This window comes from Komagataeibacter sp. SM21 (genome assembly GCF_041402665.1).
Lineage (GTDB): Bacteria > Pseudomonadota > Alphaproteobacteria > Acetobacterales > Acetobacteraceae > Komagataeibacter > Komagataeibacter saccharivorans.
Window position 1 is genome coordinate 57672 of record NZ_JBGLOV010000008.1, and the last position, 55151, is coordinate 112822.

A 55151-nucleotide genomic window follows, 5' to 3' on the forward strand; every position below is an offset into this window, starting at 1 on the left:
GTCAACACCATCCCGCCTGCCACGTTCGATGCCTTCCGTGACCACGGCAAGGTGGCTGAAACCCTGACGCAGGATGTGGCTGGCGCACGTAAGGTGCTGGCGGAAGCTGAACGTCTGGGCCTTGACCTCGATGGCGTGACCACGACGCTGGTTGATGAAGGTGTCGCTTCCTTCGCGGACGCGTTTGACGACCTGCTGGGGTCGGTCGCGGCCAAGCAGGCGGCATTCCTTGGCAAGAAGGTTACGTCCACGGCATTGAAGCTGCCTGCCGATCTGCACAAGGCCGTTGATGCGGAACTGGAGGAATGGCGCAAGGCGGGCAAGGTGCGTCGCCTGTGGAACCGGGACGCAACATTGTGGACCGGTCAGGATGAGGCAAGCTGGCTGAAATGGCTGGACATCACCGATGACCAGATTGCAGCCCTGTCGAAGTTCGAGGAATTTCAGGCGGAAGTGAAAGCACGCGGTTTCCGCGATGCGCTGCTGCTGGGCATGGGTGGTTCCAGCCTTGGCCCGGAAGTGCTGGCCCAGACATTCGGCAAGCATGAAGGCTTCCCGCACCTGTATGTCCTCGACAGCACGGACCCGCAGCAGATCCGTGATTTCGAAAAAAAGATCGATATTTCCAAGACCCTGTTCATCGTTTCGTCCAAGTCGGGCGGCACGCTGGAGCCGAACATCCTCAAGGCCTATTTCTTCGATGAAGCGAAGAAGGTTCTGGGGGACAGGGCCGGATCTCACTTCGTTGCCGTGACCGATCCCGGATCGCACATGGAAGACGTGGCGAAGAAGGACGGTTTCTGGAAAATCTTCTATGGCGAAAAGCAGATCGGGGGCCGGTATTCCGTGCTGTCCGATTTCGGGCTGGTGCCCGCCGCCATCGCTGGCCTGCCGCTCAGGCTGCTGCTGGAATCCGCCCTGTATGGCGAAAAGTCATGCGCCGCTTCCGTCCCGCCCGCGCGTAATGCCGGTGTGGTGCTGGGCAGCGTGCTGGGTGTGGCCGCGCGCGATTTCGGGCGCGACAAGGTGACCATCATCGCATCCCCCGGCATTTACGACATGGGGGCATGGCTGGAGCAGTTGCTGGCGGAATCGACGGGCAAGGAAGGCCGCGGCCTGATCCCCATCGATGACGAGACCATCGGCAGGCCCGACGTGTATGGCAAGGACCGGGTCTTCATTTACCTGCGTCTGGCTGAAGATCCCTGCCCGAAGCAGGATGCGGCCTTCGCGGCGCTGGCCGAAGCGGGTGAGCCGGTCGTGACCATCGAACTGCACGAACGCCGTCAGGTGCTGGAAGAGTTCTTCCGCTGGGAATTCGCGACCGCTGTTGCGGGTTCGATCATCGGGATCAACGCCTTCAACCAGCCCGATGTCGAGGCGTCGAAGATCGAAACCAAGAAGATCACCACCGCCTATAACGAAACCGGCAAGCTGCCGCCGTACGAGCCGTTTGCGAAGGATGGCCCGTTTGCCTTCTATGCCGATCCGAAAAACGCGGCGGCGCTGAAGGGCGGTACGTCGGCGGATGCGATCCTGAAGGCCCATTTCGCCCGTGCGAAGGCGGGTGATTACGTGGCCCTGCTGGCCTATATCGACCGTGATACCGCAACGCGGGAATGGATACAGACGGTCCGCCTTGGCCTGCGCGATGCGCTGAAGGTGGCGACGGCGGCGGAATTCGGCCCCCGTTTCCAGCATTCGACCGGACAGGCCTACAAGGGCGGCCCCGACACCGGCGTATTCCTGCAGATCACATGCGATGACGCCGTAAACCTGCCCGTGCCGGGTGAGAAATACACTTTCGGCATCGTGAAGGAGGCGCAGGCCCGTGGTGACATGGAAGTACTGGCCGAACGGGGGCGTCGCGTGCTGCGCGTCCATATCCATGGCGATCTGAAATCAGGGCTTGAGAAACTGGCCCAGGATATCGCCCGCGCGGTGTAATCCACATTTACGGACCCGTCCCTCCCCCGGAGGGGCGGGTTTTTGATAACGGTCATTGGGAAATGGTCACGAAGGCGGTAGGCATACAGCCTTAACCCCATCTTCAGGAGTGTTTGATTATGCAAATCGGTATTGTTGGTCTTGGCAAGATGGGCGGCAATATTTCCATCCGCCTGACACGCCACGGTCATGATGTGGTGGCCTATGATCGCGATTCCGCCGTTACCGCGAAAGTGTGCGAACAGGCCGAAGCCGGTCGCGCCACCCCGGCCACCGGCCTCAAGGACATGGTTGGCAAGCTGTCAGGCCGCAAGGTGATCTGGCTCATGCTGCCCGCAGGCGAGGTGACGGAACAGGCGGTACAGGAACTCGGTACGCTGATGGGACCGGGTGACATCGTGATCGACGGTGGCAACTCCTTCTACAAGGACGATATCCGCCGCGCCGCTGAACTGGTGAAGAAAGGCATTGATTACATCGATGTCGGCACATCCGGTGGCGTGTGGGGGCTGGAGCGTGGCTACTGCATGATGTACGGCGGCACCAAGGCCGCGACCGATTACATCGATCCCATCCTGTCCGCCCTGGCACCGGGCATTGGCGACATTGCGCGCACGCCGGGCCGCGACGGCAAGGATGGCTTTGATCCCCGTGCGGAGCAGGGCTACCTGCACTGTGGTCCCGCCGGTTCGGGCCACTTCGTGAAGATGGTCCATAACGGCATCGAATACGGCATCATGCAGGCCTTCGCGGAAGGGTTTGACGTGATGAAGTCCAAGAACTCCACCGACCTGCCCGAAGAACAGCGCTTTGATCTGAACATGGCGGACATTGCCGAAGTCTGGCGTCGCGGCAGCGTGGTGTCATCGTGGCTGCTCGACCTTTCGGCCAGCGCGCTGGCGGGCAACCCGGACCTGTCCAACTACAAGGGTGACGTTGCCGATTCGGGCGAGGGCCGCTGGACCATCGAAGCCGCGATCGAGGAAGCCGTGCCGGTTCCCGTCATCACGGCCTCGCTGTTCACGCGTTTCCGTTCGCGCACGGGCAACAACTTTGCCGAAAAGATGCTGTCGGCCATGCGCTTCGGCTTTGGCGGTCACATCGAAGGCACCAATAACTGACCCTGTTCCCGGTCGGTAACTGACCGGGTCCGCCCGGATACATCCGTATCCGGGCCCCCCGGCTGTTTCAGAACACAAGACAGCAATCAAATGACTGCGCCCGGAACAGCCGGAGGAGGAACACAGGCGGAAAACAGTTCAGGAACAGTATTGCAATGGAAAATATCATCGCATCTGCGGTCTCGCAGGTAGACGACGCCGGACGGGAAAACGCCCCCCGACGCAGTCCGCCGGGGTCGTTTGTCATTTTTGGTGGCGGCGGCGACCTGACGCACCGCCTCCTGCTGCCCGCCATTTACAATCTTGCCTGCGCCGACCTGCTGGATGACGGTTTCAGTGTCATCGCGGTTGACCGTGCGGATCTGACCGATGCGCAGCTACGCCAGAACATGCACGCCGCACTGGAAGATTTCGTCGCCCGTCGCGGGGCGGAAGCCGTGGCCCTGCGTAATGACGTATGGACCTGGCTGGAGCCGCGCATAAGCTACGTACGGGGCGATTTTGAAACCGAACAGACCTATCAGGATATTGCCGCCGCCATAGGTGAGCGGAACTGCATTTTCTACCTTGCCGTTGCTGCGCGTTTCTTCGGACCCATCGTGGACCGGCTGGGTGAAGCCGGGCTGGTGACCGAAGGCCGTAACACATTCCGCCGCGTGGTGGTGGAAAAGCCGTTCGGCCATGACCTGCCATCGGCGATTGCGCTTAATACACGACTGCTCAACACCCTTGACGAGCAGCAGATCTATCGTATCGACCATTATCTGGGCAAGGAAACGGTCCAGAACATCCTGGCGCTGCGTTTTTCCAACGGGTTTTTCGAACCCTTATGGAACCGCCAGAACATCGATCACGTACAGATCACCGCCGCCGAAACGGTGGGCGTGGAACAGCGTGCGAAATTCTATGAAGGTACGGGTGCCGTGCGTGACATGGTGCCCAACCACGTCATGCAGCTTCTGGCCATGACGGCGATGGAAGCCCCGATTTCATTCGACGCCGATGCGGTGCGCAACGAGAAGACCAAGGTACTCGACGCCATCCACACCCTGGCGCCGGGGGACGTGGTGCGCGGGCAGTACGCGGCTGGTGTCGTGGGCGGCAAGGATGTGCCCGGTTACCGGCAGGAACCGGGGGTCGATCCCCATTCCCTGACCGAGACATACGCGGCCATGAAGTTCCAGATCGATAACTGGCGCTGGGCCGGGGTGCCGTTTTACGTGCGCACGGGCAAACGGCTGGCGGCACGCAAGACGGAAATCGCAATCCACTTCAAATCCGCGCCCTATGCCCTGTTCCGCGATACGCCGGTGGAAAGCCTGACCCCCAACATCATGGTCATCCATATCCAGCCGACCGAAGGGGTAACGCTGCAGTTTTCAGCCAAGATTCCCGGTCCTGCCGTCAGGCTGGGCGGTGTGCGCATGAAGTTCGACTATGCCGAATGGTTCAGCGAAGGGCCAAGCACCGGATATGAAACCCTGATCTATGACTGCATGATCGGGGATGCGACCCTGTTCCAGCGCGCGGACAATATCGAAGCCGGATGGCGGGCCGTGCAGCCGATACTGGACTGGGGGCAGGACGGGCGGACACTGGCCCCCTATGCCGCGGGCAGCGAAGGGCCCGCCGCAGCCGACGCCCTGCTGGCCCGCGACAACCGCCACTGGCTGAAGATCGGATAATCCCATGTCCATACCCGTTACCCCGGCGGATGGTGTCCGTCTGGTCGTATCCGATATCGATGGCACCCTGATTACCCCCGAACGCCAGATCACAGCCGCCGCCCATAGTGCCGCGCGCGATCTGGAACGCGCGGGAATCCGGCTCAGCCTTGTCAGCAGCCGTGCCCCGCGCGGGATGATGCAGTTCGTGAAGGAACTGAAGATCAGCACGCCCATAGCCGGGCTGAATGGCGGGCTGATCTGTGATCCCGATGGCACGATCCGCGAACGCCTGTCGCTGGAGGCGGATGTTGCCCGCCGGGCCGTGGAATTCCTGCTGGCCAACGAGGTCGAGCCGTGGCTGTTCATCGGCCATGACTGGCTGGTGCGACGCGCCGATACGCCACAGGTTCACCATGAATGCGCGGTGGTCCGCACGACCCCGGTGCAGGTGGACGATTTTGCCGGGCATTACAGTGATGTCGGCAAGATCATGGGCGTTTCGGCGGACCCCGCTCGCCTGCCGGGCGTGGAGCGTGAACTGGCGGCCATGCTGGGCGGAGGGGCGAGCGTACACCAGTCTTCCCCCATCTACCTTGATATTACGCATCCGCGCGCGAACAAGGGCTATGCGGCAAAAGAACTGGCGCATCTGCTGGATACTGATATCCGCAATACGGCATGCATCGGGGATATGAACAACGACATACCCATGCTGAAGGAAGCCGGGGTCAGCATCGCCATGGGCAACGCCCCGGATAATGTGAAGGCCCATGCCCGTTTCGTGACAAGGCCCAACACGCAGGACGGATGGGCGTTTGCCATGGAAAGTTTCGTACTATCCCGCGCATGAACGCGCGGCACATGACAGGGAGAGAACATGCCACAGGATGCAGTTAAACCATCGGCCGATCAGATCAGGCTGGTGCTGGCGGATGTGGATGGCACGCTGGTCACGAAAGACAAGATCCTGACGCCGCGTGCCATCCGTGCGGTCGAACGCCTGCGCGAACGTGGCATCCTGTTCACCATCACCAGCGGGCGTCCGCCCAAGGGGATGAAGATGGTGATCGATCCGCTGAAAATTTCCGAACCTATCGCAGGCTTCAACGGCGGCATGATGGTCCGGCCCGATTTTACCGTGATCGAGGCCCGCACGCTGCCTGCTGATACCGCGCGCAAGGTCATTGGCATCATCCGCGATCACAAGGCCGATCCGTGGGTCTATAACGGTAATGACTGGATCGTTTCCAATGCCGATGCCGCGCATGTGTCGCGTGAGCAGTGGACGGTCAAATTCCCGCCGGTGGTCGGCAATGTGGAAGAAAAGCTGGATCAGGTGGTCAAGATCACCGGTGTCAGCGATGACCTCGATCTCATGAAACGGCTTGAACACGACCTGCAGCAGGCGCTGGGCGATACGGCTTCGGCAGCCCTGTCGCAGCCGTACTATGTGGACGTGACCAACAGGGATGCGAACAAGGGCGGCGTGGTCATGACGCTGGAACGCCTGCTGGGCATTCCTGCGGCGCAGATGGTGACACTGGGCGACCAGCCCAATGACGTGCTGATGTTCCGCAAGAGCGGCATGTCGATCGCCATGGGACAGGCCAGCCCCGAAGTGCAGAAGCAGGCGACATACGTTTCCACCTCGTGCGAGGAGGAAGGGTTCGCCAACGGGATCGAGAAATACGTGCTGGGAGATGCGTGACATGACCGGTGGACATGACGTGAAAACGGGCGCGATGGTTGTCCTGCCCGATGGGGAGGCCATTGCCCAACATATGGCGAAGTGGCTGACGGAACAGGCGCTGGCGAAGAAGGACGGCCCGTTCGTGCTGTCCCTGTCGGGCGGGTCCACGCCGAAGCGGCTGTACCAGATCCTTGCATCCGACGCCTACCGCGACCGCTTCCCGTGGGCGAACACGCAGTTCTTCTTCGGGGACGAGCGTTTCGTGCCCGACAGCGATCCGGCCAGCAACTACCACATGGTCGAGACCGAAATGCTGGCCCACGTTCCCGTGCCGCCCTCCAACGTGCATCCCATGCCGACATCGGGCGATCCGGTGCAGGCGGCGGCGGCGTATCAGGCGGAACTGGAAAAGGTCTATGGCGGCAGCACGCTTGAACCCGGTCGCCCGCTATTTGATGTGGTGATGCTGGGGCTGGGGGATAACGGGCATACCGCATCGCTTTTCCCCCGCCAGCCGGTGCTGAAGGAAACGAAGCTGTGGGTTTCGACCTGCGTGCCCGATGACGCGCCGCATACGCGCCTGACCCTGACCTATCCCGCCATCCATTCCAGCCGCCATGTGGTGTTCATGCTGGCGGGCGCGGGCAAGCAGGAAGCCTTTGCGAAAGTGCGCGCGGGTGATCCGGCGGAACCGGCCAGCCACATCACAACCGAAGGCGAACTCATCTGGCTTATGGACAAGGCGGCAGCGGGGCAATAAGTGCGGAGAAGCGTATCTGGCCGCCTGGATACGCGTTACGCAAATAAGAATGACGGGGCACCCGGGAAAGGGATGCCCCGCAGCAGAGGAAACAGCGCATGTCCACCCACACTACGGACCCGAGGGCAGAACTGAAGCGGCAGGCCGCGATCGAAGCGGCCGACATGGTCACGGAAGGCATGGTTGTCGGCCTGGGTTCCGGCAGCACGTCCGCCTTCATGATCGAGGAACTGGGCCGCCGCTGGGCCGAAGGGCTGCGGTTCTGCGCCATCCCCACATCCGAACGCTCAGCCGAGCAGGCGCGCTCGCACGGGATCAGGCTGGTGACGTTCGCAACCCATCCCCAGATCGACATAGACATCGACGGTGCGGATGAGGTGGAACGCGGTTCCCTCAACCTCATCAAGGGGCTGGGGGGTGCGCTGTTCCGTGAAAAGATCGTGGCGGCGGCTTCACGCAAATTCGTCGTGGTGGTGGATGACAGCAAGCTGGTCGACCGGCTGGGCGCGCGCGTGCCGGTGCCGGTGGAAGTCGCCTCCTTCGGGTGGACCAGCACGGCCCGCCAGCTTGAAGGTCTGGGCGCGCGCGTGACCCAGCGCCTGGACCGCAGCGGCAATGTGTTCGTAACAGACGGGGGCAACATGATCCTCGACTGCCATTTCGGTGAAATTGCCGATTCGGTCGAACTGCAGCGGCGACTGGACGGGATCGTCGGCGTGATCGAGACCGGGCTGTTCATTGGCCGCACGTCGGAAGTGATCGTTGCCACGGTGGATGGCCTGCAGCGGCTGCGCGTGGCATGACCGGGCCGGGGTTGCAGGATCAGGGCATCCGGCCGCTGGTGCTGGTCGTCATGGGGGTTTCGGGCTGCGGCAAGACCACCCTTGCCGAAGGGCTGCACAACCTTCTGGGCTGGCCGTATCAGGAAGGGGACCTGCTGCATCCCCGCGCCAACGTGCAGAAGATGGCCGCAGGCATTCCCCTGACCGATGCCGACCGCACGCCATGGCTGGAAGCCTGCCACACATGGCTGCTGGAACGTGTGAAGTCGGGTCAGGGGGGTATCCTGACCTGCTCCGCGCTCAAGCGGTCCTATCGTGACCTGCTGCGGGCCGACGGGGCTGCGGATATCGTGTTCGTCTATCTGGAAATACCGGAATCGACCCTGTACGATCGCCTGCGTCGGCGGCGGGGACATTACATGCCCGCCAGCCTGCTGCCCAGCCAGCTTGCCACGCTGGAGCCGCCGACGGCGGATGAGCATCCCGTTGTCGTGCATCTGGAGGCGACACCGGCCGAACTCATCGCCGAGACCCTTGGCCTGCTGAAACAGAAATTTCCTGAACGCAATGCCGCCGGACGGGAATAAATGACCGAGTCGCCTGCTGTCCTGTTCGTCTGTACCGGCAATATCTGCCGCTCCCCGCTGGCGGAAGGCGCCTTCCGCCATGCCGCCGGGCAGGCGGGGCTGGCGGTCACGGTCGATTCGGCGGGCACGGGCAACTGGCATGCAGGTGCTCCACCCGACCGGCGTGCCTGCGCCGTGGCCCGCAGGCACGGGATCGATATCAGTGGCTATCGTGCGCGGGTGGTCAAGGTGGCCGATTTCGACCGTTTCACCCATATCATCGCCCTGGACGCCAGCCATCTGGAATATCTGCTGTCCATCCGTCCTGCTGGTTACCGGGCGGAAGTCTCGCTGCTGATGGATCACGTGCCCGGCATGGAAGGGCGCGATGTGGTTGACCCCTATTACGGCAGCGCCAGCGGCTTTGACACGACCTGGCAGGATGTCATGGCGGGGGTCGAAGCCCTGGTCAGGAAGCTGCAGCGCCGGTCATGACCCGTCTGGCCCGCCACGGCGCTGCCCTGCTGGGCGCGCAGATATGGAACTGGCATCCGCTGCAGGGCGGGGACACGGCGCAGACGCTGCTCCTCTATCTCAATGACGGGCGCAAGGTTGTCGTCAAGAACGGTCCCGATCCGGTGGAGGAGGCCGCGATGCTCCGCAGCCTTGGCCGGACCGGTGCGCCCGTGCCGCAGGTTCTGGCGGTGGATGAGGACGCAGTTGTGCTGCAGTACCTGCCGCCCGATGGCAGGCTGTCGGGATGCTGGGACGATCTGGGGCGGGTGCTGGCGCAGGTCCATACCGGCAGGCCGGAGGGCGATGCAATCCGTTATGGCTGGCATGCCGACCATGCCTTCGGGGACGTGGCGGTATGCAATGAATGGACGGAAAACTGGCCCGAATTCTGGGCACGTCACCGCATTGGCGTGCATCTGGATCATGTCGGACCGGACCTTGCCCACCAGCTTGAAAACCTGATGCATCGCCTGCCTGACCTGTTGCCGCACAAACCGGTTCCATCCCTGCTGCATGGTGATCTGTGGGGCGGGAACGTGCTGGTATCGGGCAGTCGGGTATCAGGGCTGATCGACCCCTGCTGTCATTACGGCCATGCGGAGGTCGATCTGGCGACGGCAGGGGTATTTGATCGCCCCAGCGCCGCTTTCTACACGGCCCATGGCGGTGTTGAGGCGGGGTATGAAGTGCGTTTCGCCATCTACCGGCTGTGGATCGCGCTTGTGCATCTGCGCCGCTTTGGCGCGACCTATATGCCGCTGGTGGCGCATTATCTCGATGTGGCGGGTGCGGGACACGCCTGAAGGCGCAATCCCGCCTGATCTGGCCTAAAGGGAGCGGTAGCGCGACAGCCAGTGGGCATAGGGCGCGGGCAGGACCCACGGGGCGTCCTCACGGCCCAGCGCGCGGGCAGCGGCGTAAGGCCAGTGCGGGTTTTCCAGCAGGGGGCGGCCAATCATGGCCAGATCGATCTGTTCCGTGCGGATCAGCCCGTCAATGGTCTGCGCATTGCCCAGATACCAGCTTGTGGCGACCGGCAGGCCGCTTTCCTGACGGACACGGCGCGCAACCGGGGCCATGAAGGACGGTCCCCACGGAATTTTCGCCGCCGGTGTTGAAAAGCCGATGCTGACATCCAGAAAATCCAGTCCGGATTCGCGAAAGATCCTGGCAACCGTGATGGCGTCCTGAAGCGTCTGTTCGTCCTGTCCATCAAACTCGATCATGCCAAGCCGTGCGCTGAGCGGGCGGTCCTCCGGCCAGATGGCGCGTACTTCCAGCAGGGTTTCCACCAGAAACCGCACACGGTTTTCAAGGCTGCCGCCGTAACTGTCGTCACGCTGGTTGGAATGGGGGGAAAGGAAGCTCTGCCCCAGATAGCCATGGGCGAAATGCAGCATGAGCCAGCCAAAGCCCACATCGCGCGCCCGCTTCGCCGCCGCCACGAAATCCTGCCGCACGCGGGTAATATCCGCCACCGTCATGGCGCGCGGCACCTTGGGCAGTCCCGCGCCAAAGGCCAGGGCCGAAGGGGCGATGGTTTCCCAGCCACGCGGGTCATCGGCTGCGATCGAATCGTCTCCCTCCCACGGGCGGTTGGCGCTGGCCTTGCGGCCCGCATGGGCAATCTGGATGCCCGGCACCGCCCCCGCGTCACGCATGGCGCGCACCAGCGGGCGAAAGGCTTCGGCCTGTGCATCGTTCCACAGCCCGAGGCATCCGGGGGTGATCCGTCCTTCTGGTGAAACGGCGGTCGCTTCCACCACCACAAGTCCGCTGCCGCCCCGCGCCAGCGCCGCGTAATGCGCATGATGCCAGTCGTTCACGACACCATCGACCGCCATGTACTGGCACATGGGCGAGACCACGATGCGATTGCGCAGGGTCGTGCCCCTGAGTGTGTAGGGGGTAAAGAGATCAGTCATTTTTCTGCATCCATCAGCACGGAATGGCGGACAGACTGATCCTGTCTGGCAGATGGCGCAATGCGTCAGGCATGCGTGGCATACAGGGGCCATGCAAGGCTGCCGCAGGGCAGATAGATATTATGTGGGGAGGGCACCGTAAAATGGCGCGAGTGACGGGGCTCGAACCCGCGACCTCCGGCGTGACAGGCCGGCGCTCTAACCAACTGAGCTACACCCGCATCCGCTGCCGCCCCGTGGGCTGCAACCGTTCGGTGAAAGGGCAAATAACAGGCCGGTCCCGTCATGGCAACAGGGCAGACGAAAAAAAACGTCCTGAACATCATGTTGAGGGCGTTTTGCTGGCAGCAGGGCAGGCGCAGGCCCTTTCCGTGTGGAAGCAGGCTGCCCGGGTGGCAGCGTTACGACTGGCAGCCTGTATCCGTGCCGACGGTAATGCTATCGTGATGGGGAATAATCCACATATGCCTGATCGGAATTACCGATGCTGCCGATGCCTTCCGCCCAGCAGTTGCGTTATCTTGTCACTCTGGCCGAACTGCGTCATTTCGGCCGGGCGGCACGGGCCTGCGCCGTGACCCAGTCCACGCTCTCAGCCGGGATACTGGCCCTTGAGCGCCAGATGGATGCAAGGCTGCTTGACCGCGATGTCGGCAAGAAGGTCGTGTTCACCCCGCTGGGGGACAAGGTGCTCGCCCGCGCCCGTATTGCCCTTGATGCCCTTCAGGGCGTGCTGGATGTAGCCGTGGCGGCGCGCGAACCGATGAGCGGACTGCTGCGCATCGGCGTCATTCCCACCATCGGGCCGTTTGTCCTGCCCTCGCTGGTCCGTCGGCTGCCGCATGCCTATCCGCAGCTCCGGCTTTCGCTCAATGAGGACATGACCCACAACATGATGGAAAAGCTGGCGCTGGGCAGGCTGGACCTGGTGCTGCTGGCCATGCCCTGCGACTGTGATGATAGCGAGACGCTGCCCCTGTGGCGCGACCCGTTCATGCTGGTCATGCCGCGTGACCATCCGCTGGCGAAACTGCCATCGGTGCCGGTGGACAGCATCGTGCATGAAAACATGATCATGCTGGAGGACGGGCACTGCCTGCGCGACCAGACGCTGGCCATGTGCCGTCAGGTGCGTGGCTGGAGCCAGAACGGGGAGGATGCCACCTGTGCGGTGACGTCCCTTTACACAATGCTGGAAATGGTGGCCGCGGGCATGGGGCTGGCGCTGGTGCCGCAGCTTGCGGTCGATTCTCCCCTGCTGGACGGGCAGCTTCTGGCGGTCAGGCCCGTAACGGGGGCGCAGGCATGGCGCACCATCGGGCTTGCATGGCGGCCGCGTTCGCCACGTGCGACGGATTTTCATACCATCGCCCCGTTTTTCGTGCCCGATTCCATCCCGGAGGCGAATTCGCTGCTATAAAAACCACCAGAATCCGGCCATGGAGTTGACTCTTGGCGCAGGCAGGGGTATTCGGGCGCCTCTTTGGCGGTATTCCGCCGCTAGTCGAGGGTCGGATCATGAAAATCAGAAACAGCCTGAAATCGGCAAAGGTTCGCGACAAGGACTGCCGCGTGGTCCGTCGCCGTGGCAAGGTCTATGTCATCAACAAGAAGAACCCGCGCATGAAGGCCCGTCAGGGCTGATTGTGCCGGACGGCGTTTTGTCCGTCAGCATTTTCTTCAGACAGCCGCAAAGCTGCGTGGACAGGTTTTTAAAAGCCTGTTTACGTGGCTTTTCGTGCGTACCCCTGCTTGTTGCCGCCGGTCTGTTACCCGCGCAGGCCGCCGATGTGACCCCGCCCCATGATCTGGGCCAGCATGCAGGGCCACCGGCCCGCGGTTATGCCAGTAGCCGGCAGCAGGCCGGTACGGGAATTGACGGGCTGGAAACGGAACTGGCGCATGCGGCCAGTGTGCAGGCCGCACGTGATCTGCTGGGGCGGATCGAGCAGTTGCGCATAAAGGATCTGGCCCCCACCACCACCCTGCTGCTGCGTCGCGCGCAGGATGACCTGAACGCCCAGCGCCCGCTGGATGCGACGCAGGACATGGATGATGCCCTGCTGCTTCAGCCCGATGTGGAAGTGCTGTGGCGCAACCGTGCGCAGGCGCGTCTGGCGGCGGCCAATCCTGATGGCGCCGTGGCGGATCTGGGCGTGGCGCTGCATCATGACGGGCGCGATATCATGGCGTGGAAGATTCTTGTGAATGCCGAGCAGCAGCGTGGCGACTGGCTGGCGGCGTGGAAGGCATGGCAGCATGTGGTGGAACTTGATCCCACAACGCCCGATGCCGCCCATGAAACCGAACGCCTGCGCCTGAAGGCCTTTGGTCAGCCGACCTGAGTAAAAGCGGCCCTCAAACAATCCATCGATAAAAAATAGAAGAAGTTTTTGGACGGGTCTTTTTCAAAAAGGCGGTGTTGCCTGAAGCTTTTTGAAAAAAGATTCACCAATGGGTACTGCGGATCACATCCATTGGAAGAGCGCAGGACCCGAACCGTGCATCCGGTCCGGCATCTACCCCACGCCCCAAAAGAAACCGACTGGCGATCAGTTCTGGACCGAAAGACGGCTGTATGATCGCCCCTAGCGATCCGTCAGGCGGAATTCGATGCGCCGGTTATGGGCAAAGGCTTCCTGTGTCGTGCCGTGGTCCAGCGGCTGGTAATCCGAAAAGCCGGTTGCGGCCAGATGGTGCGGATCGATCCCTTCCGCAATCAGCAGCTTGACCACCGTGATGGCGCGGGCGGATGACAGTTCCCAGTTGCTGGGGAAGGCGGTGTGGATCGGCTGACGGTCGGCATGGCCGTCCACGCGCAGTATCCATGGTACGTCAGACGGAATCTGTTGCGCGATCTGCCGCAGGGTCTGCGCCAGAATCCTGATTTCCTTCACCCCTTCGGGTGACAGCTCGGCCCCGCCGGGGGGGAACAGCACCTCGCTCTGGAACACGAAGCGGTCGCCTACGATCTGCACGCCCTTGTGGCCCTGCAACACGTCGCGCAGCCGCCCGAAGAATTCGGAACGGTAATGCTGTAGCTGTTCCACCTTTTCCGCCAGCGCGACATTGAGCTGCATGCCAAGCGCGTCAATCTTCCTGTCGCGCTCGCGCACGTCGTTTTCCGTCACATCCAGCGCGGTGGAAAGCGCGCTGAGCTGCTGGCGTAGCTGGGCGACCTGCTCATCCAGCGCGGTGGCGCGGGCCTGCGCGTTGTCGCGCTCGCTGGTCTGCTGGTTAAGCTGCGCGGTCAGGGATGTTGCGGTCGCGGCGTCCGCCTCATGGGTTTTCTGCAGACCTGCGACCTCATGCTGGAGCGCGCTGGTATGACTGCGCTCAAGCGAGAGCATCTGCCCCAGTTTGGCAACTTCATGTTCAAGCTGGGTCAGCGCCTGCTGGCGCTTGTTCAGTGCTACCGACAGGAAAGCCTGCCCCAGCACGAAAACAAGCAGCACGAAGATGATGACCATCAGCAGCGTTGACAGCGCATCGACATAGCCGGGCCAGGCGTTGAGTTCGGAACGGATCGAGCGACGGGAGCGGCGCGCCATGGGATGAACCTTAATATGCGGTCAGGAGGCGGAAGGGTTCTTTCCGGGGGCGCTGGCAGCAATGGTGCGCGCGAGCAGGCGCAGGTCATTGCGGATGTCTGTCACCATCTGCTCCCGTCCCGCCGCCGATTCCTGTACCAGCCGCGCCAGAAGGGATTCAATGCCCTGCAGGTGGTCTTCACCACTCCTGTCGGTCATCTGCACCAGCCGGTCGTTCAGCGCGGTCAGCAGGCGGTGTTCCTGCGCGCGTGTCTCCTCGCTGCGTGAAAGCAGGACCTGAAGCTTGTCCATGTTCTCGGCCGTGTGCTCAAGCAGTGCCTGCACATAGGCGGGAACCGTCGCGTCACTGCCGCCAACCTGCAGCCCGCCGGCAGACAGGCGCGTGATGCTGGCCAGCCATTCTTCCAGTTCGTTGAAAAACCGGGTCTGCGCCTGTCCTGCCGTCAGGTCCAGAAAGCCCAGAACCAGCGCGCCCGCCAGTCCGAACATGGACCCCGAAAACGCCGTGCCCATGCCATGCAGCGGTCCGGCCAGACCGGATTTGAGCTGGTCGAACATGACGTTCATGTCGCCGCTGCCCACACTCATGTTGCCGATCACATCCGCAATGGACCCTACGGTCAGCAGCAGGCCGTAGAACGTGCCCAGCAGGCCAAGGAAGATCAGCAGCCCCGTCAGGTAACGCGACAGTTCGCGTCCTTCGTCCAGGCGGGCAGACAGGCTGTCCAGCAGGGACTGCATGACCGGGGCGGACAGGGTCAGCCTGCGGCCCTTCTCGTGCGTTGCCAGCATGGACGCCATCGGGGCCAGCAGGCGCGGTGGCGGCGGTGTCGTCAGTCCGTCACGTGGATGGCGCAGGATGTTGACCCACCGGACCTCGGGCACCAGGCGCAGGATCATGGTGATGTTCCACCCGATCCCCAGCAGGAGGATGCCGACGATCAGCCCGTCGAGATAGGGATTGTTGCAGAATGCCTGATAAAGTGTGGAGGAAAGCAGGGCTGTGACACCCCCGACCGCCAGAAGAAACAGCAGAACCCGTACAAGATAGGTCGTCGGACGTGTCACGCAGTGATTTCCTTAATGCGCAGATGAACCTGTAGTGTCCGAGGCCACCACACCGGAACGGGTGACGTCAATACAATCCGCGCCCGCACCATGCGCGTTTTCATCGGGCAGGCCGATGGCGCGGACATAGATGCGCGTGGGGGCCACGCCCGCATGGATCAGCACCGAACGCGCCGCCAGCCCGCGCGACAGCGCAACACGGCGGGGCGTGGACGGATCATCCTGCCGTCCCTCGCCATACGCGGCCACGATCACATGCTGGTCGGGCAGTTTCGCCATGACTGTGGCAAATGTTTGCAGGGCCGTAATCATGCGGGAATTCATGTCCGCCGACTGACTGGTGAAGTGCAGGCGCGTGCCGCCGGGAATCCGTTCCGCGCGTCCACGGGCATCAGGACTGGCCTTGACCTCCGGCGGGGGCGGGAAGGGATGCTGCGGGACATGCAGTTCCGGCGGGCGGAGCACGGGATTGTCAGGCGGCTTCGTGGCGATTGGTGGCAGCGATGCAAGGGCGGCAGGAGAGGCTATGGCGCTTGCGGGGGCATGGCTGCCCGGTACATCCCCGCCCGGACCCGTTGTGGTCGCGGTTGTGCCACCCTCATGCGGGGTAGCTGCGGGATGCTGGGGCGCGCCAAGGGCATCAAGCGCGCTCCTGCTGGTCGTAACCTGCGCATGCGTGGGCGTGGCCAGACCGCACAGCCCGCATGTGGCGACACCAAGCAGGGCCAGCCCATGCAGGGAACGTCGGAAGAAGGGAAGGGATAGATGCTGCATTGCCCCGGCAGGCTACCGGGGGACGGGGGATGCTGCAATCGGCAAAACAGGCCGGTTGCAGCATTGGCCTCAGTCGATGCTGCTGGCGACCAGTTCGCGCAACTGGGCGTGCAGGTGCGGGTTGCCCACCACCGCATCGATCGACGCGGGCAGGTCGTTCAGGTCTTCGCCCGCGGGATTGGTGGCGTAACCACCGGCCTCACGCACCAGCAGGATACCGGCGGCGCAGTCCCACGGCTTGATGCCCAGTTCCCAGTAACCGTCATACCGGCCTGCCGCGACCCATGCGAGGTCGAGTGCCGCAGCGCCGAATCGGCGGATGCCGGCCACCTGTGGCATGAGCGCGCCCAGCGTGCGGGCAAAGGACAGGCGGTTGCGGGCTGAAACCTTCGCAAACGGGATGCCGGTGGCGAACAGCGATTCCTGCATCGAACGACGGGCGGAGACGCGCAGGCGACGATCGTTGAGGAAGGCGCCCACGCCCTTTTCGGCCCAGAACATTTCGTTGGCGGCGGGGTTGTAGACCAGACCGGCCACGATCTCGATCGTGCCATCGGGCAGGCGGCGCTGCAGGCCGATGGAAATGGCCCAGTGCGGCAGCCCGTGCAGGAAGTTGGTCGTGCCGTCCAGCGGATCGACAACCCAGCGCCACGTCCAGCCTTCGCTTCCCGACGCACCGCTTTCTTCCATCAGGAAGGCATAGCCGGGGCGCGCGCGGGCCAGTTCCTCGTGAATGGTGGTTTCGGCCCGCAGGTCGGCCTGCGACACGAAATCGCCAGGGCCCTTGATGCTGACCTGAAGCTGCTCGACTTCGTTGAAGTCACGCAGAAGACGGCGTGCAGCCTTCTGGGCAGCGTTCTGCATCACCGTCATATGGGGAGAGAGTCGCATTGCCACGGTGATCGGTCCTGTCTGGTTCGTGCGGTGGGATGAAGGTAGGGGTCTGGAAAAGTGGCTGGCGCGGGACGACCCGCACCGGCCGGTGGGTGGTCAGGACTTGGCGCGCTCGACGTAGGTGCTGTCCTCGGTGCGGACCACGATGCGCTCACCCGCTTCGATGAAGGGGGGCACCATGGTCTTGACGCCATTGGACAGGCGCGCGGGCTTGTAGGACGAGCTTGCCGTCTGGCCCTTGACCACGGGATCGGCCTCGACCACCTCAAGCGTGACCTGCGCGGGCAGGACAACACCGACCGGGTCGCCTTCGACAAGGTTCAGGACCAGCGTCATGTTGTCCTGCAGGAACGGAGCCTGATCGCCCAGCAGTTCCAGCGGCAGCAGAAGCTGTTCGAACGTCTCGGGGTCCATCAGCACGATGTTGTCGCCGTCCATGTAGGAGTAGGTGTATTCCTTCTCCTCGGTCATCAGGCGTTCAACGGTGTCGGCGGTGCGCCAGCGTTCGTTGGTCTTGTTACCGGTCTTGAGGTCGCGCATTTCCACCTGGATGAACGCGCCGCCCTTGCCCGGGGTGATGATCTGCTGCTTCAGGACCGTCCAGCGACGGCCGTCGTGCTCAATAACCTGTCCGGCGCGGATCAGGTTTGCCTGCTGCTTCATGGTGGTCCCTGTAATGGTTGTGGGAAGTATGGCGGTTCGGCTTCTAGCGTCCCCGGCGCGGAAGGGCAAGGTTGCGCGCTGTCTTTTCAGCCCCGTTCCCGTGCAAGCCGGTGGATTGCGCCATCGGGTGCCGTGACCCGCAGGTAGCCGTCCGCCCCGGTATGCAGGTAGTCGGGCGCTATGGGCACCTTGCCGTACCCACCCGGAATATCGATCACATAGGTTGGCCATGCAATACCCGTGACCCGCCCGCGCAGGGAAGCCAGCAGGCGCTGCCCCTCGCGGATGGGTACATGGAAACGCGCGGTGCCCGGTGCGGGGTCAAGCTGGTGCAGGTAATACGGGCGGATGCGGGCCGAGACCTGCGCGCGCAGCAGGGCTTCCAGCGCATCGGGCGTGTCATTGACCCCGCGCAGCAGGACCGACTGGCCCAGAACGGGAATGGCGTGGGCCTGCACCCGGCGGATGGCCGCGCGCGCCTGTGGTGTCAGTTCCCGGGCGTGATTGATATGCGCCACCACCCACATGGAGCGCGTGGTGTCCAGCGCATCGGCCATGGCGTCGTCCAGACGCGCGGGGTCCGCCACCGGCACGCGGGTATGGATGCGGATGGTGTGGATATGATCCATCGTTTCCAGGGTCGCGATGATGGCGCGCATGCGGCGTGGCGAGAGCATGAGGGGATCACCCCCCGTCATCACGACTTCATGAATGTCCGTATGCATGCGCAGCCAGTCCAGCGCGCGGGCCAGCGCCGCATCGTCCAGCACCCCGCCGCCGGGGCCGACATGTTCGCGGCGGAAGCAGAAGCGGCAGTATAGCGGGCAGACCAGCAGCGGCTTGAGCAGCGCGCGGTCGGCATAGCGATGCACGATGCCCGGTACGGGAGAAAGGGCGTCATCACCGATCGGGTCCGGGTCTTCCACCGCTTCGGTATGGCATTCGGCGGCATCGGGGATGACCTGCCGCCCGATCGGGTCGTCGGGCGTCTCGATCAGGGCGGCAAAAGCGGGGGGAATGGCGGTGGCATACTGCCGGGCCACCTGTTCCAATTCCGGTGCCTGTTCTGGCGTGACCAGACCCGCATCAAGCAGGTCCGCCACGCTGCGCAGCGTGCGGCGGGCGTCCGTGCGCCGGGGTGTGGAAGGGTTGACCGTGGATGTCATGCCGGGGCTGTACTGCGCCGCCGTATTCGCTGCAACCGGAGATCCCGTCCCATGCCCGATTCTGTCTGTTCCCGTCCCGATCCGGCCCGCATTGCCGACCGGCTGCCCTTCCTTGTGCGGCGCAACCTTGTGCTGCGTGGCGTGCGGGCGTTTTTCGATGCCCGTGGCTACATGGAAGTGGAAACGCCCTACGCGGTTCCGACTCCGGGTGAGGAAGTACATCTGAAGGTGTTCCGCACGGAACGCGAGCGGGTGGACGGCACGGTTGAGCCGCTCTGGCTCCATACCAGCCCCGAATTCGCCATGAAGCGCATCGTGGCGGCAACGGGCCTGCCCGTGTACCAGCTTGCGCGCGTGTGGCGGAACGCGGAAGGCAGCAGGCTGCATGCGCATGAATTCACCATGCTGGAATGGTACCGGCCCGGCGCGACGCTTGCGACGCTGATGGACGAGACGGAAACCCTGCTGCGTGCGGTCCTGCCCCCCAGTGTCGGGGTGGGGACGGATACCATCGCTATCGCAGCCCCGTTTGAACGGCTGAGCGTGGCGGAAGCATTCCTGCGTCATGCGGGCGTGGATATTCTGGCAACCGAAGGGGATGCCGCTGCTCTGGCCGCAGCCGCGGGCTGCGCATTACGTAAGGACGAGACGTGGGAGGACCTGTTCTTCCGCCTGATGATGGCCTGCGTCGAACCGCATATCGGTCGTACGCGGCCCACATTCCTGACGCACTGGCCCGCAAGTCAGGCCGCCCTTGCCCGCCGGGACCCGGCAGACCCGCGCGTGGCGCTGCGTTTCGAGCTTTATGCAGGCGGAATCGAGCTTGCCAATGCGTTCGAGGAACTGACTGACAGCACCGAACAGCGCCAGCGTTTTGCACAAGACCGCGCACGGCGGGCCGGACTGTATCCCGACGTTGCGGGACTGGACTGGAAGCTGGACGAAGCCTTCCTTGCGGCGCTGGACAGCCTGCCGCCGTGCGCAGGCATCGCACTGGGCTTTGACCGGCTGGTGATGCTGGCTGCTGGCACGCTCCGTATTGCCGATGTGCAGTGGATGGGCGACGGGGCATAGCCATGCCGCCGCGCTGCGGGTGATGGCGGCCTTTGGGGTGCGGTCGCGGTTCAGGCGGCGTCGATGGCGGCGTTCATCGCCCGCACACCAGCGCCGGGTCCATCGGGATGGGACCAGACGGCGCTGATGACGCACAGGAAATCCGCCCCCGCCTGCACCAGCGGCGCGCAGTTGGCTGGCGTTATGCCGCCAATGGCCACGACTGGCAGTTCGATCATGCTGCTCCACCACGTCAGCAGGGCCGGATCGGCACGGACTTCCGTTTCCTTGGAGGGTGAAGGGAAGAACGCGCCAAAGGCTATGTAGTCAGCCCCTTCCTCACCCGCGCGCAGGGCCATGTCACGGCTGTCATAGCATGACACGCCCAGTTGCAGGTCATCGCCCAGCACACGGCGGGCTTCGGCCACGTCCATGTCTTCCATACCCACATGCGCGCCGTCACAGCCGCAGGCAACGGCCAGATCAGGGCGGTCATTGAGGATGAAGGCGACATTGCGCGCATGCGCCACGGGCTGGAGCACCGCCACGGCATGGCGGATGGCGTCGTCCGTCACGTTTTTCAGGCGAAGCTGGACGGCGGCAACGGGGCCGGCATCCAGCGCTTCGGCCAGAAGGGGGGCGAACGCCACGGGATCGAGCGATTCGGGCGTGATGAGGTAAAGCTGGCAATCGGTCATGTCGGGTCGATCCTATGCCACCGCGCGGGCGGCGAACACCCCCCGCATGGGCGTCGTGTCACGTCAGGTTACGGGCGCACAGGTATCGTTCCAGCGTGTCGCATGCGTTACGCGCCGGAAGGTCCAGCGCCACGGGGCGGCGGGACAGCACATGCCCGCCCGTGGCCTGCGCCAGCGATGCAAGCGCATGTTGCTGCGCGGGCGTTGCGCTGACAATCACATGCTTCATGCCCGCACGCAGGGCCGCTGCGGCATGGCCCGCGGCCTGTCCGCAGTCCAGCATGGAAGGCAGGGGGCAGCCAGCCGTAAGGGCGGCCCACCATGGCACCCCCATGAAACACCCCGCGCCCGGTGGCGAAACCACTGCGCAGTCCACACGTAATGAGGCCACCACCGCCATGACCTGCGCCAGATCCCGCGCGCAGCTAATGACCACATGCGGAAGGTCGGGCACACAATGGTCTTGTTTGTCGATCATGCTTGACGTTGAAACGCCATCGCGCGATCAGTTCAAGGGGAGGAATGCGGGAAAGGATGAACGTGTCTGACATTATCATGCCACCGGAGCACGACATGGCGCACACGCCTTCGGATGCCGGGCCTGCTGATACAGGCCCTGCGGAAAACGGCCAGAACCGGCATCATGACCAGAACCCGGCCGACCGCCTTGAACTGGCGCTGAACCGCATTGCCTTTGCCCTTGACCGTCGTGCCGAACTGGCATCCGTGGCCCGTCCGTCCGCCCCGGATACGGACCTGCAGGCGCTTGCCGCCAATATCGACGCCCTGATCGCCCGCGTGCGCGATGTGCTGGGCGATGAAGGCCGACTGATCGGTGGGGAGGGTTAGCGCATGGCGCAGGTGACAGTACGCATCAACGGCTTTTCCTATCCCGTGGGATGCAAGGAAGGGCAGGAGAAGCATCTTCAGGCCATGGCGCAGGAAGTCGAACGCCGGATCGAGCGTATCCATGCGCTGGGTGGTCATAGCGGGGAAGGGCGGCTTCTGGCCCTTGCGGCCCTGCTCATGGCCGATGAGATCCATGATCTGAAGGCCGAAAAGATGTCCTCTGATACCGCCCACCAGCTTGCACAGGGCAGGCAGGCGCGAATCGAGAACGAGCGGCGGACCGAGCAGCTTGCCCATCTGGTCGAGCGTGCGGAAAGCATTGCAGCCGCCATGGAAGAGGACTAGAATGAAAGGGCGGGGCTACCGGGTGCGTCAGGCATGATTCAACCCCTGGGCCGATAAGCACTTCCTAGGGAGCTGGCACTGTCGTGATCGTGGTCACGTTACCTGGCGCCCACCTGCGTCAGCAGGTCCGGGAGGGCTGATCCGACCAACGGCCACGGTGGCTCCGTATTATGGTTTCATGACTTCTCCTGAATCCTGGCCTGTCACGCACGCCAAGCAGGCCCTGCGTGGCGTCATGTCCGCGCGCAGGCGCACATTCTTTTCCAGCCCCGACCGGGAAGCGGCTGAATACAGCCTGCACCGGCGCATGGTGCGTACCCTGCGTGGCATGGCCGGGGCGGGGGACTGCATCGCTCTGGTCTGGCCGCTGCCCGGTGAAAGCGACCTGCGCCCCGTGATGCAGGCCCTTCATGCCGATGGCCTGTGCATCGCCCTGCCAGAAGTTACCGCGAAACGTCGCCCGCTTACCTTCCGCCTGTGGCAGCCGGACTGCGTCATGCAGCCGGGCCATCATGGCACCTGCCACCCCGAAGGGCCGCCGGTGCAGCCCGATGTGGTGTGCGTGCCGCTGCTGGCGTTTGACAGGCGGGGCATGCGGCTGGGATATGGCGGTGGGTATTACGATCGCACGCTGGCCGCGCTGCCGCGTGCGCGCGCCATGGGGTTCGGCCTGTCCTTTCAGGAAGTGACATGCATTCCCACGGGGCTGTATGACGTGGCTTTGCCCGCGATCGTGACCGAACGTGAACTGATCCGGTGTCGTGGTGACAGGCGGGCGCGGTAAAAAAGGCTGTTTTCTTGAGAATTCTGTTTCTGGGTGACATCGTGGGCCGTGTCGGGCGCGAGGCTGTTCTTTCCCGTCTTCCGACCCTGCGGCGTGACCTTGCCCTCGACCTTGTGGTGGTGAATGGCGAAAATGCAAGCCATGGCTTCGGCCTTTCCCCCGCCATTGGCCGGGATCTGCTGGAAGGGGGAGCGGATGTCATCACCCTGGGCAACCATAGCTGGGACCGCCGTGACCTGATCGGCCATATCGGCAGCGAACCGCGCATTATCCGACCCGCCAATTACCCCCCCGGCACGCCGGGGCAGGGGAGCGTGGTTGTGGAACTGGTGGACGGGCGCAAGGCGCTGGTCGCCAGTGTCATGGGCCGTCAGTTCATGGATGCAATGGATGATCCTTTCCGGGCGGTCACGGATATCCTGTCACGCCACCGGCTGGGCGTAACCGTACAGGCCGCCGTGGTGGACGTGCATGCCGAAGCCACGAGCGAGAAATGGGCCATGGGCCATTTCCTCGACGGTCGGGTTTCGCTTGTGATCGGAACCCATACCCACACGCCTACGGCGGATCACCGCATCCTCAACGGTGGTACGGCGTTCCAGACCGATGCGGGTATGTGCGGCGATTATGACAGTGTGATCGGCATGGGCAAGGATGCGGCCATCGCGCGTTTCGTGCGCAAGATGCCCGGTGAGCGCCTGCAACCTGCCGAAGGGGAAGCCAGTATCGCGGGCATGATGGTTGAAACCGATGATGCGACCGGCCTGGCCCGCCGCATGGCCCCGGTGCGTCAGGGTGGGCATCTGGCCCCGACATTGCCTGATTTCTGAAAAACCCGCCCCGGGTCGGGGCATGGGGCAGAAAGCCGCCTTGCCTCCGGTCCTCCGGCTTCCCCTTTCCTTCTAGCGGAAAGCCGGTTCGTCAAACCCGCGCAGCTTGCGTGAATGGAGTCGGTCCACGCCCTGCGCGCGAAGCTGCTGCATGGTTTCGATTCCCACCACCAGATGCTGGCGCACGCGTTCGCGGTAGAACGCATTGGCCATGCCGCGCAGCTTCAGTTCCCCATGCAGCGGCTTGTCCGATACGCATAACAGCGTGCCGTAGGGCACGCGGAAGCGGAAGCCATTGGCGGCGATCGTGGCCGATTCCATGTCCACCGCAATGGCGCGGGACGTGTTGATGCGGGTGAACAGGGCGTTGAGCCGCAGTTCCCAGTTACGGTTATCCGTCGTCATGACCGTGCCGGTACGCAGGCGGGTCTTGACCTCCGCATCGTGCAGGCCGGTGACGCGCGCGGTCACGTCCTGCAGGGCGACCTGCACTTCGGCGATGGGGGGGACGGGTACCCATGGCGGCAGGTCGTCATCCAGCACATGGTCATCGCGCAGGTAACCGTGCGCCAGCACGTAATCACCCAGCTTCTGGCTCCGGCGCAGGCCCGCGCAGTGCCCGACCATAAGCCAGCAATGCGGGCGCAGCACGGCCAGATGGTCGGTAATCGTCTTGGCGTTGGCAGGTCCCACACCGATGTTGATGAGGGTGATGCCATCCCCATCCGGGCGGCACAGGTGGTAGGCGGGCATCTGCGGCAGGCTCTGGCCCGCATGGGTCGCCATATGGGGTGTGTCGCGGGTGTGGATGATCTCGCCGGGTTCCATGAAGGCGTTGTATTCCGTCCCGCCATCGACCTGCGCATGGCCATATTCACGAAAGGCATCGACATAACGCTGATAGTTGGTCAGCAGGATGAAACGCTGGAAATGACGTGGGGCGGTGCCGGTATAGTGGTGCAGGCGCGCCAGTGAGTAATCCGTGCGCGCCGCCGTGAACAGCGCCAGCGGGCGCGGCACGCCGGGACGGGGGATGTAGTCGCAGTTGGCGATCGAATCATCGGTTACGTGCAGGTCCGGCAGCGCGAAGTGCGACTGGATCCATGTCAGGTCCGATTCCGTTAGGGACGTGACCGCTTCTTCCATCACGTAGGACAGGGGAATGGGCTGGCGGGAGCGCCCCACCATTACCGGGGCCTGATAATGGTGCAGCAGCCCTGCGATCTGTTCGCGCCAGTAATCGGCGAACAGGGCGGGGCGCGTCAGGGTGGTGCCGTAGAAGCCCGGTTCCAGTACCACGTCAAAGGGCGGGCGCGGCCCGTCGGGTGGCAGCGGGGCCTGTGGTGCGAAGGCAAGGTAGGGATAGACCGCATCCGCTAGACCCGTCGTATCGCGTGTGGAGAAAGCATGCCGGATCAGGCTGGCGGCGTGGTCGTACAGGGCGGTGATATGGGCGACGGCCGCATCGGCGCTGTCAAAGGTACGGAAGTCACGCCCTGCCTTTTGCAGGAATCCGGCTGTGTCCATGCTGCGAAATCTCCCTGCTGTATGCTGCGCCTAGCGACGGATGAGAATGTAGTTGATGGTCAGGTCGATGGGGAAGGTATCGCCCTTCATGTCTGGCGGCACGGGCGGTAGCTGGGCGTTGCGGAACATGCCCACCGTCGCCGCATCCAGATAATAGGAACCGGACTGCCCGGTCAGCCGCACCTTGGTCACATGCCCGTCGCGGTCCAGTTCCACATGCACCGACGATGGCCCTTCCTCGCCCGCGCGGGCGGCTTCTTCGGGGTAGTACATGTGGCTGCGGATCCAGCGGTCCAGTTCGTTGCCATAATCGTCGCTGACCCCCTTGATCTGGGTGCTGGAGGAATAGGGGGCATTGATCTTGCCGTTGCTGACCACGGGGCCAAGCGACAGGTCAATCGGCCCGCCCGTCCCGCCCGCGCGCCCATGCTGGCTGCGTCGCGGCAGGGGGGATGCCGAAAGCGACCAGTTCATCGGGTGATGGAGCGGGGCATAGGCGTTGGGGGACTGGTTATGCGCCTGCTGTGCCGCGCGCTGGCCATGGCCGGAGGTCTGCATGGAGGGATTGAACTGGTCGTGCTGTTCCGACTGCGGCACGGACAGGTCGGATGGCGCCTCGCTCAGCGGTGGGCTGGATGGGGTCTGCTCTGTGGGCGTGTTGGCGGAGGGGGACGAATCCTCCGGGTTCTGCGGGGTGTCGGGTGTTTTCTGCTGCGATGTGGGCTGCTGCTGGTCCTGCTGCGGATGCTGCGCGTTCTGTCCCCCCGCCATGTCGGGCGACGACTGGCCCTGCAATCCGCTGGAGGTGGGCGGGGAGAAGACCATCTCCACCTGCGGTTCGGACTGCGTGGCGTCAGGCGAGCCGTGCTGGCTGTGATGGGCGGATTCGATCAGGATGGCTGCCAGCAGTGCTGCGTGCAGCAGGCCCGATGCGGCGATGGTCCGTCCCGGCCCGGGCGTTTCCACCGTGTCGGGACGGATCAGGCCCGACAGCATGGGACGCAGTTTGCGGTAGCCGGGTGGCTGCGCCACAACCCCGCCAGGCCGCAGGCGTTCGCGTTCGGGCGGGGAAGACATGTCCTGTCCACCCGCGGGCGGCTGGCTGTCGTTCCCGCGCGGGCCATGTGGGATCAGTACGGGCTCCACGGCATTGCGCCACCGGGAGGAGGGACTGAGTGTCGCCGTCATGAAAGGCTACGGGTCTCCGCCATGTTGGTCTGTTGTGGGGGCCGCGTGCCTGCCTGCCCTGTTATAGCATTTATGTCATCAGCATAACTGACGCAGGGAGCCGGTCTGTCAAGGACCGGATGTGTAACGGAAGGGGCTTCAATACTTTTCAGTAAAATTTTCCAGTAATTGCGCAAATCGCTGTGGATTTTCGACATGCAGCCAGTGTCCCGCCCGTTCGATCAGTTCCAGCCGGTAGCACGGAAACAGCCTGCGCATGATGGCATAATGCTCGGGCCGGATATAGGGCGAATTCCCCCCCGCCAGGAACAGCGTCGGGCCGGGATAGGTATAGCCTTCAGGGATATAGGGCCAGCTTTCCACATTGGGCATCGAGTCCACGATTTCGCGCAGGCCGATGCTCCAGTGCGGGTTTTCGCCAAGCTGTATGTTCTGCAGCATCAGCGCGCGCACATCGGCATTGGCGATGTAATGCTGCAGCAGGCTGTCCGCCCCCGCGCGGTTGAGGAAGGGGGGGAAATGCACGCGCAGCATCTGTTCGCCCAGCCCGAACTGGCCATGGCCGGTGCGGGCGGGCGGAATATCGGCCACCAGCAGGCTGTGCACCATGCCCGGACGCGTCAGCGCCAGCGTCATCGCAACTTTTCCGCCCATGGAATGACCAACCAGCGTCGCGGGCAGGGCGTTATGGTGGCCCAGCGTTTCCAGCAGGTCGCTGGCCATGGTGTTGTAGTCCATCAGGCCATGCGGGCTGTCCCCGTGGTTGCGCAGGTCAACGGCCAGCGTACGGCGGGTGACGGCCAGCCGACGCTGGAAAAAGCCCAGATTGCGTGCCCGCCCGAACAGCCCGTGCAGCAGGACAATGGGCGGCCGTGCCGCGTTGTCATGCCCTGCTTCCTCGGGGCCGCGTTCGATAACGTTCAGTAGCACCAACTCTGTTCCTATTATCCTGCCGTGACGGTGGATGACTGCTGGAGATCCAGCATGATCTTGCCCATGTGCGACCCGTTTTCCATGAGTTTATGGGCATCGGCAACCCGCGCAAAGGGGAAGGTGGCATGGATGAGCGGACGCACCGCCCTGCGTGCCAGCAGGGGCCATACATGTTCTTCAAGCTGGCGGGCGATTTCAGCCTTGTAGGCGGCATCGCGCGGGCGCAGCGTGCTGCCGGTCACGACCAGCCTGCGGGTCATGATGCGGGCAAGGTTGACGCCGTCCGCCTTGATGCCGCCCTGAAGCGCAATGATGACCAGCCGCCCGTCTATTGCCAGAGAACGCAGGTTACCCTCCAGATAGGATGCGCCAATCATGTCCAGTATGACATCTACGCCGCGCCCGTCCGTCAGTTCCTTGATGCGCGCGGCAAAATCCCCGGTCCGGTAATTGATGGCCGCTTTTGCCCCCAGTGCGGTGCATAGCGTGCATTTGTCATCCGTACCGGCGGTGGCGTAGATTGTGCCGCCCATTGCCCGCACAAGCTGGATGGCCGCCGTGCCGATCCCGCTGGTGCCACCATGGACCAGCACGCTGTCCCCCGCCTTGACCCCGGCCAGCATGAACAGGTTGGACCAGACGGTAAAAAAGGTTTCGGGTATGGCGGCGGCGTGGATGGCGTCATAGCCCGCGGGCCACGGCAGGCACTGCCCCACGGGCACGGTGCAGTACTGCGCATAGCCGCCACCATTGACCAGCGCGCAGATGCGCGCGCCCATGGCGGGAAAGACGCCGGGCGGCACGTCCGGGCCGATGGCCACGACTTCCCCGGAAATTTCCAGCCCCATGAGCGGACTGGCCCCCGGCGGGGGCGGATACAGCCCCTGACGCTGCATGATGTCAGGGCGGTTGATGCCCGCGGCCATGACCCGCACCAGCACTTCCCCCGCCTGAGGACGGGGAACCGGCAGGATGGAGAGGCGCAGGGAATCCGGGCCGCCGGGTTCGCCGCATGTAATGGCCTGCATGGTGTCGGGAACGTGCTGGGTCATGTCTGTCCTCCTGTGGGTATAGCATGCCGCATGTGAACGCTCAGGTGTAGGCGATATGGGCGACAGCTACAGCAGGCAGGTGCGGGAATCGAGCAAACGTGTGTTTGCCGGACCCGGCCATGTCCGGCGCATGGTAGCGGCCGGATATGAAAAGGGCGCCGGGACCTGAATGGTCCCGACGCCCCTGTCCGAAGGCTTTCCGTAAAGGGAAGCGGTATCAGACGGAGTAGTACATCTCGAATTCGGCCGGATGCGGGGTGTGCTCGAACTTGAAGACGTCCTGCCACTTCACTTCACAGTAGCTTTCGATCTGGTCCTTGGTGAACACGCCGCCTGCCAGCAGGAACTCGTGATCGGCTTCCAGCGCCGTCAGGGCTTCGCGCAGGGAACCCGCAACGGTCGGGATCTGCTTCAGCTCTTCGGGGGGCAGGTCATACAGATCCTTGTCCATGGCGTCGCCAGGGTGGATCTTGTTCTTGATGCCGTCCAGGCCAGCCATCAGCATGGCTGCGAACGCAAGGTAGGGGTTCGCCGTCGGATCGGGGAAGCGGACTTCGACGCGCTTCGCCTTCGGGCTGGTGGCGTAGGGGATACGGCACGAAGCCGAACGGTTACGCGCGGAATAGGCCAGCAGCACAGGCGCTTCGAACCCGGGGATCAGGCGCTTGTAGGAGTTGGTGGACGGGTTGGTGAAGGCGTTCAGCGCCTTGGCGTGCTTGATGATGCCGCCGATGTAGTACAGCGCCTCATCCGACAGGTCGGCATAGCCGTTGCCGCCGAATGTGGGCTTGCCGTCGCGCCAGATGGACTGGTGCACATGCATGCCCGAACCGTTGTCGCCATAGATCGGCTTCGGCATGAAGGTTGCCGTCTTGCCGTAGGAATGGGCGACGTTGTGCACGCAGTACTTGTAGATCTGCATGAAGTCGGCCGACTTCACCAGCGTCGCGAACTTCGTGCCCAGCTCGTGCTGCGACTGCGCGACTTCGTGGTGGTGCTTTTCGATGGGCAGGCCCATCTCGCCCATCGTGGTCAGCATTTCGGCGCGCAGGTCGCCTTCGCTGTCCACCGGGGCCACGGGGAAGTAGCCGCCCTTGACGCCGGGACGATGGCCCATGTTGCCTTCGGGATAGTCCTTGAGCGACGCGCCGGGGCCTTCGATGCTGTCCAGCTCATAGGTGCCGAAGTTCGGGCCGGTGCCGAAGCGCACGCTGTCGAAGATGAAGAATTCGGCTTCGGGGCCAAAGAAGGCGGTATCGCCCAGACCGGTCGACTGCAGGTACTGCTCGGCCAGCTTGGCGGTCGCGCGCGGATCGCGGTTGTAGAACTGCCCCGTGGACGGCTCGACAATGTCACAGATCAGGATGAGCTGCGGCTTGGCGGAGAACGGGTCCATCACGGCCGTTGTCGGGTCAGGCAGCAGGATCATGTCGCTTTCGTTGATGGCTTTCCATCCGGCGATGGACGAACCGTCAAACATGAAGCCTTCGCGGAAGGTGTCTTCCTCGATCGTGGTGACATACTGGGTGGTGTGGTGCCACTTGCCACGCGGATCGGTGAAACGCAGGTCAACCATTTCGACCGCGTTTTCCTTGATGATTTCAAAGACCTTCGCGACGGCGTCGGCGGAATGCGACGGCGCGGAGGCCGAGGCAGATGCCTGTGCTTTTTTTGCCATGTTAAATTACCTGTCCTGACTTTAGTGTGCCGTTCCATGCGGCGCGGCAGCTATGGTTACGGAAACGTAAGGCCGCTGTCGATAGGCTACAGACATGGTATCCATGTCTGGATGCATCGTCTCAGACCGCGTCGGCCCCCCGTTCACCCGTACGGATGCGGATCACGTCGGACACGGGGGTTACAAATATCTTGCCATCCCCGATACGCCCCGTGCGGGCCGCGGTCATGATTGCTTCTATGGCGCGTTCGGTCATGTCGTCGGGGCATACGATTTCCAGCTTCACCTTGGGCAGGAAGTCGATGATGTATTCGGCGCCCCGGTACAGTTCCGTATGGCCCTTCTGCCGCCCGAAGCCCTTGGCTTCGATAACGGTAATGCCCATCAGTCCGATTTCATGCAGGGCATCTTTCACCTCGTCGAGCTTGAAGGGCTTGATGATGGCTTCGATCTTGTTCATGCCGCTGTATGGTCTTTCGTCTCGGGGCGGTGTCTGTACGCCGTAATTTGGCGGCGACAGGGTTGCACGGCTTTGGATTTCAGGCAATCGGATGATATGGCAAAAACAGCGCGTCAGCGCAGCCACACGCCCGCACGATCAGGATGCCACGATGAAACCGACGAACTCCATGCTTTCGGGGCTGCCGACAACCATTTTCTCCGTCATGTCGGCTCTGGCCGTGGAACATGACGCCATCAATCTGGGGCAGGGTTTCCCGGATACGGAAGGCCCCATGGACCTGATCGAGGCCGCCGCCGCGGCCCTGCGTGACGGGCGCAACCAGTATCCGCCACTGGCGGGGATACCCGAACTGCAGCATGCGGTGGCGCGGTCCAATGCGCGATTTTATGGAATCGCGGTCGATCCCCTGCGCGAAGTCGTGGTGACGTGTGGCGCGACGGAAGCCATTACCGCCTCGCTCATGGCGCTGGTCAATCGCGGGGATGAGGTGGTGGTGTTCGAACCGTTATATGACACCTACCTGCCCGTGCTGGAAATGCTGGGGGCGGTAGTGCGCACGGTGCGCCTTGCCCCGCCGCACTGGGACCTGCCGCGCGCGGAACTGGCCGCAGCCTTCACGCCCCGCACCAAGGTCGTGCTGCTCAATACCCCGATGAACCCCACAGGCAAGGTCTTTACCCGTGAGGAACTTGAGTTCATCGCCGGGCTTGTCGCCCGTTACGATGCCTATGCGGTGTGCGACGAGGTGTATGAACACCTGACATTCGCCCCCGTCCGGCATCAGCCGCTCATGGCGCTGCCGGGCATGCGTGACCGCACGATCCGCATCGGCAGCGCGGGCAAGAGCTTTTCCATGACCGGGTGGAAGGTCGGCTACGTCACGGCGTCCGCGCCGCTGGCGGCCCTGGTGGCCAAGGCGCACCAGTTGCTGACCTTCACGGTCGCCCCCAACCTGCAACGCGCCGTGGCCATCGGGCTGGACAAGGACAGCGCCTATTTCGAGCGGCTTTCCGAAGGCATGCGTTCTGCCCGCGACTGGCTGGCTGAAGGGCTGGGCCGCGCCGGGTTCGACGTCCTGCCATGTGATGGCAGCTATTTCCTTATCGCCGATATCACGCCGCTGGGCTTTACCGGCGGTGATGTCGCCTTCTGCCGCCAGATGGTGCGTGATGTAGGGGTCGCGGCCATTCCGGTCTCGGCTTTCTATGACGCGCGTGGCACGGACATACCCGATCGTTTCGTCCGCTTTGCCTTTTGCAAGAAGACAGGCGTGATCGCATCCGCCGTGCAGCGCCTGCGGCTGGTACGCGAAAAACTGTGTGCAGGAAATGTTGCAGAAATTCAAAAAGGGTAATTGACGCGCCTGCGCGGTTTTACTAAATGACTGCGCAGTTGTGGCGGACGTAGCTCAGTTGGTAGAGCGCCGGTTTGTGGTACCGGTTGTCGCGGGTTCGATCCCCGTCGTTCGCCCCAACCTGTATTTTCCCTGAAATTACGAATCTGCTCTCTGCTGGCCGAATGTCCAGACCAGTCCGGCTGCGAGCGTGACGGGCTGTAGCCCGAGCTGTGCGCGCATGGGTTCGATATCGAAAATCTTGTCTTCCAGCAGGCGCCGGATTTCAGCGGGCGTGATGCGCGGCAGTCCGGGCAGGCGTAACCGCGCCAGCGCCATGAGGGCGGCACCCGGCATGGGAATGACCCCGCGCGGGCGCAGTCCTGCCGCGCGCGCGACCTGACGTGTAAAATCGCGGTAGGCAACCTGATCCGCTCCCGCAATCACCAGTTCATGCGGCCCATTCCATTGCCGGTCCAGTGCCGCGATGAGGGCGCGTGTCACATCCCCCTGCCAGATGGGCTGGATCAGCGCACGGCCCCCACGGGGCAGCGGCAGGACGGGAAGGCGGCGCATCAGGGTGGCCAGACGCTGCACGTTATCTTCCCCCTGCGCGCCATAGATCATGGTGGGGTGCAGCAGCACGCCATGACGGCCCGAACGGGTGAAGGCCCGCGCCCCTTCCATCACGCCGTGCGCATGGGCGTCCGGCCAGCGGGTGAAAATGCGCGTGCTACCCAGCGCGACAATCCGGGCATTGATGGGAGCTGCGGCCAGAACGGCGGGCAGGTGGCGGGCATGGGCCGTCAGGACGATGGACGTGGCATCGGCCAGTGCTGCCCGCAGGGTTGCCGGATTTTGCTCCAGACGGGCGATGCGGGCACTGGCTGCCAGTCCGGTTGCCTGCCAGCGGGGCAGGCTGCGTACGACCGGCACGATGGAACGTCCCTGCGTGGTCAGGGCATGACAGAGCGCCAGACCGGAACGGCCGGTGGCCCCGATAATATGGATCGGGGCTGTGCCGGGCATCAGGGTGTGGAGATGGTCAGGCCCAGCGGGGCTGCGACTGACGGGTCGCCCGCCATGGACAGGGCGACGCCCAGCATCATGAGGTTGACCGGCTTCATCGGGCGCAGTGCGATCTGGAGCGGGTGGTCCAGCGGAGATTGCAGGAAACGGCCCATGGCGCGCATCGACGCATCATCGGACGTGTTCAGCGCGGTCAGCAGGTTCTGGCGGTAGCTGTCCACATCCACGCCCCGGCTTTTGGCCAGACCGGCCACCACATGGCCTGCCAGCGACCTGTCATCCCATGTCAGCGCGGCGGAGACGACGCGGGCGGTTTCGGGGATGATGGCCATGTCGTCAAAGGGGATCTGGTCCAGTTCGGCCACCATGCTCAGCTTGCCCATATCCGGCGCATCGATGGTCAGCGGTTCTAGATGCAGGCGGCCCGCGCTGCGGTCGCTGGTGCTGCTGGCATGGATGTTGCCGGTGAAATGGTCATAGCCGAAGGCGTTGAGGATGGAAGGATTGTCCGTGCCGGTGGACCAGACGGTCAGGTTGCCCAGCGTCGTGTCCATCTTGTCCTCCGTCTCGGTGGAGAAGCGCGATGTGGTGACATGATCGATCTGGAGCATGGGGTGGGTGCTGTCGATTTCCACCTTCTTCAGGTCCATCGTCTGCGGATGGCTTTCATGGATCAGGTGGCCCGACTGGATCAGGCTTGCGACCTCACCGGCGAAATCGGGACCGTCAAGTTTGATGTGGTCGATCGAGATGCGGCGCGTCGGCGTCAGGTTGATCTGGGTCGCCAGCCGGTCCAGATCGAGGCTGGACGACCGGCCAAGCCCGTACTGTCCCACCACCATGCGGCCAACCGTGATGTCGGTCTGGCTGCCGGGCACAGCCAGGTGCAGGTTGGTGAAGGTGCCCCGGTCCAGAACAAGGGAATCGAAACCCAGCGGGCGGGCCACGTTGGCGGTGGCGCGCACGGTATTGGGCAGGACAAGGCTGTCCAGCGCCACCTGATCCAGCGAGATCGTGCTGTCTGCCGTCATGACCTTGACATCGCGCAGCACCAGGCTGCCGATCTTCTCGCCCTGCACGTTATTGCCGGTCAGCCCGCCCAGACGCACATCGGCTGCCGTCAGCGTCAGGGTCGGGTTATGATAGGTGACGGCCGTGAAATGCGCGCCGCGCGCCAGCGTGCGCGGCCGGGCGGTGGCATAGCTGAACGTGGCGTCAGGCCCGAGGGAGGCGCGGAAGTCGGCAATGCCGGCTTCAAGCCTGTGCTGGGCGAAATGGTGCACCCCCCAGCCGCCGACAAGCAGCACCAGTACAAGCAGGGGAATGGCGGGATAGAGTTTCTTCACGAGCCTGACATCCGTAATGACCTTGGGGAGTGCTATCGCATTCCGGCCCCGTTCGGCAATCGCCTGAGGGGAAGGTTGGGTGGGAAAGCTGGCGGTATCATGATACCACATGCCGTTTTTTACCGGAAAAATGCCACCTGAGGGGATTATGTCCTTGACGTTTGCGTTGCGTACGGATGATAACGCGCCACCCGTTACCGCTACATTATCTGGACGGAACACTGAATCCATGAAGACCACACTCTCGCTGAAACCCGCAGAGGTGACGCGTGGCTGGACCCTGATCGACGCCGAAGGCCTCGTTCTCGGTCGCCTCGCCGCCATCATCGCCCAGCGCCTGCGCGGCAAGCACAAGCCCCAGTTCACCCCGCATGTTGATTGCGGCGACAACATCGTCGTCATCAACGCCGAGAAGATTCATCTGACCGGCAACAAGGTGGACCAGAAGCTGTTCCATTATCACACCGGCTATCCCGGCGGGATCAAGGAACGCACGATCACCCAGCGCCTGACCGGCAAGAACCCCGGTCATGTCGTGCGCAAGGCGGTCGAGCGTATGATCACCCGTGGTCCGCTGCAGCGTGCGCAGATGAAGCACCTGTACGTCTATGCCGGTAGCGAACACCCGCATGACGGGCAGCAGCCGCAGGTTCTCGATGTTGCATCGCTGAACCGCAAGAACGCCGTCAACACCCAGAAGTTCGGGGCCTGAACATATGTCTGAAACTCAAGAGCGTACAGGCACGCTGGCCGATCTGAAGGATGCGGTTGCGTCCGGTCAGGTTGTTTCCTCCCAGGAAGCCGCACCCGTCTACGAAGCAAAGCGCGATGCCCAGGGCCGTTCCTATGCCACGGGTCGCCGTAAGGACGCGGTAGCCCGCGTGTGGATCAAGCCGGGCAAGGGCGACATCATCGTCAATGGCCGTCCGGTCGGCACCTACTTCGCCCGTCCGGTCCTGCGCATGCTGATCACGCAGCCTTTCCTGGTTGCCGACCGCTACAACCAGTTCGACGTGTACTGCACCGTCGTCGGTGGTGGTCTGTCCGGTCAGGCCGGTGCGGTCCGTCATGGCATCAGCCGCGCGCTGACGCATTACGAGCCCGCACTGCGCAGCATCCTGAAGGCTGCAGGCTTCCTGACGCGCGATTCGCGTGTTGTTGAACGTAAGAAGTACGGTCGCGCCAAGGCACGTCGTTCCTTCCAGTTCAGCAAGCGCTGATCCTGCTTTTTCCGCCCCTGCGGGTGGATACAGGTTTTGCAGAAGGGTCGGTCCAGTCATGGACCGGCCCTTTTGTGCATCAGGCCCCTGTGGTTACAGGGGGCCAGATCCGGAACCGGCGGCCTCCGGTCCCGATCCGGTCGGATGCGCAGGCTTCAGGTGCCCGGTCGGGCTGCACGTGGGCGCGAAAGGTCTGCCCGTCCTGTTCGCGTTCAGGCAAACGGATTCGGTATCCTGCCCGGTTTACGGGGCGGCAGGCTGTCAGGCAGGTCTTTCTGGGCGGAAAGCGTGTCCACCACCTGCTGGAAAAACGCCAGCAATGCCTGCGCGCGTTCCAGTCCGGCCCTGTCACGGTCCAGATCGGTCTGGCCGTAAAACGCGATGCTGTCAGTGCCATTTTCAACGGTCATGCCCCCAATGGTGCGGCTGGCGCTGTTATCGGCAAAGGGAACAAGGGGTGCCGGTGTATCGGCGCTGGGACGATGGGTGGTCATGGGCCTCTCCTTTTTCCTTACCAGACGGGACGGGCATGGCGGCTGTGCCGCTTGCGGCCTGTATGGCCGAAGGGAAGCGTCATGCATGTCTGTTTCATACCTGCGGGCAGGGCAGGAAAAGGATCAACCCCCGTAATACGGGTCAGTCGCGCCACGCTGACGTAACTGCAACGCGGATTGCGCGGCACGTTATGGCACACATACACCCCTGTCTGTTGTCTGCGCGGGTCGTAGACCGCTTTCCATGTCGATGTCGGGACCATGACCCGATCCGGCCCGATGGTCGCAATGGTACGGGCATGGAAGGCTGGTCCTGTCACGACGTACAGTCCCCCTTCACGTAGGGCCAGCCTGCGTACCGCCGATTCGATTTCCGCCCACCGGCCCCGGTTCAGTTCCGCGCGCTGGGGCACGATGTTGGACAGGGCGAAGGATTCCGCCTGCGTCTGCCTGTCCGGCATGTCACCTGATGGCGCCATGTGGCCACGGTCAAAGCCGGAGCGGACATAGTCGGCCAGTTCCGCGCGTGAACCGGGCGGCAGGCGGGTATCTGGATGGAAATCGCCTTCGCGCGGGGTTGCCATTGCAGCGCGTACCGTGGTGGCATCAAGATGCTCCGCCGCCCATAGCGGTTCGCGCGCCACCCCGGAATACAGCACCGCGAATCCGCTGTTGCACAGGATCTGCGTCTGTCGGGCCAGTTGGACCCGGTCCAGAATGGGCAACTGATGCCCGGCCCCGAAATCAGGGCAGTCCTGAGCCCGTGCGGCAGGACTGCCGATAACTGCCAGCAGGCAGACAGGCAGGAAAAGGAAGCGGCGTATCATACGCATGATGCGGAAGTATCGGGCACAGGGGTGGTGTTATCCATCTTGTCTGGCAAAACAGACGCCTATCACTGGATTATGGATGGAGCAGGGCAATGAGCAGGCGATCTGATGTCCCCACAGACCCGCAGCAGGGTGCTTTTGTCCTGCATCGTCGCGAACAGCCCCCTACACCCGTGCAGCGCAGGGCGCGTATGGCCTTGCGTGTGGTTACGGTGCTGCTGCTGGCCGTGATGCTGATCGATCTGGCGGCAAGACTGCTGCGGCACGGACCATGACGGTCAGCCCCGTGATCAGGGCTGGTCAGTGCGGGATGCCGCGTCGGATGGTGGCGGCAGGTCTGCCGATGAATCGTGATTTTTGGCGAGGGCGATGGTGACATCCAGGGTTTCCTGATTGACCACCGTATCAAACTCCCGGTCTACCCACGGGTTCTGGGCTGCTGCCGCCATCTCGCCAAAACGCGGGTGGTTCCAGTCGATCCGGTCATGGGCCTGCCGTGTCATGTCAAAAGCCAGCATCGGGTGGCGCGTGCCATCCGGGGCGATATAGGACCACGTAAACCGGCAGCGGGCAGGCGCGCCGCTCTGGGTGAACAGCGTATGGACAAAGCCGGGCGTTGTATCGGTCTGGAACGTGTTCATCAGGTAATGCGGTGCCTGCTGCTCCAGTGCAGGCGTGACCTGACTGTTGAAGATTCCCTGATGGATCATCTCCGGCATATGGGCCAGAAAAACTGTCTGGTTCAGGGTGATGTCCACCTGACACGGCGTGCTCTGGGTAAAGCGGGTTTCGACCCCCCACGCATGGGCAGTGGTCTCCTTACCAACGATCGGCGCGGGATAGGCGGGAGCGGCCTGCGTGCTGGTCGTCTGGCTGGTGAAGGCAAGGCAAACCGCCAGTGCAGTGCCCCACGTTGCGCGACGAAGCATGGGGCGTGATGACGGGAAGGAATGATGTGTCAGGCAAGGCAAAGCGGCACCTGTCCGTTGGTTACATGATGGAAGGAAAATGCTTCCCGCCCTTTCTGTCATGAAGGGGCAGAAGATGACAGTCCTGCCCGGTAGGGGCAGCCATCATCGCCCGTCGGTCCCCGGCTTTTCTCAAGTTTCCTGCCAGTCAGGGTAGGAAACTGTTTCCGCCCATCCGGCTTCATGCCCGGTATCTGCTCGGTCATCCGCCGGGGACGTGTCAGTCAGGACTTCTTTTTCGCATCCCGGCCTTTCGATGCCAGAGCGCCTTCGTCTGTACCGTAAAGATATATTTTACGTTAATAATAATTTCTTTTCTGGCATGATGTGGATGTATTGTTTCAGTGTCGATCCGTATGGTCCGTGTCCAGCCATGGAAATGCCATAATAACGGGTTTGATAGCGCCCGTTCAGAAATGGATGGCAGGTCCGTAATGTCGATCCGGTTAAAGATATACAGTTTTTTGCAGTATATTTCTTTTGGAAAATCATGCGCCTGTGGAACTTCTTCCCTTTTTGCTGCGTTAGCGCGGTCACAATAACCCAAACAGCAGAATATGCCGCAAACGGCATGTTGGCAGCTTATCTGGAACGGAGATGCGCGGGCCTGTCAGGACCGTCGGCATCTCAGGGCAGGAAATGATGTTCGATTCAAAGATTATAGAAGTAGATGGCGTGTTTGTGGGGGCGGCAATCATTACCGGCATTGCCACATCGCTGCGCTTTTATGCGACCCATGAAAGCGTACGCTCGCTTCACAACGCCATCCTGCCGGATCTGGCGGCCCTGCGGCATCGTGTCACGGCAACATTCCGCCGCATCGGCACACAGGGCGGTGTGCGTGGGGATGTAAGGCAGATTGCGGGGCCCCGTCCGGCGCAGTCCTGACATGGGACGATGGAACGCGGAACGCCCCGGCGGCAATCCTGTCCCGCCGGGGCGTTCTGCGTTTCAGGGCAGTGGATGGTTCAGCGGCTGGTGCGGCGGCCAAGCTGGCTGACATCACGCACCGCGCCACGGGCGGCGCTGGTGGTCAGGGCGCTGTAGGCCTGCAGGGCGACGGAAACCGTACGCTTGCGGTCGGGCTGCCATGCGCGGTCGCCGCGTTCTTCCATCCGGTCGCGCCGCGCGGCCAGTTCGGCATCCGTGACCGTGGTGCGCAGGATACGGTTGGGGATGTCGATTTCGATGGTATCGCCTTCCTCAAGCAGCCCGATAATGCCGCCTTCCGCCGCTTCTGGCGAAATATGGCCGATCGACAGGCCCGAGCTACCGCCCGAAAAACGGCCATCGGTAATCAGCGCGCATTTTTCAGCCAGTCCCTTGGATTTCAGGTAGCTGGTCGGATACAGCATTTCCTGCATGCCCGGCCCACCCTTGGGGCCTTCGTAGCGGATCACCACCACGTCGCCAGCGACGATTTCGTTGCCGAGGATGGCGGATACGGCGGCATCCTGACTTTCAAAAATGCGCGCAGGCCCCGTAAAGGTCAGCAGGTTGGCCGCCACCCCCGCGGTTTTGACGATGGCACCATCTTCGGCAAGGTTGCCGAACAGGACAGCAAGCCCGCCATCCTGACTGTAGGCATGGGCCGCATCGCGGATCGCGCCATTGGCCCGGTCGGTATCCAGCGCCTTGTAACGGCTGGACTGGGAGAAGGCCTGCGTGGTGCGCACGCCGCCGGGGGCCGCGCGGAAGAACGTGCGCGCGGCCTCGTCCGCCGTAGTGACGTTGATGTCCCATTTGGCAAGTGCGGCGCTGACGCTGGGGGCGTGGACGCTGGGTACATCCATGTGCAGCAGTCCCATGCGGGCCAGTTCACCCATGATGGCGGGAATGCCACCGGCGCGATGCACGTCCTCCATATGGATGTCCATGCGCGAGGGCGAAACCTTGCACAGGTTCGGCACCCGGTGGGACAGGCGGTCGATGTCCGCCATGGTGAAATGGACCTGCCCCTCATGGGCGGCGGCCAGCAGGTGCAGCACGGTATTGGTTGACCCGCCCATGGCGATATCGACCGACATGGCGTTTTCAAATGCGGGCTTTGTGGCGATGCCGCGCGGCAGGACGGTCGCGTCGTCTTTTTCATACCAGCGGCGGGCAAGGGCCACGATCTCGCGCCCCGCGCGCAGGAACAGTTCGCGCCGGTCGGCATGGGTGGCCACAAGGCTGCCGTTGCCCGGTAGCGCCAGACCCAGTGCTTCGGTCAGGCAGTTCATGGAATTGGCGGTGAACATGCCCGAGCACGATCCGCAGGTGGGGCAGGCGGACCGTTCGATCTGGGCCGACTGTTCATCGCTCACATCCGAATTGGCCGCCGCCACCATGGAGGAAATGAGGTCAACACGCTGTTCCGTGCCGTTGTTCAGCACCTTGCCTGCTTCCATCGGCCCACCGGATATGAAGATGGTGGGGATGTTCAGCCGCATGGCCGCCATCAGCATGCCCGGGGTGATCTTGTCGCAGTTGCTTATGCACACCAGCGCATCGGCGCAGTGGGCGTTGACCATGTATTCCACCGCATCGGCGATCAGTTCGCGCGAGGGCAGGCTGTACAGCATGCCGCCATGGCCCATGGCGATGCCGTCATCCACGGCGATGGTATTGAACTCGCGCGCGACGCCGCCCGCTTCGGCCACGGCGCCTGCAACAAGCTGGCCCAGATCCTTCAGGTGGACATGGCCGGGCACGAACTGGGTGAAGGAATTGGCGACCGCGATGATCGGCTTGCCGAAATCACCGTCCTGCATGCCGGTTGCACGCCACAGGCTGCGCGCACCGGCCATATTGCGGCCATGTGTCGTAGTGCGGGAACGGTAGGCAGGCATGACAGTGACCTCTCGCGACAAACAGATTACCATACGGGACAAGGATGCCTGACCGCATACAGGACACGCGTGCCACATGCCAGCCCAAACGTGCCACAGGCGGCGTGGGGACGGGATGATGGCGCGTGGGCCGCAACTCCGGTTGTGGCTGCCCGTTTATCTGATACCTTTTTTCCGTTTCGCAAGGAGTCCGTAACGCATGCCCGAACTGGACCGTCATGACAGCAGGCCGCACGGTCAGGGAAGCGGCGTGCTGGAACAGATATATTTTCCGGTTACGGGCGCGCTGGCGGCGGCATTGCTGGCACTGGTCATCTTCTGGTCGTGGGACTGGTTCGTACCCTTCGTGGATCGCAAGGCGGAGGAGGCGCTGGGCCGCAAGGTCTCCATCGCGCATCTGCATGTCCGGCTGGGACGCGTGACGCGCATCACCGCCGATGACGTGCGCATTGATGAACCGGAAGGCTTTGACAGCCTGCCCCCCTTCGCCACGGCGGACCATCTGACGGTAGGGGTCAATGTGTGGCACCTGCTGGGCGGGAAGGTGGACCTGCCGGTCATAGCGCTGGACAGGCCGGTGGTTGAACTTGCCGCCCGCAAGGATGGCAGGGCCAATTACCAGTTCCCCGGCAAGGGGGACGGATCGTCAGCTTCCCCCATGCCGCAGATTGGTGAACTCAATATTGCGGACGGGCAGCTACATCTGGTGCATGCGGGCCTGCGCAGCGACATGCGTGCAAAAATCCATACGACCCCGGCGCAGGGCAATACGGATGCGCGGATCGTGGCGGATGTACGGGGTACCTATACCGGGCAGATGCTGACCGGCCATTTTTCCGGCGGGGCGCTGGTTTCCCTTGCGGACAGGGCGCGGCCTTACCCGGTGGACCTGACGGTCCATCATGGCCCCACGCAGCTTACACTGGTGGGTTCGGTGGATGATCCGCTGTCCTTCGGGGGGGCGCGGCTGCGCCTGACGCTGGCGGGGCCGGACATGTCCCTGCTCTATCCGCTGACCGGCGTGGTGATCCCGCAGACGCCCGCCTATAATGTGGCAGGCAGCCTTGATTACCTGGACCGGCGCATCCGCTTCCATGATTTCGAGGGCAAGGTGGGGTCCAGCGACCTTGGCGGCACGCTGAGCATCGATCCGCATCAGGCGGTGACATTCGTGGATACGGACCTGCATTCGCGTCATGTTGACCTGGCCGATCTGGGCGGGTTCTTCGGGGCCACGCCGGGCGATCACCCATCGACCGCGCAGCAGGCGGCGGAAGAAAAGGCGCATGAGGCCAGCGGCGCGGTCCTGCCGAATACGCCGATCAATATGCCCAAGCTCAGGGCCACCAATGTCCATCTGGCCTATCACGGCGATCACATCGAGAACCGGCATACGCCGCTGGACAATATCGATGTGCTGCTGGACGTGCGTGATGGCACGATTGACGTCCATCACCTGAATTTTGGCGTGGGCAGCGGCAGGCTGGCCAGCAGTGGCACCTTTATCCCGGCAGGCAATGGCGTGGATGCGCGCATCCGCGTTGACATGGAGGAGATCGACCTGTCGCGTCTCATGCAGGCGCTGGGCAACTACCATGGGCAGGGCACGATTGGCGGCCACATCATGGTGCATGGTCGTGGTCGCTCGCTGGCTGAAATTGTCGGCAGCGGCAATGGCGGCGTGACCATGGCGCTGGATGAAGGGGGCGATATTTCCGCCATCCTGCCCGACCTGCTGGGGCTGGAACTGGGCAAGGCGCTGCTGTCCGCCCTCGGCCTGCCCGGTCGCACCGATCTGAAATGCCTGATTGTGGATATGCCCCTGCAGGAAGGGGTGTTCCATACCCATACCATGCTGATGGAAACGGGGGACACCAGCACGGTTGGCAAGGGGGATGTCAATTTCAACAACAATACCATCAAATATGCCCTGCTGACGCGGTCGCGCCATTTTGCCGTCGCATCCTTTCCCGGTCCGCTTTACATCACCGGTGCGCTGAAAAGCCCCAGTGTCCGCCCGGGGGCGGAGGTAATCGGCCGGGCTGTCGCATCCGTGCTGACGGGCTTCGTTTTCTCCCCTGTCGGTCTGCTGCCCACGATCGAAGCCGGGGTGGGCAAGAAGTCCGCCTGTGCCGACGCCATACGGGAGGTCAATACCAACCCGGCAGCAGGCATCGCGCCCCATGCCAGCCGCCCTGCGCGCCGTGCGGATGTGGCGGCGCGGAAAACCCCGGCCACCCCGCATGGGCATGGCGCGGCGAGCAAGGATTCGGACGGGTTGAGCCCGGCTGAACGTGATTACATCCAGTCCGTATGGGCAGGACGGATGAGCAGGCATTAAAGGGTGGAATCCCTGCTTGACCATGCAGGGCATTTCGGCAAAAAGGGGGAACAGATGCACTGGATGACCCGTTAAAGGGGTCTGATCCATTGCTGGGCCGGGTTAGCACAGTGGTAGTGCAGCGGTTTTGTAAACCGAAGGCCGGGGGTTCAAATCCCTCACCCGGCACCATACTCCCATAAAAAACAGTGACCTGAAAAAGCGCACGGGGCGCATGTCTTGCATACGGCCCCGTCAAAAAGACGGCATGGGCTTTACAGCCAAATCATTCGGTTCTGGCGTTGCGGTCTTCGGCCCTGATTTCCTTTCCAGCGGTGGCTTCGGTCGCCTCTGGCTTGCTGTCTGCCGCTGCTGTTTCGGTTTTCGCTTCCTGCACCGTCTCGATGTTTGGTCGAGACGGTTGTGGATGCTGCTGGATCGGCGGCGCTCGGTTTCGCATCATCCGCTGCCCCGGCCGGATTGGCAGTCAGGACAGACGGCAGCCCATCACGCGAAGATGCGTTCCATCCATGATTCGACGCTGTCGCCACTGCTGATTGCGGGGTCGATCAGCCCGTCGACCATGAAGGTGGGTGAGACGTGGATACCATTCTGGCGGGAATATCTGCACTGCCATTTTATGACTTTCTGCAGTTCGGGCCGGGCAAATGCCTGCGCCAGTGCAACGCCACTGTATTTCTCGATGCGACGGATGATGTCGTTGGGGGTGGCATCCATATTGGGACCGGCGCAGTGATCGGTGAATTCGAATTCTTCCCGGTGCGCGCCAACTGCCGCCATGACCGCGCGCGCCGTTTCCCGGCCACCTTCCAGTGTCGATGCCGCCAGAATGCAGCGCACGATCACGCCTGAAAACATATGCCACGGCTGGGACTGAAGCCGGATCCTGATGGTGATGCGTTCGGCTGTCGCCCTGGTCAGCAGTTCGTCGAGCTTGTTGAAGGCGCGGACCGAAAACGGGCAGGTTGGTTCCAGAAAAACTTCAAAAACCCTGGGGCCATGTCCCCATTCCAGCGGATCGGCATGAAGTGGGGTAGGGGAGAGTGACATGATCACGGTTTCCTTTTGTCATTCGGGATGAAGACGCACGGGATATTTTACCCGTAAATGCTATTGGACGGCCTGTAAAAAGGAAGATGGATACCGGTTCGTTTCGGTCCCATATAGGCAGCCCACCGAAAAACCTGCATAAGCGGCATGTTTCTATGTTTGTTTACGGTGGTAATGCATGGCCCGCACTCTTTTGCTCAGGAATACGCTGCGTCTGGTGACAATGGACGCGGACAGGCGCGAGATCGAAGGGGGCTGGGTGCTGGTGCGCGACCGGCAGATTGCTGCAATCGGCACTCCGGCGGACCCGCTGCCCCCCGCTGATGAGGTCATGGACATGACCGGCCATGTGGTGATGCCGGGCATGGTCAATACCCACCACCACATGTACCAGACCCTTACGCGCGTCATTCCGGCGGCGCAGGATGCCTCCCTGTTCGGGTGGCTGCAGGCGCTCTATCCCATCTGGGCGGGGCTGACGCCGGAAATGATCCGGGTTTCGGCTTGTACCGCCATGACGGAACTGTTGTGGTCAGGCTGCACGACCAGCAGCGATCACCTTTACCTGTTCCCCAATGGCGCGCGTCTTGATGATGAAATCGAAGCCGCGCAACTGATGGGCATGCGCTTTCACGCCGCCCGTGGGGCGATGAGCGTGGGTGAAAGTCAGGGCGGCCTTCCTCCCGATCGTGTGGTGGAGGATGAGGACGCGATTCTGGCCGATACCCAGCGTGTGATTGAAACCTATCATGACCCCGCGCCGCTTGCGATGCAGCGGGTCGCGGTGGCGCCCTGTTCCCCGTTTTCGGTCAGCCGTGACCTTATGCGCAACGCGGCGTCCCTGGCGCGCGCCACCGGCACGATGTTGCATACCCATCTGGCTGAAAACGCCAGCGACATCGCCTATAGCCGTGAAAAATTCAACATGACCCCCGCTGAATATGCCGAGGATACGGGATGGATCGGCGCGGATGTATGGCACGCCCACTGCGTGCAACTGGACAGCGCGGGTATTGCCCGCTTTGGCGCGACGCATACGGGCATGGCCCATTGCCCGTGTTCCAACATGCGGCTTGGGTCGGGTATTGCCCCGGTGCGGAAGATGGTTGCGGCGGGCATGCGGGTCGGTCTGGGGGTGGATGGCTCCGCCTCCAATGATGGCAGTCATATGCTGGGTGAGGCCCGTCAGGCCATGCTGCTGGGCCGCCTGCTGGAAACCCCCGACAATCAGCCGATGATGCGTGCGCGTGAAGTGCTGGAACTGGCTACGCGCGGTGGGGCCGCCGTGCTGGGGCGCGATGATATCGGGTATCTGGCCCCCGGCATGGCGGCCGATATCGTGGCATTCGACCTGCGCGGGATCGACCATGCGGGCGCGCAGTCGGACCCGGTGGCAGCACTGGTTTTCTGTACGCCACGGCGCGTTGCATGCAGCATTGTCAACGGGCGCGTACTGATCCGTGACGGACAGTTTACGGGGCATGATCCGGTCGCGCTGGCCCGGCGTCATAACGAACTGGCCCGTGAACTGCTGGAAAAAGCCTGAAGTATTGTTTCACGGGGAACATTCCTGAATGTTCCGCCGTGAAGAATCAGGAACGTGAGGAATCCCGGCGCTGATGGGCGCGGTAGCCCCGGCGGGCGAGCATTTTCATGATCGGCAGGCTGAGGTTGAGCAGCGGCATGGATAGCAGGCAGGCATGGGTGAACAGCTTGTCGAATACGGAACTGAAGGTTTCGCGGCTGGCGGACTCACAGCATTTCAGTATCCGCCGGGCGATGACCTCGGGCTCCAGCGGCGGGTCGATAAAGTTGTACATCGACCCGCCTGTCTCCATTTCCCGTTTGAGCATGGGGGTGTTGACGCTGGCGGGATAGATTGACGAGACGCGGATGCGCCGTGGCCGCAGTTCCTGCTCCAGCGCCCGGGCAAAGCCACGCAGGCCGAATTTGGCGGCGGTATAGACGCTGCTGCCAGCCAGTGGAAAGACAGCCGCCATCGAATTGACGAACACGATATGCCCCCCGGCCCCCATGGCGGGAAGCAGGGCATTGGTCAGTTCGATCGGAGCGCTCAGGTCAACCGCAATCTGGCTGGCCACTGTCACGCTGTCCAACTGGCCTACGGGCTGTGGCGTAATGATACCGGCGCAATGAACAAGAATGTCTATCTGCGGTGCCTGCCCGAGAATGTCGGCGGCAGCTTGACGGACGCTGTCCATATCGGTCAGGTCGCATCGCACCGTCGAAACGCCGGGCATCTGTGGCAGAGACTGCCGCGACAGGATGATGACCGTGTAACCGCGTTGGGTCATGTCGCGTACAAGGGCCTGCCCGATCCCCCCGGTTGCCCCTGTTACAACGGCGATTCTGCGGGAAGATGCCCCTCTTTTTTCGTTTAAATCACTATTTTCCAACGATTTTTATACTTCCCTGCCGGTCTGGCCCTGCCATGGTGCCTGATAGGCTTCTCAACCGATGATCCGCAAGCCATTTTCCCTGCGATAGGATGAAAGATCATCTGTTTCCCGATTATGTCCATGTTATCGGGAATGGAATAATCCGTCGACCACCACACACCGTTATGGCGTCATTCACTGTTATTCATCAGTGTTGTCGACCGGGGTTATTATGTCTTTGGCCACAGGCCGCTTCCTGTGCCTGTATCTGCATCCGTGAGGACCTGTTGTGACAGCGGGATCAGGTGCCTGCTGCATCTGGCCGGCTGACCGAGTCGCTCTTTATCCGCTTTCCGTAAGGGTATACCGTTGAAAATTGATTAATTCAGCCTTGCCTGAAAATGTCATCCCGTTGGCCTTTAATACATGCAGCCAGTCGGTCATTCTGATTTTCATGTCCTGATAAGGATGAATGGAAGTAATCCACGCACATGACCGGCAGGATTACTTCTGCCACGGTGTTCCGGGCTGTGATGGGCGCAAACCGGTTGGTGCGCCATCCCGAACAATGAAGCGGATAATTCGCGCAGTATGCACAGATCAGCATGAAGGCGGCCCGGGCACGACATCAGTGGATGATGCCATGCAGCCACACCCAAACGGGGCACGCGATGCGATATGCCGTGATTTTATGGGGAAATCTGTATGGCGGAGAGAGTGGGATTCGAACCCACGGTACGCTATTAACGTACACACGCTTTCCAAGCGTGCGCCTTAAGCCGCTCGGCCATCTCTCCAGCCGTTATCGGGATCGGACCATCCTGTCGGGTGGCCCTGTCCGATGCGTGCGGAACATATCACCAATTTTCCTGCGCGCAAGAGGAAAACAGCATGCTCATGCTCCGCCATGCACGTTACGGGGTGGCTGGTTACTGATCCATCTTCAGGGCAGCGAGGAAGGCGCTCTGCGGGATTTCGACCTTGCCGAACTGGCGCATGCGCTTCTTGCCTTCCTTCTGCTTTTCCAGCAGCTTGCGCTTACGTGAAATATCGCCACCATAACATTTGGCGGTCACATCCTTAGACATGGCGCCAATCGTCTCACGCGCGATGATGCGGCTGCCGATCGCGGCCTGCACCGCAATCTTGAACAACTGGCGGGGGATCAGTTCCTTGAGTTTGGCGCAGATGGAACGCCCGCGTGTTTCCGCAGCCGAGCGGTGGGCGATGAACGACAGTGCATCCACTGGTTCCTGATTGACGAGGATGGAGATACGCACAAGGTCGCTCTCCTCATATCCGTCCATCTGGTAATCGAAGCTGGCGTAACCGCGCGTAACCGATTTCAGGCGGTCGTAGAAGTCGAACACGACCTCGTTCAGCGGCAGGCGGTAGACCGCCATGGCGCGGTTGCCGACATAGGTCAGGTCTTCCTGCATGCCACGGCGTTCGCTGCACAGGGTCAGCACGGCGCCCAGATATTCATCCGGCACCATGATGGTGGCCCTGATCCAGGGTTCTTCTATCTTCTCGATCAGGGACTGATCGGGCATGTCGGCGGGGTTGTGCAGTTCTTCCGTCGTGCCGTTGGTCAGCAGCATGCGGTAGACAACCGACGGGGCCGTTGCGATCAGGTCGAGATCGAATTCCCGGCTCAGGCGCTCCTGAATGATTTCAAGATGCAGCAGGCCAAGGAAGCCGCAGCGGAAGCCGAAGCCAAGGGCCGCGGATGTCTCGGCCTCATAGTGGAACGAGGCGTCATTGAGCCGGAGCTTGGCCAGACTGTCGCGCAGCTTTTCAAAATCATCGGCCACCACGGGATACAGGCCGCACCAGACCACGGGGATGGAAGGCTTGAACCCCGCCAGCGGTTCACTGGCCGGACGACGGTCGTCGGTAAGGGTGTCGCCCACGTTGGTGTCGGCCACGGTCTTGATCGCGGCGTTGATGTAGCCGATCTCGCCGGGGCCGAGTTCGTCCACATTGGTCATGCGCGGGGCGAACACACCCACCTGATCAACCAGATGGACCACGCCGGTGGACATCATGCGGATGCGCATGCCGCGCTTGAGGCGTCCTTCCTTCACGCGTACCAGCGTGATGACGCCCAGATACGGGTCGTACCAGCTATCGACCAGCAGGGCCTGCAACGGCGCGCTGGCATCGCCCTTGGGCGGTGGCAGGCGCTTGACCAGCGCTTCCAGAACGGCTTCGATATTCAGGCCGGTCTTGGCCGAGACCTCGACAGCGTCATCGGCGGGAATGCCGATCACTTCCTCGATCTGCTCCTTGACCCGGTCGCAGTCGGCGGCAGGCAGGTCAACCTTGTTGAGGACCGGCACGATTTCATGATTGGCGTCGATGGCCTGATACACATTGGCCAGTGTCTGCGCCTCCACCCCCTGCGAGGCATCGACCACCAGCAGCGACCCCTCGCACGCGGCCAGCGAGCGGCTGACCTCATACGCGAAGTCAACATGGCCCGGCGTGTCCATAAGGTTCAGCACATAGGTCTTGCCGTCCTGCGCCGGATAGGACAGGCGTACGGTCTGCGCCTTGATGGTGATGCCACGTTCACGTTCCAGATCCATATTGTCCAGAACCTGATTGGTCATTTCCCGCTGTGTCAGCGCACCGCATGCCTGGATCAGGCGGTCGGCCAGGGTGGATTTCCCATGGTCGATATGCGCGATGATCGAGAAATTGCGGATAAGGGAGAGGGGCGTGTCGGTCATGGGCGAGACATAGTGTAAAATTGCGGGAAAGTCAGCCGCTACCTGTTCCGGTAATGCGGAAAATATCACAGGCACCGGCAGACGCGCCGCCCCGGTTCCACGGGGTGGCCGGATCGGGCGCCGCAGCACTTCGGGCCTGCTGGCTGCGGGCTTTGTGCCATGGGTTCCAGCGCCCCGATTCCCCGTTTCCCTGCGGCATCCACAGTTGCCGGTCGCTCTTTTCTGAAACCGCCCTACATGCACGCCATGGTGATGCGGTGGACACGGGTTGTCCCGTCCAGAACGATTTCCTCGCCCATCATTGCGGCCAGCCCCTGAATGCGCACCAGTTCGTGAAGGGGGGCCGTGGCAGGCATGTCATGCCACCGTTCGGTAACCATGCCGCAGCATGGTGCCCCCTGTGGCGTATGCAGAAGCACACGGTCGGAAACGCGGATCGCGGCGGTGGGGGAAATGATGAGTGTGCCACCCTTGCGGAAGATGGGCTCCATGGAATCGCAGTCCAGATGCACGGCATAGGAATGATGGTCCGCCGTGCCATGAAAATCCCATTTTTCCCATATATCCCCTTCCGGCAGGCCGGTTTCGTCAAACAGTTCAGGATGGGCCAGTTGGGAAAACGAGACGATTTTCAGGTGTGAATGATGGGCCTTGCCCCCCGTTTCCAGATCATTCTGCCCCAGAAGCAGGCGGCTGAATCCCTCAAACGAAATGCCCGTGGCCGACAGGATGCGCGCCAGGCTTTCCGTACCGGGCCAGCGCGGGCGACCCGCCGGCGTGATGCGTTTGGAAGGGTTGAACGTGGTGCTGTCCAGACCCGCCGCGCGGGCCAGGCCGGAGGGGGTCAGCCCGCGTTCGGCGGCCAGCCGGTCTATGGCGCGCCAGATATCGGCATGGCTGATCATGTCGGCAGTTTCAGTATTTCGGTCCGGTGCCGGGCCTGTCCCTGTTCCGTCAGGGTGAAGCGCTGCCCATCGTTCAACCGGGCCAGTCCCATACGTTCCAGCCGACGCAGGCAGGGTTCATCGCGCTGGTCCTGCGGACGGCCGTCAGGTCCGCTCAGTTTCAGCCGGTGCAGGGCGGAACGGCAGCAGGTCTCAAGATAGGGTTCATTCCACATGGGCAGGGACCGACAACGGGGCGGATGGTCACGCCGCCATGTCATGGGGCGGGTAACCTGGGATTTACACATGGTCAGGTAGGGTTCCGGGCGTGTCAATTACCGGGAAAGCTCAGGGCTGTCCATTATGGGAGACGGTATATAGACCGGTATCGTCTGCGCCTGTGTGGAGGGTGGCATGTGCTGTGTGCTCTACGTTTTCAGGAATGGATTATCATATTCTTTCAGAAAGAAAGTGCATTGTCATATTTCTGACCACGATATGGTGCATCTTTTGGCGATGTTCATGTAGTAATCAATTTTCAAGGCTGTGTTTATGAGAATTCGGGAATATATTCTTGCCCTGTCCATCGCGGGCGTCACATTTGGCGGCTCTGTCGGTGCGATGGCGGCGGATTGCGGCAGCGGACAGAACACTTCCAAATGGGATGTGCTGGGCCGCGCGGCGCAGGCTGAGAACTGCGCCAACAATCGCGTTCAGTCCTACAACAACTCCGTCAACCAGAGCGTGCAGGATCGTGAGCAGGCGCTGAAGAACGGCCAGCAGAACCTGCGTCAGGGCTATGACGACAAGGTCAACAGCCTGCGCGACAATACGGTGGGCAAGTGGCAGAAGGCCCGCGATAGCGAGGCACAGAACCTGACGGATGAACGCAGTCGCGTTGATCAGAAGATCCAGAACGGTCGTGACCGTCTGGATGCGATTCGCAATGCGCCGAAAAACCGGCTGGATTCCCTGCGCAATGCAGGCAGCGAGGAAAAACAGCGCTGGAATACGCTGAAGAACCAGACAGGTTCGGATGTGAACAACTTCCTGGGCGGTAACGGCCAGTAACCACGAAGGCCCATGCCATGGCGGCATGGGCCTTCTGTTTTCGGGGGGCTGAAATCCCTCGCGTTACCGGGCGGTGATGGTCAGCCGGTAGGGCTGGGCCTTCTGCACCGTGGCGCCGGGGCGCAGCGTCACCTGCACCAGATACAGATCGTCCTGCGGCACCGTCCATGACAGTTTGTTGGCCGCCGGTTCGATATGGGGGTCCATCACGCGCAGGCTCAGATCGTCATGATGCGATTTCAGCCGGGCCGTCATCTGTTCCCCCCGATGCAGCCCAAGACGGTATACGCAGGTTGCGCCGTGTTCCAGCGTGGCGCGCCATTCCAGCCTTGCACCCTGCGCCAGATCCTGTGGCTGGTTGCACAGCGGTGGGGCCATGTTCTGGTTTTCCAGCAATGTGCGCACATCAGCCGGTTTGGTAACGGGGGTCGTGCCCGTCGTGTAAAGCGAAAGCTGGCCGGGGTTGAGAATGCCCGCGGTCATGTCGCGGCCCGAGCGGTCCAGAACCAGCCATGCGATACTGCTGCCTCCTTCATGGGGTTTGTTTCCCGTCATGAACAGGACATCGTCCGCGGCGGTCAGGGGGCCTGCGACCTGCATGTTCTGGATGAAGCTGCCATACTGCGCGCCCAGTTCCTGCTTCAGGATATCAGCCAGCGGACCAGTGCCCAGCAGGTTGCTGTCGGCGGCGTAATGTCCGGTCGCAGCAGCAAGTTCCTGCTCCAGCGCCGTATCGGGGGCCGCATGTGCCGGTCTGTTGGTGACGGCGCACAGGGCAAGGAGGGAAGTCAGGGAAAGAAGGGAACGACGGATATCCAGCACGGGCAAACCTGTTTCCTGAGTCTGTAAAAAACATGCCCGACATGAAATGCCGGGCATGAATGAAACGCTCAGTTGTGGATGCGGTTGCCCGCAACCTTCAGGTGCGCGGACGCTTGCGTGAGGAAGCACCACTGCGCGGCGGGCCACCAAAGCCACCGGGACGGCCGCCGCCACCGGGCTTGCGGGCGAACGGACGGCCACCACGCGGCGGACCGCTCCGGCGCGCCGGGCCACCTGCGGGAGCCGTGGCGTCGGTGATCTGCACTTCGTCATTTTCGATCGAGGCAATGCAGGAACGGAACTTGTCCGTCGATTCCGGCGTGATCTCGAACAGGGTCTGGGTATCGTTGATGCGGATGGCGCCAATATCCGCCTTGCGCACACCACCAAGGCGGCAGATCAGGGGGATCAGCCACTTCGGGTCGGCCTTGTCCTGACGGCCGACACTCATGGCAAACCATGCGCCGGGTTCACGGCTCTCATAATTTTCACGCGGCGGACGGGCGGCACCTTCACGGACGGGGCGCGGTGCTTCGGGCGTGATGTGGCGCACGTTTTCCGCTGCCGGAAGCCGGGCGCGATACATCTGCAGCAGGGCGGCGGCAAGCTGCTCCTTGCTGCGGCCTTCGACAAGCTGGCCCACCAGTTCCGCATCCGCTTCGCTCACATCCTGCTCCAGGGCGGGATCGGCCAGCAGGCGCCTGGCGTCATTGGCGCGGATTTCCGCAGCCGTGGGCACGCCGGACCATGTGGCGGTGATCTTTGCACCCTGCATCAGCCGCTCGGCACGGCGGCGCTGTGACATGGGAACCATCAGCACGCATACGCCCTTGCGGCCCGCACGGCCCGTACGGCCCGAACGGTGCAGCAGCGTGGCCGGATCGGTCGGCAGGGTCGCATGGACCACCAGCGCCAGCGCCGGGATGTCGATGCCACGGGCCGCGACGTCGGTTGCAACGCAGACATTGGCCTGACCCTTGCGCAGGCTGTCGATGGCGCGGGTACGCTCGTTCTGCCCCAGTTCACCCGACAGGGCGACGGAGGAGAAGCCGCGTTCCACCAGTGCTGCCTGCATATGGCGGACCATTTCACGCGTGGCGCAGAAGACCATGGTGGTCTGGCTGTCGGTATAACGCAGCACGTTGACCACGGCGGGGATCAGTTCCCGCGCGTCGGCCACGATGGCGCGATATTCGATATCGGCATGCTGCTTGGCGCCCGACAGGGTGTCGATACGCACCGCGTCGTTCTGGTAACGGCGCGCCAGCGATGCGATTTCCTTGGCGATGGTGGCCGAGAACAGCAGCGTGCGCCGCGTCTTGGGCATGGCGTCAAGCAGTTGCTCAAGCTCGTCGCGGAAGCCGAGGTCAAGCATCTCGTCCGCTTCGTCCAGCACGACCACGCGCAGGGCCGACATGTCCAGACGCCCACGCGACTGGTGATCACACAGCCGTCCCGGCGTGCCCACCACGATATGCGCGCCAAGCTGCAGGGCGCGGGCTTCACGCCGTGCGTCCATGCCGCCGATGCACGATACGATGCGGCCGCCAGCAGGGGCGTAAAGCCACGTCAGTTCGCGTGTGACCTGCATGGCCAGTTCGCGCGTCGGCGCGATGATGACAGCCAGCGGCGGTCCCGCCTGGCCGAAATGATCCGCCCCGCCAAGCAGGGTATCGGCCATGGCGATACCGAAGGCGACGGTCTTGCCCGAACCCGTCTGGGCGGAAACAAGCAGGTCGCGCCCTTCGGCGGAAACATCGAGAACAGCTTTCTGGACGGGAGTCGGGGTATCGTACCCACGCTCGTCCAGCGCGCGTTGCAGGGCGGGGTGGGTTTCAGGAAACGGCATGTATCGGGCAATCCGGACAAAACATGAAGAACACGGGCGACGCAGGAAGGAAACTGGCCGCCGGCCGTTCATGCGTCAGGGAGAAGGCCGGTGCATAAAGAATGATTGTCCCAAAAGCCAGAAATAATAATGGCGGGACATTCCGCCCCGCCGGTATGGGACGCTCAGGGCACCAGTACGGCGGCCCCTTCAAAGCGGCCATGACGCAGGTCATCCAGCGCCCTGTTGGCCTCGCGCAGGGGGTAGGGCGTGGTTGTGGTACGGATGCCCACGCGCGGGACAATATCCAGAAAGTCGATGCCGTCCTGCCGCGTCAGGTTGGCGACCGACACGATCTGGCGTTCTTCCCACAGCAGGTCGTAGGAAAAGGCCGGGATCTCGCTCATATGGATACCGGCGCAGACCACGCGCCCGGCCTTGTGCACGGCCTTGAGCGCCGCAGGCACCAGCGCGCCCACGGGGGCGAAAATGATGGTGGCGTCCAACTGTTCAGGCGGGGCTTCGTCCGATCCACCTGCCCATACGCAGCCCAGCGAGCGGGCGAATTCCTGCGTTCTGGTATCGCCGGGGCGGGTGAAGGCGTAAACCGAACGCCCCTGCCATATCGCCACCTGCGCGATGATATGGGCGGCGGCCCCGAACCCGTACAGCCCGATGCTGCGCGCGTCTTTCCCCGCCATGACCAGTGACCGCCAGCCGATCAGCCCCGCGCACAGCAGGGGCGCTGTCGCCACGTCGTCATCGCCGTCTGGCAGGGGAAAGGTGAAATGCGCGTCCGCCACCGCCATCGTGGCATAGCCGCCATCGCGCGTGTACCCGGTAAACAGGGGATGGTCACACAGGTTTTCATGGTCGGTTTCGCAGTAATGGCAGCATCCACAGGTATGGCCCAGCCACGGAATACCGACCCGCTGGCCCATATGCAGCCCTTCCACATTCGGGCCGATGGCGTCGATCCGCCCTACGATCTCGTGTCCCGGTGTCAGCGCGTGGCCGGGGAAGGGCAGGTCCGCATCCACGACATGCAGGTCGGTGCGGCACACGCCACACGCTCCGACCCGGACACGGATCTGGCCCGGTCCCGGCTGTGGATCGGGCAGTTCGGTCCATTGCAGGGGAGTGTGCGGGGCAAGCAGTCGCATTGCGTACATGGTCCGGTCCTTGCGCTGTCGGTGCGGCCCCTGGGGGCGCTGGTAAGGAACGTGTTATATCATGCCCGTCGGTCCGTGCGGCATGACCTGCATCATCGGGCGATCACAGATCGGCGCGGTAGGGGGTCAGTGCATCAAGGGCGGGCAGTTCCGCTTCTATCGCCGCGCGTTCATGCCGCAGGTAATCGGCCACGGCTTCGCGCAGGCCGGGATGGTCGATCCAGTGCGCGGAATGGGTCAGGCAGGGGCGGTAGCCGCGTTGCAGCTTGTGTTCGCCCTGCGCGCCCGCTTCCACCCGTTTCAGTCCG

58 protein-coding genes, 4 tRNA genes and 1 other RNA gene (2 of these 63 cut by a window edge) are annotated in these 55151 nt (G+C 62.8%); 29 read left to right on the forward strand and 34 right to left on the reverse strand.

Annotation, left to right across the window (positions count from 1 at the left end; all coding sequences use genetic code 11):
• The 10 genes from ACBR42_RS09450 to ACBR42_RS09495 all read left to right on the forward strand — a co-directional run.
• Positions 1 to 1947, forward strand: partial view of a bifunctional transaldolase/phosoglucose isomerase gene (locus ACBR42_RS09450; RefSeq protein ID WP_102325175.1) — the 3' portion only. Its footprint begins 912 nt before the window's first position; only the last 1947 of its 2859 coding nucleotides appear in the window; the start codon falls outside the window, past its left edge; the stop codon is at positions 1945 to 1947.
• Positions 1948 to 2066: 119 nt separating this feature from the next.
• Positions 2067 to 3068, forward strand: a complete 1002-nt coding sequence (gnd, locus tag ACBR42_RS09455; RefSeq protein ID WP_102325176.1) for a phosphogluconate dehydrogenase (NAD(+)-dependent, decarboxylating) — start codon at positions 2067 to 2069, stop codon at positions 3066 to 3068.
• 155 nt (positions 3069 to 3223) lie between these two features.
• On the forward strand, positions 3224 to 4753 hold the full coding sequence (gene zwf / locus ACBR42_RS09460) for a glucose-6-phosphate dehydrogenase (RefSeq protein WP_102325177.1): 1530 nt from the start codon (positions 3224 to 3226) through the stop codon (positions 4751 to 4753).
• Positions 4754 to 4757: 4 nt separating this feature from the next.
• Positions 4758 to 5585 (forward strand): Cof-type HAD-IIB family hydrolase, encoded by an 828-nt coding sequence (locus ACBR42_RS09465; RefSeq protein WP_371207834.1) that lies wholly within the window; start codon positions 4758 to 4760, stop codon positions 5583 to 5585.
• 27 nt (positions 5586 to 5612) lie between these two features.
• On the forward strand, positions 5613 to 6443 hold the full coding sequence (locus ACBR42_RS09470) for a Cof-type HAD-IIB family hydrolase (protein WP_371207835.1): 831 nt from the start codon (positions 5613 to 5615) through the stop codon (positions 6441 to 6443).
• The gene (gene pgl / locus ACBR42_RS09475; protein WP_371207837.1) at positions 6436 to 7185 is read left to right on the forward strand and encodes a 6-phosphogluconolactonase; all 750 of its coding nucleotides are present in this window, start codon (positions 6436 to 6438) and stop codon (positions 7183 to 7185) included. The genes ACBR42_RS09470 and pgl overlap by 8 nt, the downstream gene beginning before the upstream one ends.
• 98 nt (positions 7186 to 7283) lie before the next feature.
• On the forward strand, positions 7284 to 7988 hold the full coding sequence (rpiA, locus tag ACBR42_RS09480) for a ribose-5-phosphate isomerase RpiA (RefSeq protein WP_102325181.1): 705 nt from the start codon (positions 7284 to 7286) through the stop codon (positions 7986 to 7988).
• Positions 7985 to 8554: a gluconokinase gene (locus tag ACBR42_RS09485; protein ID WP_162900399.1), complete on the forward strand. Its 570-nt coding sequence runs from the start codon at positions 7985 to 7987 to the stop codon at positions 8552 to 8554. Before rpiA ends, ACBR42_RS09485 begins: the two co-directional genes overlap by 4 nt.
• Complete coding sequence (locus ACBR42_RS09490; RefSeq protein WP_371207838.1) at positions 8555 to 9028, forward strand: low molecular weight protein-tyrosine-phosphatase; 474 nt, start codon at positions 8555 to 8557, stop codon at positions 9026 to 9028.
• Entirely contained in the window at positions 9025 to 9852 is an 828-nt protein-coding gene (locus tag ACBR42_RS09495; protein ID WP_371207839.1) for a fructosamine kinase family protein, read from the forward strand. The genes ACBR42_RS09490 and ACBR42_RS09495 overlap by 4 nt, the downstream gene beginning before the upstream one ends.
• Before the next feature lie 24 nt (positions 9853 to 9876).
• Here the strand turns inward: ACBR42_RS09495 and ACBR42_RS09500 are convergent, their stop codons facing one another.
• Positions 9877 to 10974: an NADH:flavin oxidoreductase/NADH oxidase gene (locus ACBR42_RS09500; RefSeq protein ID WP_371207840.1), complete on the reverse strand. Its 1098-nt coding sequence runs from the start codon at positions 10972 to 10974 to the stop codon at positions 9877 to 9879.
• Positions 10975 to 11118: 144 nt separating this feature from the next.
• Positions 11119 to 11195, reverse strand: a tRNA-Asp gene (locus tag ACBR42_RS09505).
• Positions 11196 to 11458: 263 nt separating this feature from the next.
• Here ACBR42_RS09505 and ACBR42_RS09510 point away from each other — a divergent pair.
• The 3 genes from ACBR42_RS09510 to ACBR42_RS09520 all read left to right on the forward strand — a co-directional run bounded on the left by ACBR42_RS09510 (position 11459) and on the right by ACBR42_RS09520 (position 13319).
• Complete coding sequence (locus ACBR42_RS09510) at positions 11459 to 12394, forward strand: hydrogen peroxide-inducible genes activator (RefSeq protein ID WP_102325186.1); 936 nt, start codon at positions 11459 to 11461, stop codon at positions 12392 to 12394.
• 98 nt (positions 12395 to 12492) lie between these two features.
• On the forward strand, positions 12493 to 12618 hold the full coding sequence (ykgO, locus tag ACBR42_RS09515) for a type B 50S ribosomal protein L36 (RefSeq protein ID WP_003617324.1): 126 nt from the start codon (positions 12493 to 12495) through the stop codon (positions 12616 to 12618).
• Positions 12619 to 12674: 56 nt separating this feature from the next.
• On the forward strand, positions 12675 to 13319 hold the full coding sequence (locus tag ACBR42_RS09520) for a M48 family metallopeptidase (RefSeq protein WP_243705206.1): 645 nt from the start codon (positions 12675 to 12677) through the stop codon (positions 13317 to 13319).
• A gap of 243 nt (positions 13320 to 13562) precedes the next feature.
• On the opposite strand, the gene ACBR42_RS09525 is transcribed toward ACBR42_RS09520, so the two are convergent.
• The 6 genes from ACBR42_RS09525 to ACBR42_RS09550 all read right to left on the reverse strand — a co-directional run bounded on the left by ACBR42_RS09525 (position 13563) and on the right by ACBR42_RS09550 (position 19090).
• Positions 13563 to 14525: a peptidoglycan -binding protein gene (locus ACBR42_RS09525; RefSeq protein WP_102325187.1), complete on the reverse strand. Its 963-nt coding sequence runs from the start codon at positions 14523 to 14525 to the stop codon at positions 13563 to 13565.
• A gap of 21 nt (positions 14526 to 14546) precedes the next feature.
• A complete protein-coding gene (locus ACBR42_RS09530) occupies positions 14547 to 15593 on the reverse strand; it encodes a flagellar motor protein MotA (RefSeq protein WP_102325188.1) in 1047 nt (348 codons plus the stop codon).
• Positions 15594 to 15605: 12 nt separating this feature from the next.
• Positions 15606 to 16367, reverse strand: coding sequence for a hypothetical protein (locus tag ACBR42_RS09535; RefSeq protein WP_118962557.1), 762 nt, complete (start codon positions 16365 to 16367; stop codon positions 15606 to 15608).
• Positions 16368 to 16436: 69 nt separating this feature from the next.
• Positions 16437 to 17258, reverse strand: a complete 822-nt coding sequence (locus ACBR42_RS09540; RefSeq protein ID WP_162900519.1) for an inositol monophosphatase family protein — start codon at positions 17256 to 17258, stop codon at positions 16437 to 16439.
• A 99-nt stretch (positions 17259 to 17357) separates the two neighbouring features.
• Positions 17358 to 17924, reverse strand: a complete 567-nt coding sequence (gene efp / locus ACBR42_RS09545; protein ID WP_102325191.1) for an elongation factor P — start codon at positions 17922 to 17924, stop codon at positions 17358 to 17360.
• Between the two features lie 86 nt (positions 17925 to 18010).
• Positions 18011 to 19090, reverse strand: coding sequence for a lysine-2,3-aminomutase-like protein (locus tag ACBR42_RS09550; protein ID WP_371207841.1), 1080 nt, complete (start codon positions 19088 to 19090; stop codon positions 18011 to 18013).
• Between the two features lie 51 nt (positions 19091 to 19141).
• On the opposite strand from ACBR42_RS09550, the gene epmA reads away from it, so the two are divergent.
• Positions 19142 to 20164 (forward strand): EF-P lysine aminoacylase EpmA, encoded by a 1023-nt coding sequence (epmA, locus tag ACBR42_RS09555; RefSeq protein ID WP_371207842.1) that lies wholly within the window; start codon positions 19142 to 19144, stop codon positions 20162 to 20164.
• Positions 20165 to 20214: 50 nt separating this feature from the next.
• Here epmA and thiE read toward each other — a convergent pair whose 3' ends face one another.
• The gene (gene thiE, locus ACBR42_RS09560) at positions 20215 to 20841 is read right to left on the reverse strand and encodes a thiamine phosphate synthase (protein WP_110547494.1); all 627 of its coding nucleotides are present in this window, start codon (positions 20839 to 20841) and stop codon (positions 20215 to 20217) included.
• 58 nt (positions 20842 to 20899) lie between these two features.
• On the reverse strand, positions 20900 to 21319 hold the full coding sequence (locus ACBR42_RS09565; protein WP_243705207.1) for a hypothetical protein: 420 nt from the start codon (positions 21317 to 21319) through the stop codon (positions 20900 to 20902).
• A 56-nt stretch (positions 21320 to 21375) separates the two neighbouring features.
• Between ACBR42_RS09565 and ACBR42_RS09570 the strand changes: the two genes are divergently transcribed.
• The 5 genes from ACBR42_RS09570 to ACBR42_RS09590 all read left to right on the forward strand — a co-directional run bounded on the left by ACBR42_RS09570 (position 21376) and on the right by ACBR42_RS09590 (position 23649).
• Positions 21376 to 21690, forward strand: coding sequence for a hypothetical protein (locus ACBR42_RS09570; protein WP_118962554.1), 315 nt, complete (start codon positions 21376 to 21378; stop codon positions 21688 to 21690).
• Between the two features lie 3 nt (positions 21691 to 21693).
• Positions 21694 to 22035: a cell division protein ZapA gene (locus ACBR42_RS09575; RefSeq protein WP_102325196.1), complete on the forward strand. Its 342-nt coding sequence runs from the start codon at positions 21694 to 21696 to the stop codon at positions 22033 to 22035.
• Between the two features lie 9 nt (positions 22036 to 22044).
• A non-coding RNA gene (gene ssrS, locus ACBR42_RS09580) (6S RNA) lies at positions 22045 to 22203 on the forward strand.
• Between the two features lie 10 nt (positions 22204 to 22213).
• Complete coding sequence (locus tag ACBR42_RS09585; protein ID WP_110547491.1) at positions 22214 to 22819, forward strand: 5-formyltetrahydrofolate cyclo-ligase; 606 nt, start codon at positions 22214 to 22216, stop codon at positions 22817 to 22819.
• A 14-nt stretch (positions 22820 to 22833) separates the two neighbouring features.
• Positions 22834 to 23649: a TIGR00282 family metallophosphoesterase gene (locus tag ACBR42_RS09590; protein WP_110547490.1), complete on the forward strand. Its 816-nt coding sequence runs from the start codon at positions 22834 to 22836 to the stop codon at positions 23647 to 23649.
• Positions 23650 to 23721: 72 nt separating this feature from the next.
• Here ACBR42_RS09590 and ACBR42_RS09595 read toward each other — a convergent pair whose 3' ends face one another.
• The 6 genes from ACBR42_RS09595 to ACBR42_RS09620 all read right to left on the reverse strand — a co-directional run bounded on the left by ACBR42_RS09595 (position 23722) and on the right by ACBR42_RS09620 (position 30487).
• Positions 23722 to 25176: an AMP nucleosidase gene (locus ACBR42_RS09595; protein ID WP_371207843.1), complete on the reverse strand. Its 1455-nt coding sequence runs from the start codon at positions 25174 to 25176 to the stop codon at positions 23722 to 23724.
• 30 nt (positions 25177 to 25206) lie between these two features.
• On the reverse strand, positions 25207 to 26364 hold the full coding sequence (locus tag ACBR42_RS09600; RefSeq protein WP_371207844.1) for an energy transducer TonB: 1158 nt from the start codon (positions 26362 to 26364) through the stop codon (positions 25207 to 25209).
• 138 nt (positions 26365 to 26502) lie between these two features.
• Positions 26503 to 27294, reverse strand: coding sequence for an alpha/beta fold hydrolase (locus ACBR42_RS09605; protein WP_110547533.1), 792 nt, complete (start codon positions 27292 to 27294; stop codon positions 26503 to 26505).
• A 14-nt stretch (positions 27295 to 27308) separates the two neighbouring features.
• Positions 27309 to 28349: an NAD(P)H-quinone oxidoreductase gene (locus ACBR42_RS09610; RefSeq protein WP_371207845.1), complete on the reverse strand. Its 1041-nt coding sequence runs from the start codon at positions 28347 to 28349 to the stop codon at positions 27309 to 27311.
• Positions 28350 to 28566: 217 nt separating this feature from the next.
• Complete coding sequence (gene glnA / locus ACBR42_RS09615) at positions 28567 to 30027, reverse strand: type I glutamate--ammonia ligase (protein WP_102325201.1); 1461 nt, start codon at positions 30025 to 30027, stop codon at positions 28567 to 28569.
• 121 nt (positions 30028 to 30148) lie between these two features.
• Entirely contained in the window at positions 30149 to 30487 is a 339-nt protein-coding gene (locus ACBR42_RS09620) for a P-II family nitrogen regulator (protein WP_102325202.1), read from the reverse strand.
• A gap of 151 nt (positions 30488 to 30638) precedes the next feature.
• Here ACBR42_RS09620 and ACBR42_RS09625 point away from each other — a divergent pair, with 151 nt between their 5' ends.
• Together ACBR42_RS09625 and ACBR42_RS09630 are read left to right on the forward strand one after the other, a co-directional pair.
• On the forward strand, positions 30639 to 31844 hold the full coding sequence (locus tag ACBR42_RS09625; protein WP_110547531.1) for an aminotransferase: 1206 nt from the start codon (positions 30639 to 30641) through the stop codon (positions 31842 to 31844).
• A gap of 43 nt (positions 31845 to 31887) precedes the next feature.
• A tRNA-His gene (locus ACBR42_RS09630) sits at positions 31888 to 31963 on the forward strand.
• A gap of 19 nt (positions 31964 to 31982) precedes the next feature.
• Here the strand turns inward: ACBR42_RS09630 and ACBR42_RS09635 are convergent.
• Together ACBR42_RS09635 and ACBR42_RS09640 are read right to left on the reverse strand one after the other, a co-directional pair.
• Positions 31983 to 32852 (reverse strand): SDR family oxidoreductase, encoded by an 870-nt coding sequence (locus ACBR42_RS09635; RefSeq protein WP_371207846.1) that lies wholly within the window; start codon positions 32850 to 32852, stop codon positions 31983 to 31985.
• The gene (locus tag ACBR42_RS09640) at positions 32852 to 34198 is read right to left on the reverse strand and encodes a hypothetical protein (RefSeq protein ID WP_102325313.1); all 1347 of its coding nucleotides are present in this window, start codon (positions 34196 to 34198) and stop codon (positions 32852 to 32854) included. The genes ACBR42_RS09635 and ACBR42_RS09640 overlap by 1 nt, the downstream gene beginning before the upstream one ends.
• A 229-nt stretch (positions 34199 to 34427) precedes the next feature.
• Here ACBR42_RS09640 and rplM point away from each other — a divergent pair, with 229 nt between their 5' ends.
• Positions 34428 to 34910: a 50S ribosomal protein L13 gene (gene rplM / locus ACBR42_RS09645; RefSeq protein ID WP_110547487.1), complete on the forward strand. Its 483-nt coding sequence runs from the start codon at positions 34428 to 34430 to the stop codon at positions 34908 to 34910.
• Between the two features lie 4 nt (positions 34911 to 34914).
• Positions 34915 to 35418 carry a 30S ribosomal protein S9 gene (gene rpsI / locus ACBR42_RS09650; RefSeq protein ID WP_102325205.1) on the forward strand — a complete coding sequence of 168 codons (504 nt, stop codon included), beginning with the start codon at positions 34915 to 34917 and terminating at the stop codon, positions 35416 to 35418.
• Positions 35419 to 35630: 212 nt separating this feature from the next.
• On the opposite strand, the gene ACBR42_RS09655 is transcribed toward rpsI, so the two are convergent.
• Positions 35631 to 35912 carry a hypothetical protein gene (locus ACBR42_RS09655; protein ID WP_371207847.1) on the reverse strand — a complete coding sequence of 94 codons (282 nt, stop codon included), beginning with the start codon at positions 35910 to 35912 and terminating at the stop codon, positions 35631 to 35633.
• A gap of 17 nt (positions 35913 to 35929) precedes the next feature.
• Positions 35930 to 36739, reverse strand: coding sequence for a DNA/RNA non-specific endonuclease (locus ACBR42_RS09660; RefSeq protein WP_371207875.1), 810 nt, complete (start codon positions 36737 to 36739; stop codon positions 35930 to 35932).
• Positions 36740 to 36834: 95 nt separating this feature from the next.
• Here ACBR42_RS09660 and ACBR42_RS09665 point away from each other — a divergent pair, with 95 nt between their 5' ends.
• Positions 36835 to 37017: a hypothetical protein gene (locus tag ACBR42_RS09665; protein WP_102325207.1), complete on the forward strand. Its 183-nt coding sequence runs from the start codon at positions 36835 to 36837 to the stop codon at positions 37015 to 37017.
• A gap of 15 nt (positions 37018 to 37032) precedes the next feature.
• On the opposite strand, the gene ACBR42_RS09670 is transcribed toward ACBR42_RS09665, so the two are convergent.
• Positions 37033 to 37671, reverse strand: a complete 639-nt coding sequence (locus ACBR42_RS09670) for a hypothetical protein (RefSeq protein WP_371207848.1) — start codon at positions 37669 to 37671, stop codon at positions 37033 to 37035.
• A gap of 681 nt (positions 37672 to 38352) precedes the next feature.
• Between ACBR42_RS09670 and ACBR42_RS09675 the strand changes: the two genes are divergently transcribed.
• Positions 38353 to 38598 carry a hypothetical protein gene (locus ACBR42_RS09675; protein WP_102325316.1) on the forward strand — a complete coding sequence of 82 codons (246 nt, stop codon included), beginning with the start codon at positions 38353 to 38355 and terminating at the stop codon, positions 38596 to 38598.
• 80 nt (positions 38599 to 38678) lie between these two features.
• Here the strand turns inward: ACBR42_RS09675 and ilvD are convergent, their stop codons facing one another.
• Entirely contained in the window at positions 38679 to 40541 is a 1863-nt protein-coding gene (gene ilvD, locus ACBR42_RS09680) for a dihydroxy-acid dehydratase (protein WP_371207849.1), read from the reverse strand.
• Between the two features lie 199 nt (positions 40542 to 40740).
• Here ilvD and ACBR42_RS09685 point away from each other — a divergent pair, with 199 nt between their 5' ends.
• Entirely contained in the window at positions 40741 to 42882 is a 2142-nt protein-coding gene (locus ACBR42_RS09685) for an AsmA family protein (protein WP_371207850.1), read from the forward strand.
• A 96-nt stretch (positions 42883 to 42978) separates the two neighbouring features.
• Positions 42979 to 43053, forward strand: a tRNA-Thr gene (locus tag ACBR42_RS09690).
• A gap of 94 nt (positions 43054 to 43147) precedes the next feature.
• Here ACBR42_RS09690 and ACBR42_RS09695 read toward each other — a convergent pair.
• Both ACBR42_RS09695 and ACBR42_RS09700 read right to left on the reverse strand, forming a co-directional pair.
• Positions 43148 to 43324, reverse strand: a complete 177-nt coding sequence (locus ACBR42_RS09695; protein ID WP_371207851.1) for a hypothetical protein — start codon at positions 43322 to 43324, stop codon at positions 43148 to 43150.
• Positions 43325 to 43368: 44 nt separating this feature from the next.
• On the reverse strand, positions 43369 to 43932 hold the full coding sequence (locus ACBR42_RS09700; RefSeq protein ID WP_102325210.1) for a thioredoxin: 564 nt from the start codon (positions 43930 to 43932) through the stop codon (positions 43369 to 43371).
• Positions 43933 to 44110: 178 nt separating this feature from the next.
• Between ACBR42_RS09700 and ACBR42_RS09705 the strand changes: the two genes are divergently transcribed.
• Positions 44111 to 45478: an 8-oxoguanine deaminase gene (locus tag ACBR42_RS09705; protein WP_371207852.1), complete on the forward strand. Its 1368-nt coding sequence runs from the start codon at positions 44111 to 44113 to the stop codon at positions 45476 to 45478.
• Positions 45479 to 45524: 46 nt separating this feature from the next.
• Here the strand turns inward: ACBR42_RS09705 and ACBR42_RS09710 are convergent, their stop codons facing one another.
• The 6 genes from ACBR42_RS09710 to ACBR42_RS09735 form a co-directional block, all read right to left on the reverse strand.
• Positions 45525 to 46349 carry an SDR family oxidoreductase gene (locus ACBR42_RS09710; protein WP_102325212.1) on the reverse strand — a complete coding sequence of 275 codons (825 nt, stop codon included), beginning with the start codon at positions 46347 to 46349 and terminating at the stop codon, positions 45525 to 45527.
• Between the two features lie 688 nt (positions 46350 to 47037).
• Positions 47038 to 47128 (reverse strand) — tRNA-Ser (locus ACBR42_RS09715).
• A gap of 132 nt (positions 47129 to 47260) precedes the next feature.
• Positions 47261 to 49066, reverse strand: coding sequence for a translation elongation factor 4 (gene lepA / locus ACBR42_RS09720; protein ID WP_102325214.1), 1806 nt, complete (start codon positions 49064 to 49066; stop codon positions 47261 to 47263).
• 31 nt (positions 49067 to 49097) lie between these two features.
• Positions 49098 to 49265 carry a hypothetical protein gene (locus ACBR42_RS09725; RefSeq protein WP_371207853.1) on the reverse strand — a complete coding sequence of 56 codons (168 nt, stop codon included), beginning with the start codon at positions 49263 to 49265 and terminating at the stop codon, positions 49098 to 49100.
• A gap of 34 nt (positions 49266 to 49299) precedes the next feature.
• Positions 49300 to 49971 carry a helix-turn-helix transcriptional regulator gene (locus tag ACBR42_RS09730; RefSeq protein WP_102325215.1) on the reverse strand — a complete coding sequence of 224 codons (672 nt, stop codon included), beginning with the start codon at positions 49969 to 49971 and terminating at the stop codon, positions 49300 to 49302.
• Complete coding sequence (locus ACBR42_RS09735) at positions 49968 to 50186, reverse strand: hypothetical protein (RefSeq protein ID WP_102325317.1); 219 nt, start codon at positions 50184 to 50186, stop codon at positions 49968 to 49970. Before ACBR42_RS09735 ends, ACBR42_RS09730 begins: the two co-directional genes overlap by 4 nt.
• A 316-nt stretch (positions 50187 to 50502) precedes the next feature.
• Here ACBR42_RS09735 and ACBR42_RS09740 point away from each other — a divergent pair, with 316 nt between their 5' ends.
• Complete coding sequence (locus tag ACBR42_RS09740) at positions 50503 to 51021, forward strand: hypothetical protein (RefSeq protein WP_102325216.1); 519 nt, start codon at positions 50503 to 50505, stop codon at positions 51019 to 51021.
• Between the two features lie 63 nt (positions 51022 to 51084).
• On the opposite strand, the gene ACBR42_RS09745 is transcribed toward ACBR42_RS09740, so the two are convergent.
• From ACBR42_RS09745 to ACBR42_RS09760, 4 genes are all read right to left on the reverse strand, one after another.
• Positions 51085 to 51843, reverse strand: a complete 759-nt coding sequence (locus ACBR42_RS09745) for a hypothetical protein (RefSeq protein ID WP_371207854.1) — start codon at positions 51841 to 51843, stop codon at positions 51085 to 51087.
• 97 nt (positions 51844 to 51940) lie between these two features.
• A complete protein-coding gene (locus ACBR42_RS09750) occupies positions 51941 to 53692 on the reverse strand; it encodes a DEAD/DEAH box helicase (RefSeq protein ID WP_102325217.1) in 1752 nt (583 codons plus the stop codon).
• 164 nt (positions 53693 to 53856) lie between these two features.
• Positions 53857 to 54843 carry a zinc-dependent alcohol dehydrogenase family protein gene (locus ACBR42_RS09755; protein WP_102325218.1) on the reverse strand — a complete coding sequence of 329 codons (987 nt, stop codon included), beginning with the start codon at positions 54841 to 54843 and terminating at the stop codon, positions 53857 to 53859.
• Between the two features lie 103 nt (positions 54844 to 54946).
• Positions 54947 to 55151: the final stretch of a GNAT family N-acetyltransferase gene (locus ACBR42_RS09760; protein WP_371207855.1), read on the reverse strand. The gene runs 950 nt beyond the window's last position; only the last 205 of its 1155 coding nucleotides appear in the window; the start codon falls outside the window, past its right edge — the gene reads right to left on this strand; its stop codon occupies positions 54947 to 54949.

Bases quoted from the DNA above. Each gene is read 5' to 3' on its own strand.
- gnd (WP_102325176.1), top strand. From the start codon at position 2,067: ATGCAAATCGGTATTGTTGGTCTTGGCAAGATGGGCGGCAATATTTCC.
- zwf (WP_102325177.1), top strand. From the start codon at position 3,224: ATGGAAAATATCATCGCATCTGCGGTCTCGCAGGTAGACGACGCCGGA.
- ACBR42_RS09465 (WP_371207834.1), top strand. From the start codon at position 4,758: ATGTCCATACCCGTTACCCCGGCGGATGGTGTCCGTCTGGTCGTATCC.
- ACBR42_RS09470 (WP_371207835.1), top strand. From the start codon at position 5,613: ATGCCACAGGATGCAGTTAAACCATCGGCCGATCAGATCAGGCTGGTG.
- pgl (WP_371207837.1), top strand. From the start codon at position 6,436: ATGCGTGACATGACCGGTGGACATGACGTGAAAACGGGCGCGATGGTT.
- rpiA (WP_102325181.1), top strand. From the start codon at position 7,284: ATGTCCACCCACACTACGGACCCGAGGGCAGAACTGAAGCGGCAGGCC.
- ACBR42_RS09485 (WP_162900399.1), top strand. From the start codon at position 7,985: ATGACCGGGCCGGGGTTGCAGGATCAGGGCATCCGGCCGCTGGTGCTG.
- ACBR42_RS09490 (WP_371207838.1), top strand. From the start codon at position 8,555: ATGACCGAGTCGCCTGCTGTCCTGTTCGTCTGTACCGGCAATATCTGC.
- ACBR42_RS09495 (WP_371207839.1), top strand. From the start codon at position 9,025: ATGACCCGTCTGGCCCGCCACGGCGCTGCCCTGCTGGGCGCGCAGATA.
- ACBR42_RS09500 (WP_371207840.1), bottom strand. From the start codon at position 10,974: ATGACTGATCTCTTTACCCCCTACACACTCAGGGGCACGACCCTGCGC.
- ACBR42_RS09510 (WP_102325186.1), top strand. From the start codon at position 11,459: ATGCTGCCGATGCCTTCCGCCCAGCAGTTGCGTTATCTTGTCACTCTG.
- ykgO (WP_003617324.1), top strand. From the start codon at position 12,493: ATGAAAATCAGAAACAGCCTGAAATCGGCAAAGGTTCGCGACAAGGAC.
- ACBR42_RS09525 (WP_102325187.1), bottom strand. From the start codon at position 14,525: ATGGCGCGCCGCTCCCGTCGCTCGATCCGTTCCGAACTCAACGCCTGG.
- ACBR42_RS09535 (WP_118962557.1), bottom strand. From the start codon at position 16,367: ATGCAGCATCTATCCCTTCCCTTCTTCCGACGTTCCCTGCATGGGCTG.
- ACBR42_RS09540 (WP_162900519.1), bottom strand. From the start codon at position 17,258: ATGCGACTCTCTCCCCATATGACGGTGATGCAGAACGCTGCCCAGAAG.
- efp (WP_102325191.1), bottom strand. From the start codon at position 17,924: ATGAAGCAGCAGGCAAACCTGATCCGCGCCGGACAGGTTATTGAGCAC.
- ACBR42_RS09550 (WP_371207841.1), bottom strand. From the start codon at position 19,090: ATGACATCCACGGTCAACCCTTCCACACCCCGGCGCACGGACGCCCGC.
- epmA (WP_371207842.1), top strand. From the start codon at position 19,142: ATGCCCGATTCTGTCTGTTCCCGTCCCGATCCGGCCCGCATTGCCGAC.
- thiE (WP_110547494.1), bottom strand. From the start codon at position 20,841: ATGACCGATTGCCAGCTTTACCTCATCACGCCCGAATCGCTCGATCCC.
- ACBR42_RS09565 (WP_243705207.1), bottom strand. From the start codon at position 21,319: ATGATCGACAAACAAGACCATTGTGTGCCCGACCTTCCGCATGTGGTC.
- ACBR42_RS09570 (WP_118962554.1), top strand. From the start codon at position 21,376: ATGAACGTGTCTGACATTATCATGCCACCGGAGCACGACATGGCGCAC.
- ACBR42_RS09575 (WP_102325196.1), top strand. From the start codon at position 21,694: ATGGCGCAGGTGACAGTACGCATCAACGGCTTTTCCTATCCCGTGGGA.
- ACBR42_RS09585 (WP_110547491.1), top strand. From the start codon at position 22,214: ATGACTTCTCCTGAATCCTGGCCTGTCACGCACGCCAAGCAGGCCCTG.
- ACBR42_RS09595 (WP_371207843.1), bottom strand. From the start codon at position 25,176: ATGGACACAGCCGGATTCCTGCAAAAGGCAGGGCGTGACTTCCGTACC.
- ACBR42_RS09600 (WP_371207844.1), bottom strand. From the start codon at position 26,364: ATGACGGCGACACTCAGTCCCTCCTCCCGGTGGCGCAATGCCGTGGAG.
- ACBR42_RS09610 (WP_371207845.1), bottom strand. From the start codon at position 28,349: ATGACCCAGCACGTTCCCGACACCATGCAGGCCATTACATGCGGCGAA.
- glnA (WP_102325201.1), bottom strand. From the start codon at position 30,027: ATGGCAAAAAAAGCACAGGCATCTGCCTCGGCCTCCGCGCCGTCGCAT.
- ACBR42_RS09620 (WP_102325202.1), bottom strand. From the start codon at position 30,487: ATGAACAAGATCGAAGCCATCATCAAGCCCTTCAAGCTCGACGAGGTG.
- ACBR42_RS09625 (WP_110547531.1), top strand. From the start codon at position 30,639: ATGAAACCGACGAACTCCATGCTTTCGGGGCTGCCGACAACCATTTTC.
- ACBR42_RS09635 (WP_371207846.1), bottom strand. From the start codon at position 32,852: ATGCCCGGCACAGCCCCGATCCATATTATCGGGGCCACCGGCCGTTCC.
- rplM (WP_110547487.1), top strand. From the start codon at position 34,428: ATGAAGACCACACTCTCGCTGAAACCCGCAGAGGTGACGCGTGGCTGG.
- rpsI (WP_102325205.1), top strand. From the start codon at position 34,915: ATGTCTGAAACTCAAGAGCGTACAGGCACGCTGGCCGATCTGAAGGAT.
- ACBR42_RS09655 (WP_371207847.1), bottom strand. From the start codon at position 35,912: ATGACCACCCATCGTCCCAGCGCCGATACACCGGCACCCCTTGTTCCC.
- ACBR42_RS09660 (WP_371207875.1), bottom strand. From the start codon at position 36,739: ATGATACGCCGCTTCCTTTTCCTGCCTGTCTGCCTGCTGGCAGTTATC.
- ACBR42_RS09665 (WP_102325207.1), top strand. From the start codon at position 36,835: ATGAGCAGGCGATCTGATGTCCCCACAGACCCGCAGCAGGGTGCTTTT.
- ACBR42_RS09670 (WP_371207848.1), bottom strand. From the start codon at position 37,671: ATGCTTCGTCGCGCAACGTGGGGCACTGCACTGGCGGTTTGCCTTGCC.
- ACBR42_RS09675 (WP_102325316.1), top strand. From the start codon at position 38,353: ATGTTCGATTCAAAGATTATAGAAGTAGATGGCGTGTTTGTGGGGGCG.
- ilvD (WP_371207849.1), bottom strand. From the start codon at position 40,541: ATGCCTGCCTACCGTTCCCGCACTACGACACATGGCCGCAATATGGCC.
- ACBR42_RS09685 (WP_371207850.1), top strand. From the start codon at position 40,741: ATGCCCGAACTGGACCGTCATGACAGCAGGCCGCACGGTCAGGGAAGC.
- ACBR42_RS09695 (WP_371207851.1), bottom strand. From the start codon at position 43,324: ATGATGCGAAACCGAGCGCCGCCGATCCAGCAGCATCCACAACCGTCT.
- ACBR42_RS09700 (WP_102325210.1), bottom strand. From the start codon at position 43,932: ATGTCACTCTCCCCTACCCCACTTCATGCCGATCCGCTGGAATGGGGA.
- ACBR42_RS09705 (WP_371207852.1), top strand. From the start codon at position 44,111: ATGGCCCGCACTCTTTTGCTCAGGAATACGCTGCGTCTGGTGACAATG.
- lepA (WP_102325214.1), bottom strand. From the start codon at position 49,066: ATGACCGACACGCCCCTCTCCCTTATCCGCAATTTCTCGATCATCGCG.
- ACBR42_RS09725 (WP_371207853.1), bottom strand. From the start codon at position 49,265: ATGCCGCAGGGAAACGGGGAATCGGGGCGCTGGAACCCATGGCACAAA.
- ACBR42_RS09730 (WP_102325215.1), bottom strand. From the start codon at position 49,971: ATGATCAGCCATGCCGATATCTGGCGCGCCATAGACCGGCTGGCCGCC.
- ACBR42_RS09735 (WP_102325317.1), bottom strand. From the start codon at position 50,186: ATGTGGAATGAACCCTATCTTGAGACCTGCTGCCGTTCCGCCCTGCAC.
- ACBR42_RS09740 (WP_102325216.1), top strand. From the start codon at position 50,503: ATGAGAATTCGGGAATATATTCTTGCCCTGTCCATCGCGGGCGTCACA.
- ACBR42_RS09750 (WP_102325217.1), bottom strand. From the start codon at position 53,692: ATGCCGTTTCCTGAAACCCACCCCGCCCTGCAACGCGCGCTGGACGAG.
- ACBR42_RS09755 (WP_102325218.1), bottom strand. From the start codon at position 54,843: ATGTACGCAATGCGACTGCTTGCCCCGCACACTCCCCTGCAATGGACC.